The sequence below is a fragment of the Draconibacterium mangrovi genome (assembly GCF_010586825.1).
GTDB classification, from domain to species: domain Bacteria; phylum Bacteroidota; class Bacteroidia; order Bacteroidales; family Prolixibacteraceae; genus Draconibacterium; species Draconibacterium mangrovi.
Map to the genome: position 1 here is coordinate 1 of NZ_JAAAGB010000009.1, position 57,671 is coordinate 57,671.

Sequence of the window (57,671 nt, forward strand, 5' to 3'; positions counted from 1 at the left end):
AATGGCTGCGGCTGATGAGTTTAAAGACAAAACCAGGCACGTTCATCAGCAATGGCAGACCGATTTTACGTACTTTAAAGTGATAAACTGGGGTTGGTACTACTTGTCTACTATTATGGACGATTACTCCCGTTATATCATTGCCTGGGAACTTAGCACCAATATGGAAACGGCCGATGCCAAACGGATTGTCAAAACAGCATTGAAAAAAACAGGACTCAATACGGATAATCGGCCAAGACTTTTGTCTGATAATGGATCCTGCTACGTTTCCAATGAGTTCCAAAAATTCATAAGCGACAGTAAAATGGGCCATGTGCGTGGTGCCCCGTACCACCCGCAAACACAAGGAAAGATTGAGCGATATCACCGTTCGATTAAAAATGTGGTAAAACTCGAAAATTACTTCTTTCCTGATGATTTGAGGGCCAATATTGAAGCGTTTGTGGATTATTATAACAATCATCGTTATCACGAATCATTACAAAATGTAACGCCTGCCGATGTTTATTTTGGACGGGCTAAAGAAGTTTTGAATCGTAGAAAAGAAATAAAATTTGAAACCATAAATAAAAGGAGGAGCATGAATAGAAAGTCGGCTTAAATAGCCATTGAAATATTGATAACTTTCTTAACGCGATGCTAAAAGTTAGCAACATTTCAACAGCAAATAAAAACTATCATAATTATTAATTTTAAATGTAAAAAGTATCTCTTAAGTTTATAGAAAAATTTGTCCAATAGGTTCTGACGTTAAACAGCTATCTGCATATCTGATGCAAGAAATAGAGCTGTTAAATACCAATGGCCTAACGCCATTTCATTTTGGTTTCCCTGCAACCAAACTTACATGGAAAGGGACAAAAACAGAACTCATGGAACAGATCTACTCTTGGGATAGTGATAACTCATTTGGTGACGTTCCTCTAACTCAATTATCCGATTACATCCAGAAAGTTTTTAATATTCAGTTGGATAAAAACCTGTCGCGATCATTTAGCGATATGAAAATTAGAAATGTCCCTACCCCATTTCTTGACAACTTAAAAAATGCCCTGTTAAAACGAATGGGACGCAAATCGGAATAATTATACCGAGTAAATATCATATTAGCTGAAGCAAACTTGCCAAAAATATCAATACCCTAAGCACTGTTTAGCTGCACATTACCTCCATCACAAGAAGAAAAATGATACCGACTTCCTGATCTTCAATACTCCTTCCCCATAAGTTTACAGTAATTTTAAAAGTTACTGAAATGTATATCGATCAGAAATATTTTGATTCGTGGATGAACCGCTTAACAAGCCAACTGGAGAAAATTGGTCGTAAAATTGACCGGCAGGATAATACAGTCACTCCAAAAATTGATGATGAGATTTTATTAGATAATCAAGACCTCTGTCTCCTATTAAAAGTAAGCCAACGAACCTTACAACGATTCCGTACTTCCGGCAAACTACCTTATCGGTTAATAGGTAGAAAAGTTTACTATCTGGAATCGGATGTTACCAATTTTATTTATGATGGATTTCCTAAAAAGAAATAGCTGGACTACTTGATGGACTGCTCTATGGACAAGGAGGTAAAAGAAACTATCTCGGATAAAAAACTGATCTCGCAGTTCAAAAGGGTGGCAAAACTTTCCAATGACCGGAAAGCAATCATTAAAGAACCTATCGAAGCATTCCTTTTGAAAACTGACCTGTAACAAAAACTGGCGCATTAAAAAAGCCCCACTGAAGTGAGGCTTTACATTTATAGACTAATACTATATTGTATTATTCTTCAATTAAAGGGGCACAAAAAACTGTATCAATTACCCCTTTTTTCACCCATATCTGCATTCCTAAAGTTTCAAATTCATAAACAATATGAGGATATTCTTCTTCATTAAGAAAAATTGTATCGGTTTGATTCAAATCAGGGTATACTTTGTTTAGATTAACAAAGTCACCAACCTTCATATTAATAACATTTTGATTCTTTAGATAACAATAATTATAACAAGCAATAGAAACAATTAAGTTATTTTCAGTATGAATAACAACTCCATCTTTTTCTAAACGGTAAGTATCCCAACCCGTTTTATCTAATGATCTTTCAATTTTTAAGCCATAGTCACTATAATTTCGAATATCATCATTAAAAATAAATACCCCGACTTTTTTTAATGGAACTAGTTCAATATGCATAATTACTTCGATTTAGCGTTTGTGCGTCCGTGAATGTTCTTCTCCGCCTCTTTGGCTTTGAGCATTTTCCCTTATATTTTTAATTTTTTGTTTTATTTTATTTTTTTGTTTCCTGTTAGCACCGCCTAGCTGAGCTTCCAAGTCTTTAATTTGTTTTTCGGCTTTAGTCAAAGCTCCTGAATCTCCGTGTTTTTCATTTTTACTGCTATCAGATGCATTTTGAACCTGATCAGAAGCTACATTATCAGCATTTATCTCTTCATTCCCTGAGAGTAATGAACCTACTTGAGGAAAAGCAACTAAAACTTCCTCTAAAACTGTTCCGACAGCTACAGCCCCATTGGCTAGAATTAAATCGGGAGGAGCAAAATAAGAACTATAATCTCCTCCATTCTCAAATTCGATAGTCAAAGCATTATCTTGGTCTTCATAACTTAGTTTATGTCCCCACATCACACCTGTTTGTTTTGCATAACTTAGTCTTACCTGAAGACCTGCTGTAGTTCCATGAAGGTAAACGGTTGCAGCGATACCATATTTCTTTCTGATATATCTTGAACTTTTAACAAAAGTACCTCCAGTTGCTCTCCTAAAACGCCTTGCCTGCCTTACCGATTTAGATTCCCAAGGCCAATTCCCGTCAGGGTCAATATATTTTATTGGATTATTAAAAGCATATGTATAAGGAGAAATTGAGTATCCGTTTTCTGCTGCATCATCTATTGTGTGCCACCTACCCAATTCGGGGTCATAAAAGCGTGCCCCGTAATCGTAACAACCTAATTACAACAGCTCTTTATCTAAACAATTCCGAAAACCTTTTTTACATAGTATACCTCTATTATCATTCACCGTAACTAAACCAGTAAATTTTGATTTTATTACTATGGGTATAACAACAAAAACTTTTTTTCAAAGAACAAACTTCTGGATGTTTCACTTATAAAGTTCCAAAATAACCTTGTCAAAATTAAATATAATTTATTAATTCATCTCTTAATAATGAAGCCCGGCAATACCGGGCTTCCGAGAATAATTCCTATATCATAAACCTAACTGATTATTTGAAAATAAAAGTGGATCATAGATGAATACTATTTTCTTTTTTATTTCTGTCTTTTAAGAAACCATAAACCATTGCTAAAATTAGAATAGTAACAGCGGCTAAAAGAATTACTTTATTGTATAATTCATATTTAGACCAACTTATGATGCTTATATTCTCATACTTTGATACAAACCAAAGTAGATTTGTTAAACCATGCAATATGATACTATATATCAAGCCATAATGCAAATATATGATACCGAAAACAACACCAAATAAAAAATGTCGAATTAGCCCAACACCAGTATTCCCATTCAGCCCAATATGAATAACCATGTATAATAAACTTGCAATTATTATACTAAAAAACATATTAAATTTTCCTGAAAGAGTATGAAGGATTATCCCTCGAAACAACAGCTCTTCTGACAACGAAGCAACTACAACTATATTAACAAATACAAAGAGTTTAGTTGTCAAATCAATTTCTAATGTTGATTTTGATATCTCAGTATTAATACTTCTGATATATTCATTTACAAATAAAGTCGATAGAGTGATAAGCGTAAATAAGATTACAGTTCTAATCTGAAATTGTGCTTTTACAATTCTATTAGTCCTATGTTTTTTATAATATAAAATACTTACTAATATTAATACTAATAATACTGAAATTAGCTCTCCGACTGCAAGTCCATTTTTATAATTAAGGTGTGGAAAGTTGTCTAAAAATGATACTATTAACAAGAATATTCCATTCTGGAGAATTAGGAACAATATTGTAAAAAGAACTGTACGCAGAATTATTCTCATTATTTGATTATCTTTTTAAGTGTATTATTAACTTTTTGTAGGCTGTCATTTTTATTGCTTAAAGATTCTGCTTTATCATAATTCTTTTCTGCTGCTCTTTTCGATTTATTTGAAAGTACTCCCAGCCCCCATCTTGTACTAGCTGCACCAGGTCCATCCGTTCCAGCAGATTTTTGAACTTCTAATGCAGACTTACTTAATTCCATATCAAAATCCGCAACCTTATTTAATGAATCAATCTTACGTGTGTTGGATTCAATTTTTGCGACGTTTTTTGCTAAATCACTTTTAGCTTCCGCGATCTCTTTTTGGGCAGTAGCAATTTCCTTTGAATTGACGTCCACAACATCGCCCACATCAACTGCCGACTTAATAATGCCATCATTTTTATCCACATACGTACCATATCCTTGTTCTGCCATAATTGCATAAGCTTTTTCTTGTGAAATACCTGCATCTTGTGAAAGTGTTACAGCACCATCTCCCTTCTCCGCAGTCCAAGTCCCATCTCCATTAGGTTCCCAAGGATTCTCCCCGTTCAAATCAATAAATTTAATAGGATCATTTGCTGCATATACGTATGGAGATTGGAAGTAATAATCAGTAGCTTTCGGGTCAACAGTATGGAATCTACCCAATTCCGGGTCATAGAACCGTGCTCCGTAATCATAATTCTCAAAGAACTCATTCTGTAATTCTTTACCGTTGTAAAGGTACTTATTTTTTGACAAATTGTTCTCCGAGAACAGACTGCCAAACGGGTAATACTCTATTACCTGCTCTACCGTTGGTGTTGAGCCACTATAGCTAACTACCATACGTGTACTACCTAAATGGTCTTTCAGGTTGTAATGGTATTTGCTATTGCCTACAAGGTAGTAGCCCTCACTGGTTAGTACTCGGTCCAGTGTGCCGTCCTGGTAAATAAAACTGCCATAATACTCCATCGTACTCGTGCCGCTGGTTACTGCTGTTTTACTCCATTTGGTTCCTTCTGCATCATACTCGTACTGCGAGTATTGTGCTCCTTTGGTATATTTCTTTGGCAAATCAATCTCATCGAAGTACTGAATCGTAATCCCCCTCAGGTTATCTGTTTTTGCATTGCCGTTTGCATCGTAAACAAAAGTTTTTCCACTTATACCACTTCCATTGTAGGTTCCGCTTAATGATGACAATTGGTTACCTGCATAAGTGTAGGTTAGGCTTTCTTTGGTGCCTCCTGATGAAGTTTTTCGCGTCAGGTTACTGATGTTTCCATTCTTATCATACCCAACACTACTCAGGTCGTAATAGGAGTAGTTCGTTACATTTACACTACCCGAACTGGTTGTATAACCATAGTCACCTACCTTTAACCGGTTCAGCCCGTCGTAGGTAAAGGCATAGGCTGCCCTTTTCGTGCTGTTGTTACGCCAGCGGATACCTGCAATATTTCCGTTGTGCTGGGCATAATCAGCCAGGTTTACCAATTCTCCGGTAGTATTATAATACAGTTCCTGGGCAAACAGTTTCGTGGTGGAATAGTTATCATCCGGGTTATTGATTTTGGTTAACCATCCTCGCACGTTATACGTGTAATCGATATCCTGGTAAGTGTTATGCAACTCTTTCTTTTGTAACCTGCCAATTTCATCGTACGTGTTTTGGGCAATGGTCACAAAACCTGCCCCGTTGTAGCTATGCTCCACTTTGGTAGGGCGGCCCATATGATCGTAGCTGTATTTTTCCTCGGTTGTTTTTGCCGTTGCTCCGCTTGTCTTTTTATGGTAAACCTGCTGTTTTATTGGCTGGTCGGTAAAATTGTAAGCCGTTGAAGTCCGGTTATAACCTCCGTCAGGATTACTTTGGTATTGCTGAAGGAACCGGCCGTACTTGTCGTAATAATTTACGGTGGTTAGCCATGTGCTGGTACCAAGTACTTTCGTTTTTACACCGGTAACCAAACCTGTAACATTACTCGCTTTACTATGGTCGGTATATACCGTACTGTAACTGTACGGGGCTCCCCAACTGTAATCATCGTAATAGGTTGCGGAAATATATTTGCTCTCATCCGATATTCGTGGATAGGCATTATTGGTATAACCGAGAACTATTGAGCCGGCTGATTCATACATTACGCTTTCGGAATTAACTGCTGACTGAAGTGTGCTACGAGCACTCCCTGACGTGTATTTCCCCGACAGAATTGGACGGTTAAAGGAATCATATTTTGTAAAAACCCAATAACCGGCTGTTCCTTGAGTTGGAGTCTGCGTTAAAACAACCCGGTCTCTTTTGTCATAAACCAGGTATTCCCAATCGGTCGTGCCAGGTAGTTTCTTCTCAATCAGTCTACCACGCTCATCATATTTATACTGGTAGCATAACTGGCTCAGTTCGGTTGGGGATACTGATTCATCCTCAACTGCTTTTGGAGGTAGTACAAAACGCAAACGGTTAAAATCATCGTATACATAATAGGTTTGGTGTTCTGTGCCGCCATCCCAACTTTTCTTTAATACTACATTGCCACGCTTATCGGTAAATTCTTCTGTGCGGCTGGTACTAAATGATTCAGAATTGTTTTCATCCCACGAAGTGCTCTTGTAAAGGGTTCCGGCTGAATAGTCCGTTCCCTTTGATAATCCATCACTGCTGTTCACATAAAAATATTCTACCTCACCTGAACTATTGCTCCCCTGTTCAAATTTTTGTTCATGGTTGGAACCAAGATACCAGGCATCTCCTGGTGCTGCCTGTTTTTCTATACGATTCAGTGGTGACGCTTCAAATCCAGTCTCGGAATAAGCGTGGTCAGAATCAACACCATATATCGTAAAATTAGCTGATGAAGTAACGGTAGTATGATATGCCATATTCTTAGCCGAAGCAAAAGGGAGATACTGTTTATGTTCTCTCCCAAAACCATCGTAACCTACGGAGGAAATAATATCTTTACTTGCATCGCCCGATCCTTTGTAAAGGTTTGTTTGATCCGGACGGCCTAGTCCATCAAAATATTTCACCGTCGTTTGCTTTTGAGTATAACTCAAACTGTTTACAGCTGTCTCCGTGGTCTTCCCGGAAACTAAAACAGTTTCCGTCTTTATATAGTTCTCCGTACTTGTTTGCCCTATTGCAATTAGGCTCCAAAAACATGCAATTACTATTGAATAAATATATTTAGTATTCATCGTCTCGGGATTTTAATTTTTATAATTGTAGTTATAGCTACTCTGAATGTGATCATCATCATTCTTAATGAGATGTAACCTGCCAAAAGATTCGTAATCATATTTTTGTGTTACTCCTTTTTGGTCTGTGACGGTTGACAATCCTATTAATGGTTTATACGAATAGCTAGATATCATCGCTCCCGGAACTAAACTTTTTAAACTACTATATAAAGTTGAACTGCTGTATGAACAAACCTTCCCGTTCAAAGAACTTATCTGTGAATACGTTGCGCCATCAACCTTTGCCATTAAATAGTTACCAGTCGCATCCCATAAATATGACGTTGTGATGCCATCTTTACCAGTAATCTGGGTCGGATTACCTTTACTGTCATAATTCTCAAATTTTACCTCCGGACTGGATGAATTATAGTGTGAATCCATTGTTGAGCCATTATATACAGCAAAGGAAGACAAAGGAGTGGTTGTTTCTAGTGCATAGACCTTATCAGGTACATAACGACCGCTGTAAAGTTTATAAGTCTTTAAACTACTCCCCACTACTAAGTTATTCATATAACTTGTTTGCTCAATTGGTACATTAATGATATTTAAACTTGTCATCGCAGGATAAACCCCTATAGTAAGATCTGAAGGATACCTGTATTTTACTGATTGAACACCACCTGTGCTTAAAGTATTTGTGATTGTTTTGACAGCAAAATTATTTGAATTGTATTCGTACGTGGTGAATGCTATTATTTTTTTAGTACCATCATAGTTAATGGTCTCCTTTTCATCCAGTTGATTTACAAAGTTGGTACCAGCATAAACAGTTATTGCGTATCGATAACCAATACCAGAGCCAAATACTGAATGAAGACAAAGATTGTTGTCCCCATAATATCTATCTCTGGCTTTAATGTTTACCCAGGCTTTTTCATAAGCACTTTGGATGTATTTGTAACTTTCAACCTGCACGGTATCATTATTTGCATCCAAATCAACCTTCTTTTCCAAATCGCCATTTGTACAGATGTTGTAGTAATAGAAATCAGGTCCCGTCCATGGCGTTTCATTGGTATAATAGTAAATTTCTTCTCCGGTATTCCCTGTTGACGATACATCTTTTACCACAACACGATCATATGTCACATTTGCTCCATTGGTGGAATTATAAACCGGTAGAATATTATCTGACAAAACCGATTTAACAGTAAAACTACTTACAATAGGTCCGGGAGATGTTGCATAAACTGCATTTTCTTCCTTATAGTTAAGTGGGTACTTCATTAATTTTCCGCTACTTGTTCCATTCTCATTTTTATAAGAAAATTCTTTTGTAGTAAGCAAAGTATTGTCCGAATCATAATTCTTAATACTTTTTATTCGAAGCCCTCCCCCTATCGATGGTTCATTTAGTACATCGGCGATTGCACCTTCATCCAGTCCCATATTGTTTAAATCTGCATACACAATGGGTATATAATTATTAAATGGGACACTTGAAGGAGCACTACAAACAAGCAAATAACTCCCTGGTTGCAATGTAAAAGTTTCATTTATAGAATTTCCTGTGGAAAAGTTAAACATCTTGGAAAAGCTTTGTGACGTTCCGACAACGCCTACCGAACTTGAACTTAAATCATAGCCGGGAAAGGATCCTGTATTTATTCCTCCTGTTAGGTTTACAGTTTTCGCCTGCGTCACACTAAATGCTTTGACCGTTGGATATCCGTAGGGATCATTTAAATCAGTAACACCTGCAATGGGACTCGTATTTGGATTAAAAACATCATAATCTTCTGCCGAAATAAAATCTCTGTTATAAAATTCGTGAGGTTCAAATTCAAATTCCGTTTTGCCTCCTGTAGGATAAACAATCGACTTTATTGTTGCCGTTTTAATATAATCCGGATGAGAAAACCTATTCGCGCATTCTTCAAAATCAAGATCTGCATTAGTACTTACAAAATCTTCATAATAATCATCCAAATACGATAGAATCCTAAAATTCGGGATAAGTGTATGCCTGATATCCCCATATAAACCAGAACTGTTTTCCTGACCATTATAATAACCCCAGAAATCTTTCGCAAAAGAGGTTTTTATGGGTAAGTTAAATTGCTCATGATAAGTAAAGCTATAGCTATTAAAGTCACTATCATCTCCTGGATTTACAATCGAAACGGTTTCTAACTTTAATCGATATTTCTGCTCACTACTTGGTTGTGACGGCGAGTAGTCGGTATCAGTCAGATAATCACCACCAATAGAACTATTAGAGAAATATCCGTAATCAAAGGCGTACTTCCCCACGCGACTGTTAGAAACTGCATCTAATATTACAACAGAATCCAGTTTCATGGCACCATATAAATCATTTCTGCTTCCTGAATAATTGAAAAATACCTTTTCTTTATTCGTTGTTATGGATTTTAGATAACGACTATTAATTTCTGAACCACCAACACTAAGTCCTCTCGAATTACCATCTGAGATAGGCCCGGGAGCACTGGAAACCCTCAAGCGTTCATAGAATTTCAAAATGCCTTGTGCTGCTCCGTAGTTTTCATATTCAAAATCTATTCTATTTCCAAATACATCCAGTATTGAAGTCAAATACCAGCAGTTATTCATATGGTTCTCACCTCCGGATTCTACTTCATCAAACAAATATATCGCTCCATTCTCATCGGTTATTTTGAAAAAGGATACGCCGGTCTTTTCTATCTTACACTTATTTTTTTCACCAAGAAAATAAGGTGAACCAGTTGCCGGATGAATAATAAATTTGAAAGATCTATTTGGTAAAGAAACCTGGTAAATATCCTGTTCGCCATACCCCATAGCCGCATTAGAAGCTACAAGAATATCTACTGGAGGGTCACCCTGTGGTGCGCAACCCCAGCTTTGAGGCCCCTCATCTCCTGTGGCTATTACATCTGCAGGATTGTTTTGAGCGATATATGAAACTGTTTCATCAAAATTCTCGGGGTAAGTACCTGTTTCTGTTTTTCCCACAGAATTTAAAGTGATACTACCTCCTGCCATCAGTGTCCAACCAAGGCCAACAATTGTAGCTTCCTGGTCTACCGTTATGCCACCTGCATGATAACTTAATGCCACAGGTACTTGCAGATCTTTTAGGGACACAGTGTGAATAGGGATACTAATCTCGGGGACTCCTGTGAAATTGCTTACCGGAATTTCACCGTATCGTTGAAAACTGGCCGCTTCAGGAGATTTAGGAATGTACTCCGGAATTGGATTCGGATTATTCAAATCCTGCCCAAGTACAAGAACATTTGTCCCTAATATTGCAATGAGCAATAACAGTTTAGATTTAAAGAAATTCTTTTTCATTTTAGGATTTAGTTTTTAAAGTATTATTTAATATTTGCAGAAAATCGGATTTCACTCGCAGAAGAGCTTCCAACTGCAGATAAGAGAAAATACAACCAAATGGGCATTACTATTCATTTAATTAGAATAGTAACACAATTATGGTTGAGCTCTATCAGATTCGCCTATTCAAAGATTTTATTGGATAAACATTACATACCATTCCTTTAATAAAACCTAAGCTTTCATTAAAGGAATTAATCTTTGAAATAAAGATTATTTTGTAAATATGGATGTTTTGTAGCTATGCTTTCATACCTATGACTCTTTATGGGAACTGCAATTCCCGTTAATAATTTATTATTGGAAGCCCTCTGTTTACAGAGGGCTTTTCTATTTATGTCTTATTTTATAATCTCATTCAGAACAACAGATAATTGATTACCTCAAAGCAATACTTGAGAATTATTCCAGACTAGCTATTATCTAATTTTAAGGTGTAAATTGTATTCCTAAGGGTATCAAGAATCATAATTGATAGTAAGAAAGAGTTTGTATATTTCAGACCAAACTTATGTAATAATTACGTAAACAACAAAACTTCCTTTTTCATTTTTTCCTGCTAAGCAACATAAATACAAACACTCAGAAATGTAACCTGACTACATCCAAATATTTCAATTTTTTTAGCAAAAAAAAAAGAAAAAGCAAGAAGTCGCCTTTGAATATGCACAATTTATTATATTATGCGCTCTGGTGGTAGATGTTACCATTAAAGATTTTATCTGAATCGTTAAAATCAAAAGGCAAAGAGCCGTCCACCCCGGATGCACAACGCAACCGCCAACTTTTGAAGTGTTGGCAAAGTTGGCTAATGCACAAGGCGTTTCTTCTGCTTACCTCACAAACATTACTTCCGATGATTTGGCAGAAAGTTCTTTAACCGATAAAGAATTCTTAAACCAGTTTAAGAGTATTGAAACACTGCCGGAAGCGGATAAGAACGTAGTCAAAGTTTTTCTCGATGCGTTTATTACTAAAAAGAAACTGAAACAAATGGTTCTTTAGAATAATAAAAGCCCCGATTTCTCGAGGCTTATTTGATCTTCAGTAGATATTCCCATTTGTAACCTACCCTCACAAGTCAATATGTAGCTGGTAGATATTTATAAAATTCAATATTTGCTACTTCATTATAAAATTGAAAACTAATATGGTACTCCTGTTTATTAGTTTCAACAAATATTAAAGGACCATTGTTTATCCTGATACTGATATCTTTAAGATGTTGCCATTTATCTAGAGGTATGGTTCCTGCTCCATCTGTTTTTGGATCAGATGTTAATATTACGGTTTTATAAAATTTATTGTTATTAAAAATATCAACAGTATCATGATTGAAGTCGCCTACAAATCCGATTACAACAGAGTCTCCCCCTGCAAGAGGTCTTTTGTCTCCTTTATGCATTGAAGAATAGTTAATTTTTATATCATAAGTTACTCCATTGTTGCATAGAATACCTTTATTATTATTGTAATACTCATATAAGAATATAATAAGTACTATTGAAACATAATAAGTTAGCTTCATTGTTATTTTTTATTTTTTTCTTGTACATGTTTTGAGAAATAGTCAAGTTGACGACCGTATAATACGGTACCTTTTGCAAGACTTGATTGGAACATTAAATTATCATTATAGTATGGACCTTTAATAATACCTCTTTTTTCTTCCGTTTGGGGATGTTGCAAATCTCCAGTATGTCCGACTTCGTGAGCACCTGTTCTTCCAATATTATCTTCTGATGCTCTTTCGCCATAGCTATTAGGAGAGCCGGGGGCCTCAATTTGCATATTATTTTCTTTTGTATTCCCAAATTCGCCATCCATTCTCCCAACAGCAACCTCATCACCTCCTTTAACTTCAGAAGTAAACTCCATAGTATATTTATTATCTATATCACTCCCTGAAATATCCATATTAACTTCGGATTTGTAAATTGTATTGGTTTCTTTAGATTCACCACTAAATGAGGTTTTAATTTGATCGGCTATAATACCACTCCATTTTTCAATTTGGTCTTTAGAGTAATCTCCTGAATTAATAATCCTAATATCAAAATGAAATGTGACCGTTTTTGATCCATTTTGATTGTCTTTAGTAGTTTTCAATACCTCATTCCCATCCGGGTCAATAAAAAGAATAGGATTGTTCAAAGCATAGGAATAAGGAGAGGTTCCATAATATTTCTCTGCCTTGTTGTCAATTACATGCCACCTCCCCAATTCAGAATCATAAAACCTTGCCCCGTAATCATAGTTCTCAAAGAACTCATTCTGTAATTCTTTACCATTGTAAAGGTACTTATTTTTTGACAAATTGTTCTCCGAGAACATACTGCCAAACGGGTAATACTCTATTACCTGCTCTACCGTTGGGGTTGAGCCACTGTAACTAACCACCATACGTGTACTTCCCAAATGGTCTTTCAGGTTGTAATGATACTTGCCATTGCTCACAAGGTAGTAGCCTTCGCTGGTTAGTACTCGATCCAGCGTACCGTCCTGGTAAATAAAGCTGCCATAATACTCCATCGTACTCGTGCCGCTGGTTACTGCTGTTTTACTCCATTTGGTTCCTGCTGCATCATACTCGTACTGCGAGTACTGTGCTCCTTTGGTATATTTCTTTGGCAAATCAATCTCATCGAAATACTGAACCGTGATCCCCCTCAGGTTATCTGTTTTTGCATTGCCGTTATCATCGTATGCAAAAGTTTTTCCACTTATACCAATGCCATTGTAGGTTCCGCTTAACGATGACAATTGGTTACCTGCATAAGTATAAGTCAGGCTCTCTTTTGTTACCCCTGTAGAAGTTTTCCGCGTCAGATTGCTGATGTTCCCGTTCTTATCATACCCCACACTACTCAGATCATAATAAGAGGAGTTGGTAACATTTGTACTTCCCGAACTGGTTGTATAGCCATAGTCACCTACCTTCAACCGGTTCAGCCCGTCGTAGGTAAAGGCATAGGCGGCCCTTTTTGTGCTGTTGTTACGCCAGCGGATACCTGCAATATTTCCGTTGTGCTGGGCATAATCAGCCAGGTTTACCAATTCTCCGGTAGTATTATAATACAGTTCCTGGGCAAACAGTTTCGTGGTGGAATAGTTATCATCCGGGTTATTGATTTTGGTTAACCATCCTCGCACGTTATACGTGTAATCGATATCCTGGTAAGTGTTATGCAACTCTTTCTTTTGTAACCTGCCTATTTCATCGTAGGTGTTTTGGGCAATGGTTACAAAACCTGCCCCGTTGTAACTGTGCTCTACTTTGGTAGGACGGCCCATATGGTCGTAGCTGTATTTCTCCTCGGTTGTTTTGGCCGTTGCTCCACTTGTCTTTTTATGATAAACCTGCTGTTTAATTGGCTGGTCGGTAAAATTGTAAGCTGTTGAAGTGCGGTTGTAACCTCCGTCAGGATTACTTTGGTATTGCTGAAGTAACCGGCCGTACTTGTCGTAATAATTTACGGTGGTTAGCCATGTACTGGTGCCAAGCACTTTCGTTTTTACCCCGGTAACCAGGCCTTTTACATTACTCGCTTTACTATGGTCGGTATATACCGTACTATAACCGTAAGGGGCTCCCCAACTGTAATCATCGTAATAGGTATAGCCTGTGGCACTACATCCTACTGGAGTATAATTGCTGCTTACTTTTACTGTTGATCGTAGCGTGGAATAACTTTTATTCTCTGTACAGATTCCTTCTTCTTTTGGACGGTTGAATACATCGTACTTTATGTAATGGTATTTATAAGAATTTAAAGTCCTGAGTTTAGCGTCCTGGCTCAGAACAAGGCGGTCGCGGCTGTCGTAGATCATATATACCCAACCGGCCCCGGGTAGTTTCTTTTCTTTTAATCTTTTACGTTCATCGTACTTGTACTGGTAGCACAAATCTCTGAGTTCGACAGATGATACACCGTCTTCAGCCACAACCTTTGGGGGAATGACATAACAGAGCAGGCCTAAGTCGTTATACACGTAATAAGTTGAATGGGCCGAACTGCCATCATAGCTCCTTTTTAGCACAACCTGTCCCAGTTTATCTGTAAATTCTTCTGTACGGGTGGATGAAGTAGTCAGGTTGTTTTCATCCCACGAAGTATTTTTAAAAAGACTTCCGGCTGCATAGTCAGTTCCCTTTGATAATCCATCGCTGCTGTTCACATAGAAATATTCTACTTCATTGGCTATATTCGTCCCTTGCTTAAATTTTTGTTCATGGTTGGAACCGTTCCGCCAGTTATAACCGGGCAAGGCTTGCTTTTCCAAACGGTTTAATGGGGATTGCTCATAAACAGTTTGCGAATAAGCATAAGTATCATCATAATTATCATCGCCTAAAGGCGTATCATAAATCGCAAAATTGGACACCGATGTAACACTGGTGTGATAAGCTCCGTTTTTTGCCGAAGCAAACGGTAAATATTGTTTCTCTTCACGGCCAAAACCATCGTAGCCTACAGAGGTAATAATATCTTTGCTTGCATCGCCCGATCCTTTGTAAACATTCGTTTGATCAGGGCGGCCCAGTCCATCATAGTAGCTCACTGTTTTCATACATTGAGCCGCACTCAGGGACGGAATTGCAGATTCATCGGAATACTCATCAAGGGGAACATAGGTAGTAATGTAGTTTTCATCGACTGTTTGTGCACTTAGCTGCTGATAAAATCCAGTCAGCAGAGCTATCGAAATAATATACAAACATTTTATATTTTTCATGATCGTTAATTCTATTTTTAATTAATGTACTATTTTCCAGTCCATTTTCTCAAATCATTCATCCAAGGTTTAGTTTTAAACTTATGACAACTCAACATGTGGCCTTTCAATAATAATTTTGAACAATTCCAACTCCTGCCGTCAAGAACACGGTAGACCCGTCAGAACTTTCTATCACAACTGCACCTCCCCGCTGATACCCGGTTGACCAACAAGTAACATTTATGGTAGCATCACCGGTACCACTCGTTTTTGAAAGCGTGACCCAAGATGGATACTGGATGACTGTCCAGTCAATATTGGTTTGTATATTGAAACTCTGTGTACCTCCTGACGGACCAAAGATTAAGCTGCTTGGAGAAACAGAAAAATAGGGTTGGGTTGCCCCTCCTCCTTCATCACTGGTAGTTTGGTTATAATAATGGTAGTAATTACGACTCGTAATATATTCATCATCATTCCGGACATTCTTCAACCTGCCAAAATCATCGTATTCATAATAGGTTGTTACACCGTTCGGATCAGTATGGGAAGTCATTCCAAACACAGGATCGTAGGTGAAAAATGTAACAAAGCATGTATTATCTGATAATAAGGACGAAAGTTGACCGCTTAACCAATTCACATCAGAAATACTACTTGAATAATCAGCTTTACAGGAAAACACATGACTCGCGATTGCATTCTTTATCGTCTGAGATATATCGGTTTCAGCTTTTCCTTCAACTTTCACCACTGGATAATCATGATTATATCCCCATATATAAGATGTCTTGATATCATTTTCCTTGGAAGCCTCAATTATATTGCCATATGGGTCATATTTATATCGAAGACGTGTCTCAGGACTCGATGCCCCAATCGTTGCAACAACCGTTTCCGGAGCAATAATCTTCTGGTCGCCAAACCAATCTTTATAGTTAGTTTTAACTGTTTGTATTGTCGTTGAATTCACTTTTTCAACCTGTTCTATTACAGAATTTAAAATATTCTTTGTGGTATTCATGGCAACATATGGTTGTCCTGTATAATTAAAAGGATATTTAAATTCCGTAGTTCTTTGCTGATTGGTACTTGTAGATACTGAGCGAGATTTTATACAATAATTTTCCGAATTATATGTATAATCAACAAACTCCGTTAACTTCCCTTCTGGCGAATAATGTGAAGTCTCTTTGCTCATTAAAACATTGTGATAGTTCTCATTTGGATATGCGTAAATATAATACCTGCCAACATAAGCCAATGGGTTGAACGGGAATGTTGACCCAACACAAGCATCTGTTGGTCCTTCATAAAGGCTTTCCATATAAACATTTAATGTTTCTGAAGAATACGATCCTGCAACCAGACCATAATTGTTTTTCTCAAGCAATAAGGTGTCACCATTAGCCTTTATCGTGACTTTTTTCAACAAATTCCCATTACCTGTACATGTGAAAAATGGAATTTTCCCAAAATACAAACTTCCCGCTTCATTATCGAAATAAAATACCTCCTTACCATTAGTCACTCCCTGACCACTATTCTCTTCAACAACAACCCGATCGTAACCCACATTATTTCCCGTAAGGTATCCGGAAAGTGATGCATAATTATTTCCATAAAGCGTACTATATTTATCAAATCTATTCCATGGAGTATCGCCTGCCAACCAGCCAACTTTTACGTCTCTTATATCAAAGTTTCGAAGCGGAATAAGTAATTTTCCACTAGAAATACCACTTTCATCAACATAGGAATATTTCTTTGTTGAGACAACTGCATCATTTTCATCATAATTAACAACACTCTTAATTCTAACACCACCGCCAACATTATTAATATTTACTAAGTTAGAATAGTGTGTGCCGTACTTAACCTGAGCCAAAACTTCTGGCTTCATATCACTACTTTGCACATAAGAAGGTGGTGTTGTGCATGTTAATGTGTAAGTTCCGGAATTTAACCAAATATTATCATCCCATTCATTGGTCGATTGTGAACTATAAGATCGAACAATATTAGTATTAGGGCCCTGTAGCGTAACCGCACCACCGGAATAGTCTATATATCCTGAAAAGTTAATATATGAAGCTGAACTTAGTGTAAACGATTGAGTCGTAATATTCGAAACCGGATATGGTGTAGTTCCCCACGTTTTCACACTTGCGTTGTAAGAGGTTATATAAGCTTTATTATAAACTTCATCTTCTGCCGACATATAATTATAGTTACTAAAATCATGAGGCTCGTAGGCGAACTCAGTCTTCCCTTTTGTAGGGTATTGAATAGATTTTAACATACCCGCAGAGGCAATAGAAGCATTTTCACTAGCCCCTCTAACTGCTCCGGCAATTGAAAAAAATGAGGGATTAATACTTACATATTGGCCATCCGCTGCTACCAAAGGCATGGCATTAGGAATTATAGTATGTTCTCCCCCGGGAATGATAGTACTACTATTCTCCTGTCCGTTGAAAAAACCCCAATGATCTATGGCAAAAGACGTTTTTCGTGGAAGTGCAACTGTTTCATAATATGTGAACGCATATTGGTCATTATTAATGCCATCACTACTTTGTATTACTCCATTTAATTTAAGTCTTTTTCCAATTCTATCACTGCCCGAACCACTCTGATTATCATCCAGGCAATCTCCACCAACTGAGCTACCGGTAAAATAATTATAATCAAAGTTGAAAGAAAATTTCTCTGACAGATTAACCTTATCCTTTATTACAATTTTATTCAGCTTAAGTGCTCCTGTAAGATCAATTCTACTATTATCACTTTCAAATTTTATTATTTCATTACTGGTTTCAATTGTTTCCAAATATAGGACATGAGTTGTGGAAGGACTAAGTATTCTATTTGGAGTTGAGTAAGTTGCTTCATTTATTGAATAAGATTCACTTAATGTCGGCAAATTAGTAATTGTTGCGTTCTTGTAAGTTAACGTGATAGACTCCCCTGTAGGACTTATTATTTTTGTTAGAAGCCAACTTGATGGAAATGCGTTACTGTATTCAATATTTTCGAAACGATAAGTAATACCATCCTCTCCAGTTATTATAAACCCACTTGTACCTATCCCTCCTGCTATTTGGCATTTGTTTTTTTGACCTAAAAATACATAGGTATTATTTATAGGATGCTTCATAAATTTAAAGGAATAATTTGCGAAATTTGCAGAATATATATCCTGTTGTTCTCTTCCGGCAAGCATAGAAGTAGCCATACCTGGAGTTATAATCTGCGATACATCTTCAGCAAAAATACAGCTCCAACCAACCAACTTGTCTTCATGTTTCACAATAGGAAAAGATGAAGTTCCTAAATAGTTAACTAAACTTTGGAAATCAGAAGGACCAATTCCGCCGGTTTCCTGATCATTCCCTCCTACAGGAATATACGATATCCTGCCACCTGCAATTAGATTCCATCCCAAGCCTACCCATGAGGCTTCCTGGCTAACTTCAATACCAGTGGCATGATAATTTAATGTAATTGGCAGTGTAAGTTTACCTGTTTTAACGGTATAAATTGGGATGGAAATATCCGGGCTACCGGTATAATTGCTAACGGGTATATCTCCAAACTTACCAATCCCCTTTGCTTCTGGCGAAAGTGGGACAACGTCAGGCATCACAAATTCAGCGCTACTGTTTTGCCCAACTAAAGACATATTGCTTATAAGGTAAATACCTACAATTGCAAATACTTTTTTTAATATCGACTTCATTCTCAACATAATAATATTTAGATTATTGTGTAAATCAATTTGATTATTTATATGATTTTGTTATAAATTTCTATTTCCTTTGATACATCTGTAAGTAATCCGTATACCATGGAAACTGCTTTATTATACTCCCTATGAAATCCACGTTGCATTTTTGAAACGCAGATTCAAGACATGACACATCATAATATTAAATACAATAGATGCTTCTCTATTTGGAAATCGAATAAGAACTAATTAAAAGGCAGATCTAAGACCTAAGAACATTCATTGCACAATCGGATTTTAACATAAAAAACCGAAATGCGCTGGCTCCTGAATTCGCGGAGATTTAAGGATTCGATAAAAATGATAGGTATTATGCTAATATTTTCATATTTTTGACACTTTATGGGAACTGCAATTCCCGTTAATAATTTATTATTGGATGCCCTCTGTTTACAGAGGGCTTTTCTTTTGTTACTATTTTATACTCTCATCCTGAACAACAGATAATTCATTGCCTCATCGCAAGACTTGACAATTATTCCAAACTAGCTAAAATCTAATTTTATGGTGTAAACTGTATTCTTAAGGGTAGCAAGAATCATAATTGGTATGAAGAATGAGTTTGTATATGTTTCGTCCAAACTTATGTAATATTTGCTTAAACAACAAAACTTCTTCCCCCATTTTCTACATGCTAAATAACATAGGCACAGTAACTAAGTCTCAAAACCTGATTAAACCTAAACATTTCGAATGTTTATAAAAAAGGAAACAAAAAGATTGATTCTGAATAAACGTAAAAGGTAGTTAAGACCTTTGAATAATCGTTAGAAAACATATATTTGCAGTAGTACAAATCCTCGGTATATTCAGAACAAACCATGAAACTGAAAAAGAATCTCCTTACAATTCTCATATTATGTTTTTCATTTATGAGTTATTGTCAGAATACTCAAAAAGAACCTCTAGAATTAATATTAGACAGCTTATCTAATAGTTCGATCCCACAACTTAATGAAAAGGTAGATTTGTCGTTAAATAATCTTCCCTTATCTGAATTTGTGCGAACAATATCTAATCACGTTGGCCTTAATATTACAATTTCGCCCTCTCTGAATATCCCGGTAAACAATAATTTCTCGGGTGTAAAAGCAAAGGACATAATATTAATGCTATGTGAGGAGTACAATTTAAACTGCAAGATTTATGGCAACATCATAAACCTTCAACCGGTTTCTGAGAACTCCTCAAAATGTACTGTGAAATATAATAACAACCTTGTTTCCTATCACCTAGAAAACGCAACCTTAAAGGAGTTTACACAGCAACTATCTAGTTTATCCGACTATAATTTTTTTCTTCTGAATAACACAGAATCAACACTCCTAAATGGATTTGTTGATTCGTTAAACATCATCAATGCCATCCAGGGTTTAGCAAAAAGCAATAATCTGAGTATTAAGATTGAACCGGAAAATATAATTTTATTTGAACCGGGATTACCGAATGGAGAAAATAGTTTTGTTGGTAACAACTACCAAAGTTTAGACGAAACAATCGCAGTAAATGAGTTTGGACAGATTACGATTAACGGCAATAATATGGTGTTAAACGACATATTACAAAATGTGGTTAACAAACTTGACATTCCGTTCCATCAGGATAAACCATTACTGGGCGAAAAAAAAATAGCATTAAAAAATGTTTCTCTTGAGATATTACTAAACAGTTTGGTTTCCGGCACACAACAAACCTATAAGTTTCAGAATGGGGTACTACACTTAGGTAACAGGGCAGCTACCGAAATGAAAACCACCCGAATCGTTAAATTCAACTACAGACGCGTAGATTCCCTGATAGAAATGCTTCCTGTAAATTTCTTACCGAATGTTGAGTTAAAAGAATTCGCCGAATTGAATTGTATAATGCTGACAGGAGATGCTGATCTACTGGCTAATGCTGAAAATAAACTCAGAGAATTAGATGTATCTGTCCCTGTAGTATTAATTGATGTCATTATTATAGATGTATCAAATACAGCAGAACTTGAAACCGGAATAGAGGCAGGATTAGCTTCAGAGGATAATCCTGTAACTCAAGGAGGAACAATTAACCCCGGTATTGATTATACCATGACCGCCTCCTCAATTAACAATGCGATAAGCAAGTTGGGATTAACAAAATTAGGGAAAGTCACTCCTGAATTTTACATTAAATTAAAAGCTTTGGAGACTAATGGTGTTATCGATATTCGAAGTACTCCTCAATTATCAACACTAAACGGACATGCTGCAGATTTATCAATTGGAGAAACGCAGTATTACGAAGAGAACCGGAACATGTACCAGGGAAGTTTAAATCCTCAGCTTGAAACCCTTACAACTTATTTACCTGTTCGAGCACAATTAGGAGTTACTATTGAGCCGTTCGTTACCGGGAATGGAGATGTTACTCTTGAAGTGCAGGTGGAGCAATCAAATTTCACTGATCGATACAAAGAAGATGCTCCTCCGGGAATTATCTCCAGGACTTTTAAATCAATGATCAGAGTGAAAAATCAGGAAATGGTTTTGTTGGGAGGTCTGGAAGAAATACAATCAGAAAAGTCGCATTCCGGCTTACCTCTTGTTGCCAGAATACCAATTATTAAATGGTTTTTTACAAAAACAATAAAAAGAAATAATAAGAGCAGACTCAATGTTTTTATAAAACCTACCATTCTATACTAGTATGAATCGCTTTTACTCCGCAATACGAAAGAATGTAAAATTTAAGAAGTTTATTATTCTTTGCCTTAATTTAAAAGGCAAAAGTAATTTTTCTTCTACCCTCTTTCTTATTGAAAAGAGTAGATCAAATCTTAACATCGAAGATAGAATTGATGGTTTTATTGAAAACAGAGATACCACCAGAATTCAATCCTTAAAGGGATTACCTGTATTTATACACGTTTCAGGTGCTGGCGTAGTTACAAAAGAACTTTCGGAACATTTGTCGTACAATAACGTGCAAAAGGTATTGCCGAACTTTAACCTTAACGATTTTATTGTTCAGATCGACAACCTGGAAAACAATAAATCTATTTTAACAGTAATAAGAAAAGATCAGATTGATATACTCCTAAAAAAAACAAATCTAAATGATTTATGTTTTTCCGGAATATTTATGGGAGTGTCACCTGTAATAGCACTATGTAATAACTTCGAAGAAAAGAACGACACAATTGATTTTGGAGAGACTTCATTAATAATTCATGACGGTAAAGCAAGTGGAATCGCAAAAGGATCCGAAAAGAATGATTCAATTTTTTTCATGGATGAGAAAAGAGACATTCAGACTATTTTTGCACTATCTTGTGCGATACACGTCTCTTTATCACCTCTAAGCTACACACATAGTTTTCAGCATTTCATAAATGGTTCTTCCGAGTCCATATATTCCAAATACTCGAAACAGTTTATAAAGACCGGGCTTGCAGTAATTTTTGCTCTTCTTCTGATTAACTATTTTTGTTTCGACTTCCTGTTTACAAAACAAAATAATCAAGCCCTTCAAATTAGTACACGTGAGAATATGTTATCCCAACTCTCAGACATACAAACCAAACTCAAGAATAAACAGAACTTTATATTAATTACCTCCCTGGAACAAAGCGGATTTTCAAGTTATTATTCCGATCAAATAGGACTCAATACCACAGAAGGTATTAAACTGACAAAACTTTGCATCAATCCACTTCAAAAGAAAATAAAAACAAATGAAATACTTGAGTTTAAAAATGATGTAATACAATTAGAAGGAAAAGCCGAGTCGGTTAGCAGTTACAGGGAGTTTCTATCAAATATTGAGCGTTCCAAATGGTGTGAAAAAATATCATTTCAAGATTACCACTATGAACCCGGAAGTAAAAGTGCTGATTTTGTGCTGGAAATAATAACTGATGCAGTAATTACAAAATAGAGGAGATGAAAAAATATAAAAAAAGATTATATCTGGTTGTGACTGTTTTTACATTTACTCTCTTGCTTTCCTGGAAGATGGCAATAAAACCTAGTATTGATTTATATTCAAATGTAAAACATCAACAAGATCAGCTGGAACTACTGGAAAATGCTCCTCAACAAATAGCACTTTTAAAAAGAAAACTGGAACTCGTGGAACAGCAAATCGGAGCAGCTGCGACTGATATAAAACAAGAACAGATAATCAATGAAATTTCTCAATACATTAATGAAACAAAACAAATTGATTTATGCCAGTTATCGCCTGTTCACAAACAGCAAAGTGAGAATTATATAATTCAAACTTTTCAATTGGAATTAGAAGGTCGCTTTACACATCTTGTCAAGCTACTTCAATTCTTTGAGCAGAAAAAAAGCATCGGAAAAATAGCCTCAACTGAGTTTTTTCTCCATAATGACAGAAAAAACAAAACGAACAAACTTAGACTAAGATTATATATTCAAACATTTAGCAAACCCGCGCAATTATGACACAAACAGTTACTAAAACAAAATATTTTTTGCACTTACTTGTAATCGTATCACTAATTGTAAACAGTTGTAGCGACTTCATTGAAGAAGATTTGGGTGATAAAACAGTACAGTTGCAATCACCTATAGATGAGTTGGAAACTAAAAGCACAGCAATAAGGTTTTTATGGGAAGATATAGAAGGAGCATTAAAATACAACCTACAAGTTATTAATGCTGTTCTCCCCCAAAGTAACTTATTACTTCTTGATACTATTATTGAGGATAATAGCTGCAATTACATTTTGCCGCCAGGCAAATATCAATGGAGAGTAAATGCGTTTAACAAGGTATCACAAACACCCTATTCGCAACATTCACTTACAATCTTAATACCTTATGATATCAGTAAAGATCAGGTCGCATTGTTATCTCCTTCCGAGGGAGAGATATACAATGAAAACAAAGTAAATTTTGAATGGACCCCTGTTGAAAATGCCACTAGTTATAACATTGTTATAAAAAAAGACGACTGGATTACAGGTACAGAACTATTCAATGATTACCTTCCTATTTCAAATATGACAACAACATTAGCCGACGGAAAATATGTATGGGGAGTTTCAGCAATTGATTCTGTTCATAAAAAATCATCTTCGTATAGCATTCGGGTACTGGAAATAGACAAATACGGTCCGGCAGCACCTACTCCCCTTTTTCCAGTTTGCGATACAATTCTAAATTATGAACAGGTAAAATTTAGCTGGAAAAGTACAGAAGAATCTGTTCGCTATAAGCTGTTCGTTTATAATACTCCTACTGACACAGAACCAACATTTACAGCAGAAACACAAGATACATCGTACCTTCATCAGTTTTCATCCGAATATACATATTATTGGAAAGTAGTAGGATATAATAAAAACGACAAAATAGGTACATATTCTAATCTGGTAAGTTTTAGCCTCAAAAAGGAAGAAATACTTACCGATAAGTCTGTAGAAATTCTATTTCCAACTGAAGGACTAAAAATGGACGAGGTTGTTGTTTCATTTTTATGGAACGAAGTAGATGGTGCAAATGAATACCATGTTCAGATTGCTAATCCTTCTTTTGACGATCCTGTGAAATTAATTTACGATCAACAACTTGAACTAAACCATTTTGAAATTGAACTGGAAGGGGGTGAATATGAAGCCAGAATACTTGCCTCTGACGGTAAAACAAGTACACCTTACAGTACCGTAAAATTTAGTATTACTTCGTTCTCTGACAAAAAAACAGAATTTAGTTTCCCTACTAATAACTCGACGCTGAACTATAATGATCTAACAATAGCATGGAATCAAATTGAAAATGCCACAAATTACCACCTGCAGATTGTCTCTCCTGATTTTTCTTCACCGGATAAACTCATCCATGATGACTGGATTCCAGGAAATAAGGTCAATCTAAGCCTTGCGACCGGACTATATCAGGCATGTATCCAGGCAACTAATGGAAGCTTGCTTTCCAAAGCAGACACCATTCAATTTGAAATAAATAATAATGATCTCAGTGAAACTACTCTACATTTATTAGCACCTGATAATGATAAGCTGATCAATCAAAAAAATATAACATTTAACTGGGAGCAGCTGGATGGTGATGTTATATATGAATTTGTATTAAAAAATGGCAACTGGAATGATGAGAATTTAATTTCGAAGTTTCAAACAGAGAACACGCAGACTTCTGTTTCGTTAGATGAAGGAAACTATTCATGGGGAGTAAAAGCTATTAACAAGATTAACGGCAGCGAGACCACTTTTTCATCACGTGCGTTTTCTATTGATGTAACGCCCCCTAATCCGCCAATGCTTGTCTTTCCCACGCACGATGCGATATTGGAGGATTATTCTGTAACTTTTTCATGGGATGACGGCTCGTCTTCATCAGATGATAATACGTACGAATGGGAACTTTTTAAAATTTCAGGTAGCGGCGCAACTCCAATTGCTTCCGAAAATACAACAAATACTGCCTTTGGCTATTCGCTTAACGATGAAGGAACATATCAGTGGAGAGTAAGGACTAAAGATCCAGCCGGTAATCAAAGTGATTACTCTGCATCGTGGGATTTTACGATTAGCAATGCTCAGGTTGCTGACCTTAGCGACATAAGTACTGTCATACTAGCACCTAAGGATAGTCTCGTTACAACAGAATCCACTCATACGTTCTGGTGGGAAAAATTAGATGGTGCCGAAAAATATGACTTTCAACTGGTAACTCCTTCTTTTGATAGTATAGAATCATTAATAGAGGATACAACACTAACAGATAACAAAATCACCTTAACAATTCCTCCGGGCACATATCAGTGGCGCGTTAAAGGACTCAATTCTATTTCTCAGACTGATTACTCCACTTATACGCTAATTATTAATCCTTCTGAATAACAATGCTAAAAAAGAATAATAAAAGAAATACATACATAATGCTTCCAATTGTTCTTACAATCTGGGGTGTAATATTTTATAAAGTTTTTTTGGGAAATCGAGGAGGGGAAATCGATACAAATCAACTTCCGGCAAGCTTTCAACATGATTTAAAAGACACCTTGGTGACAAATTCCTACGAGCTTGATTTATCTTACGATGATCCTTTTCTTGGGAAAACTTCAATACCAAAAGCCACAAAGAATAGTTCTCCTGAGAGTTCAGGTAATACATTAGAAGAAACTTTAATACTTCCTAATATTATCTACAGCGGCTATGTAAAAAATGAGGAATCAGTTTCAGCATACCTTAATATTGATGGCGAAATAATTATTGCAGAAGAAAACAGAGAATACGCTGATATTAAGGTTGTAAAGATTCTTCCGGATTCAGTATTAGTTTACTTCAAAAACAAACAAGAATGGATAAAAATATAAATCTCAAATTCCTCTTTTCTTTCCTTGTTTTAACCAGTATCATTTGCTCTCAATCGAACTCTTTGAGTGCACAAGATGAATTGTTACGTCATATTACAATAAAAGCAGATGGTTATTGTCACCTTTTTTATGTTCCCTACTCAATTAAAAAAGTTAATGTCGAAGATGATGTAACTTATTATTGGTTTGCAAATGGAGAAGTGCATCAAAATACCGGAGGATATTCCGGTCAACTTCTCCAAAGTATTTATCAGAAAACAACATTTGGAGGATCTCTTATTGAGAAAGGTACTTTTAAAAATGGAGTAAAAGACGGGGTTTGGAAGATATGGGATTTAGATGGAAATCTTGTAAAGATTGAGAATTGGAAGAAAGGATTTAAAGATGGTAAAGCTTATATTATAGATCCAATTACTGAAAAAGAAGTCATTACAGGATACAAAGACGATCAGAAACATGGATGGGAACTTCAATTTCAAAATGATTCATTAATTATGAAGGAGAGGTTTAAACACGGAGTAAAAATAGATTCGGATCGTCATTTTCTCTTTTTTCGCAAAAATCAGTAATGTTATTTCAACAAGTATATGAATCGCTATCTGAAGATAGGAATTACGAAAAAAATCAAAGCCGGTGCTCTTCTTCTGGTTATTGGAATTGCTTTGATTCTTTTTATGCTTATCGGTTTATATCTGCTCAGAAAAGGATTAACCCACCGGTTACTGTCGGCGGCCCATACTGAAGAACAACTTCGATACAACCTTCAAAGCGCAATATCCTTTCTTGAGAACGAGCGTGAAATTCTGACCTCTTATGATTTCAGTTTGTTTCCAGACCTTGGAGATAGTACAACTATTGAAATAAATAATTGGGGATTTTTTGATACCGCGTTGATAAATTCAAGATTAAATAATCAAAATAAAAAGGGAATATTCCTCTTGGGAGGGAACCTTGGGTCTAGAGATAAATTGCCATCGCTCTACCATTCCGATCCGGATCGATATTTGTCAATTGGAGGTTTTACTTACCTTGGTACAAACACTTATCTCCCCCGATACGGAATAAGAAAAGCGTATGTAAACGGAGTTGGTTATTACCGCGATAGTTTAGTTTATGGAGAACAGCATCAGGCACAATTGAAGTTGCCGAATCTTTCCGAGAAGATACTTCTTCGCTATAAACAATTCATGTCAAATCCATCTGCCAGCATCGCAACAATATCCCCTTCGGATGATTATCAATCCCTGGCACTGAAAAGATCATTTTCTGATAAAACCTATTTAATTGAATCAGACCATGACATAGATCTCAGAGACATTTCTTTGATTGGAAATATTATTGTTCATTCTAACGGGAATATTCTTATTGACAGTACAACAACTATTGATCAATGTATTCTTATTGGGCAAACAATAGAAGTTAAAAGCAATTTTAAAGGCCGGGGCCAATTGTTGGCACAAAAATCCATCGTTATCGATGAGAATTGCCGATTTTATAGCCCAAGTATCTTATCGGTATTAAATATATCATCTCAGGGCAAAATAACACTGGGAAAACAAGTTTTTTTAAACGGTACTATTTTATTAAAATCTACTAATTCAGAGTTGGTTGCGGACCTGAAAGTAGAAAATACCTGTAAAATTATCGGACAGATTTACTGTGATGCTTTTTGCGATTTCAATGGTGTGCTATTTGGCTCACTATATACTAATGGTTTTATAAAAATCACACCTAATTCATTTAATCAAAATTATTTGGTAAATGCCTGCATTGATATAGACCGTATGCCCGCAGAATATAGTAGTATCAATATTTTTGATAACGATGCACGATTAAAATACACTGACAAATTATATTAATGGAAACAGAAATGAAAACCAGGAATCAAATCAACTCCTATTTTGTAAAAACACTTAAAGGCTCAACGATGGTTGAAGTGTTGATGGCGATTTTGGTTTGTCTAATTATATTTTCGTTATCTCTATCCATCTTACTAAATATTGAAAAAAACCACAATACCCGTTTAAAACTAAAAGCTGATCTTTTATATGAATTGATAAACAATGATACTGCTCCTTCAATTTCTGAAACCCGAATTACTAACGGATTAAATGTGAGTACAACTTACACGCCATATAATGATTCACGCGAATTATATATAAAATCAGTTGTGATAAGCACTAAATCTGGCAAAAGATTATCAGAGAAACATCTCTTAACCAAAACATTAAATGAAGAAATATTCATTCAATAAAAAAATCAAAGCTTTCACTTTGGTTGAGCTCTCCATAACGCTTGTACTTTCATTAATCGTTGTTGGAATGATGTATCTTGCCCTTCAGATTATAACTCAACAAATCAACCGGAGTGATGATAAAAAACTTGAGGATATTGCATTGGTTAAAATGGCGTTTAATAATGCGTTTTACGATTGCAATGTTATCAGGTATGATGATGAAGCAAAAATTCTCATATGCAATGATTCTCTGAAAACCTACTATTTCTCTTTATATCCCGATCAAATTCTCTATTATACCTCGAATAATTCTAACAAAGATTTATTATTTGAAGGACAATATATGTTTGAAGTTGAAAGCTTAACAAATGAGTTGATAGCTGAAATTATCATTTCATTTCCTTCAAAAGTCGACACTCTTCAACTTTCTGTAAAGAAAGTATACTCGTCCGCAACCTTACTTAATTCTAAAAATATTAGTTTTGAATATTGATTTAAAAAATATAGACATCTCTTCCACACCTGGTTCAAATGATCAGGATGACAAGGAGTCCGGAAAGGATTTAAGTGCCCTGTTTAATACCCAAATCACTTTCACGAAAAAGAAATTTAGTGATGAGAAAAAGGAAGAGTTCTATTCTGAAATAGGAATGCTTCTATCATCAGGACTAGATATTCGAACAATCTTTCATCTAATGCTTGAAGAAAAAAAGGATGACAAACATTTTAAATTTTATAACTCCATTTACGATGATCTGGTGGAAGGTTATTATCTTTCCGAAGCGTTAAAACGAACAAACTATATAACTCCACATGAATACTACAGTGTGAAAATTGGGGAAGAAAGCGGTCAGTTAAATTCTGTTTTAAAAGACCTGAATGACTACTTTACAAGGCGAATTAAACAAAAACGTCAGTTGGTAAGTACATTTAGTTACCCGGTTATGATTATCGTTACCGCGGTTGTGGTTATCACGTTTATGCTTAACTACATTGTGCCGATGTTTGAAGATGTTTTTAAAAGATTTAGCGGCGAACTTCCGGCAATTACCCGTTACATATTATCGGCCTCACAGTTTTTCAAATCCTATATTTTATTGTTTTTGTCGGTACTACTAATTCTTTCCGGTTTTATGTATGCAGTCCGAAAAACAGATCGGTTCCGACACCTGACATCTTCATTGGTTCTCAAGATTCCGATGTTTGGAGCTCTCATAAACAAAATTTATCTGGCACGTTTTTGCCAAAGTATGTCCTTAATGTCTTCCGCCCGTATTCCACTAATCACTGCTTTGGAACTCATGGAGAAGATTATTGGATTCTATCCTTTTGAGAAAGCAATGATTATGCTGGAAGACGATTTAATGAATGGGAAAACACTTCATGAAAGTATGCAGAAGTTTTCCTTTTTTGATATGAAGTTAATTTCGTTGACCAAAGTTGGTGAAGAAGTTAACCGGCTTGCAGATATATATTCCAAACTTAGCCAACAATATTCAGAAGAAGTGCAGCACAGAGTTGGTATACTAAATAGTATGATGGAGCCAATTCTTATTATTATCATTGGGCTGTTCGTTGCAGTAATCCTAATATCAATGTATCTGCCGATGTTCCAGATGGGGAATAATTTCTTTTAGAAACTATAACAGATAAGAATAAATTTCATCAAGCGAAGTATGACCATCTTTATATAACTCAATTGCAGCGTCTTTCAACAATCGAATTTTAATATCTGACTCCCGCTCCAATGCATTTTCTTTTATTAAACCAGACAGTTCTGATGTTACCGGTATTAACTCATAAATTGCTTTTCGGCCAGAATAACCTGTAAACAGGCATTGTTCGCAACCCTGAGCTACATAATGTGTTCTGCTTTCAAACGGCAGTTTTACGGGCAAAACTGTTTTATCAATATCTTCCTCTTGCTTACAATGCGGGCAAAGTAAACGAACCAAACGTTGCGCCATTGACAAATTTAAGGTATTGGCAACCAGGTAAGAAGGAATCCCCATATCCAATAAACGAGAAATGGTTCCCATTGCCGAATTTGTATGAATAGTAGAAAACACAAGGTGACCTGTTAATGCCGCCCTGATGGCCATTTGTGCGGTCTCCTGATCTCGAATCTCACCAAGCATTATAATGTCAGGATCCTGACGTAGAAAAGTCCTTAATGCAGCTGCAAAGTTTAATCCAATGTCTTCCTTTACATGTACCTGGTTTATTCCGTCAATGGTATATTCCACCGGATCCTCAACCGTCATAATATTCACATTCTCGGTATTCAGATGCTTCAGACTTGCATAAAGGGTAGTTGTCTTACCTGATCCTGTCGGACCGCTAATCAAAACAATTCCATTTGGTTTTTGAATAGCCTCCAGATAAGTTTTTAGCTGCTCCGTAGAGAATCCCAGATCTTTAAGTGGAATATTGGCGGTATCTTTATTTAACAGACGTAATACCACCTTTTCACCGTATAAGGTGGGTAGAATAGATACACGAATATCGATTTTATCGTTTCCATCGCGAAAGAATATTCGCCCGTCTTGTGGTAATCTTTTTTCAGCAATATCAAGATGTGCCTGAATCTTCACTTTATTTACCAGTGCCGGATATTTTCCTTTATCGAACTGATAGCGTTCCACCAGTTTCCCATCAATGCGAAACCGGATACGGCTTATTTCCTCAAACGCTTCAATATGAATATCGCTTGAATTATGCATTTTGGCCTCTTTTATAATTTTAGGCAAAAAATCATCATAATTATTGCCAATATCTTCAACCAGGTCAACACTTTTGTTTTGCCTTAATGGATAAAATCTTACCAGAGCACGGTTCAGTTTTTCATGATCTTCCTCTTCAAGTGTAACCTCACTGCCTAAAAGTAATTGAAGTTCTTCCCGAATATATTCTTCATCATTCTCAGCATAAAATACTAATGAGTCAGCATTACCCGATTTGGGAACCACCTTGTAGTTCCAGGCTACTTGCGGAGTTATTAATTCTATTAATTCTTTTCTAATAATTAAATCTGAAACCATAAATAAATCCAGGAATCGTTATACAAATTAATAATATCGAAACTTGAGCCGATCACACAAAACAGAAGAGAAACAGCCCAATACCCGGCCAGGGGAATATTTGTAATTTTCTTTGTCAAAGCTACTGTGATAACACTACCAAGAATGCTAATCACTATTGTTGCAATAAAAAACAAAAGAAAATTAACCGGAGAGAAAACAAGTACCAAAGTAGGTAGCATTGCAAAATCACCTAAGCCTATTGAGTTTTTTAGTTTACCAAATGCACTGCCCGTATAACGTATAAAATAATATAAAGCAGCCCCAGCGGAAACCAAGAGTACCAAACAAACATTTACAAGAATATTTGTCCAGTTAAATCCATCCGGGTGTTTACTTATAGTAAAAGTTATCGCTCCAACAAAAAGAACAATAAACCACCACCAATATACCGATCGGGAAGCAAAATCCTGCCAGGCAATTGCAATAAGACTAATCAGAGAAAAACCAATACCGATTAACATTAATCTTTTTTGATTTCTTTCAGGTTCTTTTCTTCATCAATTTCCCAGATGTTGTAAATGCCATCTCCATCAAAATCGGAAACTGCTGTTGCTCTTGCTTTAAAAGCCCCTGCACTGGCCTCAATAATCTCAATCCGGTAGTTGGCAGTTCCACCATCAGAAACCAGTTTCTCGTGTTCAAAACCAATTGCATCCAGTTCGTTCGAGTATTTGGAGTACATATAAAAATAGCTTTTCTCCATATTATACAAATGCCCCAGCTGCATTTGGGCCTCTGTACTTTTTGCTTTTGAAATTAAGGGCATTAAATTAGGCAGAGCGATTAACACCAAAATACCAATAATTGCTAATACAACTAACAACTCTGATAGTGTAAATGCGTTTAGACGTTTATTCATAATTATGGCTTATAAATTGATTTTAAAGATAATTATTTTGGGCTATATTGGAAGATATTTGACCATAAAAATTGACTGAAAATCTCTGAAAATTAATTGGGACATCCGGTAAGATATTATCTGGAAGTATGAACGTGGGGAGATGCCCCCGTCACGTGATGCTGCTACAAAAATAGCAATGATTCTAAATACTATTGTTGGCTATTTGCTTGGGAAACGGAACAATAAAATTATTTAAAAGACCCAGACATGCTTACACGCCTCAATGAGATTGAAAAAATGGACGAGACCGATAAAGGGCATATCCTTTCTGTTTTCAATGGTTTTATTAAATCTATTAAGCTTAAAAATATTGCTGCTCTATAAAGCAAAACGCCCGGCGATGCCGGGCGTTTCTCTTATCGAGAATAACTTTTATCGTTTTAGTTCTGAGGGAGCCAAAGGAGGAGGAGGAGGAGGTGCAATCAATTTATTATCAATTAATGTGTCAACTGCTTCACCTTTTTCAAAACGAATCCTTTTATCTAAACCTCCATGATATGTATAAAATTCCCATATACTATCTTGCTTCCCATTTAAGAAGTAGCCTATATTTTGAACTTCACCATTATCAAAATATACGGTTCGTTTTCCCTCAAACTCATTGTTCACCATTTGACTTTCAAATTTCAAATTCCCATTCTCATGGAATAATAAAAATGGTCCTTGTAATTCTCCAGCCACATAAAATTGGACGGTTTTAATCACTTTGTTAGGATAATATTCAATCCATAGGCCATTCATTATGGAATCATCCAACATGCCAAGTTCTGTAATTCCGTCATTCTCATTTGTTTGGTTTATGAAAGATATACTACTACTATTGTCAACTTCATTATGACACGCTATTGATGACATAAGAATAATTACAACAAGAAATTTACCTATTGTATTTCTCAACTTGCTTTTCATATTCATCTTTATAATTTTTGTCACCCGTTTTTTTGCTAAGTTCATTGGTCATGCTTTCAAACTTCTTGACATTGCCTTTTCCCAATTCTTTATGGTCAGGAGATGCACTACTGCTGACATTTACCATAGTACTAATAAGGTCTTTTTCGGTAGCATTCCCACTACTGATTTTATTGTCTAACTCTGTTAGCCTGTCTGCATCCTTGTCTGCATGAACAAAACTTTCATGCCCTAACACAACAGTTGCTTCTTTTTCCTCTAAATTAGAATTTAGCTGAATAACTTGTTTAACGCCCTCGCCAGCTGCTTCATGCATTTCAGATTTTGATAAGGTATTAGTTTCTTTGAAAGTTCCTTTTTTAAAGGTTCTATTTAAACCTTTTGCACCGAGGTTATCAGTCGTGGAAATCTGCAGTAAATCTTTTGAGCGGTCGCCTGATTTATCCCAAGAGTAAGACTTACCTCCAACAACCAATTTATCACCAGCATTCATATATCTACCAACAAAGGTTCTTCCTTCTTTCGTTGAAAGCATTTTTTGCAATGAACCTTGATGATTTTTTGATAGATAAGAAACATCTACCTCATTTCCATCAGGGTCAATAAATACAATAGGGTTATTAAGTGCATAAGTATAAGGAGAAGTTCCATAATACTTTTCAGCTTTGTTATCGATTACGTGCCACCTCCCCAACTCCGGGTCATAAAACCTAGCCCCGTAATCATGACACTTAAGTTACACCACCGTTGTAATAAAACACATCATAGAACGTTTTTGCCTAATTTACTACGATAATCGCTCATCATAGTAAATCCATTATATTTGATTTTATTATGATGGGAATAAAAACAAAATCCTTTCTTTTTAAAGAACAAACCTTTTAATACTTCTGCATTTAAATTCCAAAAGAACCATGTCAAAATCAAAAATAATAATATTAGTAAAACAATCATATCAACAGTAAAAGCCCGGCAATTTTACCGGGTTTTCTCATAATATCTCAATAATTAATCTTGTTCAACAGCTGACTCAGAGACTAATGTTTCTGAACCTTTAAATTTGTTATTAGAATAATATTCCTTTCTAATTGTTACTTTTCTTTCTGGGTCAAAATATAGCCGATAGTCCATGTAGTCTTCACCCGCAGAAGCGGGATTATATTTCAAATCATATATATAGCACTTATCGATTTTTATACCATTCATGACTGTGTCTATAGCAATATTTAATACCTGAACAGTAAGACTATCATGATAATCTTTCTCATATTGTGTTTTCCACTTTTCGTCCTTTTGGGCATCAAGTTTTAATCTCACGATACCGTACAACAAATAATCATTATTGGAATAAGGTTCTTTTGACAAGTAACTGTAATGGCTTATATCCTTAATCAGAAAATTACTATCCAAATCAAAATAATGATATTTTAAAACGGTATCTTGGTTTATTTCAAGCACCAAAGAACTGTAGCTATTCTCACTTTTATAGCTAATTTCTTGGACGAAATCATACTTCATCTTTTTCGGAAAATGATTTGTGCAAGAAGTCACCATAAAAAGTATTACAAAAAATGAAATCCTCATTATTTAAATTGTTTTTGAAGTTCTTCAAACATTTTCTCGGCATCATCCCCCGTATAACGTCTCACATTTTCATTCCCATTATTCACCAAGTCATTGACATAATTATTAATTGCCTTCATAAGCACTCCTCTTTCCTTGGAAGACGCTCCTTGAAGTAGTTGTCCAATATATGTATTGTATGTCCCTTTTTCTCCCTTCAAAAATTTAACGTGGTCTAATTCCCCACCTGAAGTATAACTTCCATCTTTCATCTCAATATCTCCTTCATAACCGCCTATCATCTTGAGTCTCCAAGCTATAAATTCATTAGAATTTTCACCAAAAGTTGAAAGGACACTTGAAGCATCACTTATTTTTCTAAGATTGTGAATAAATGACTCATGACCAAAAATTTGAGCGCCAACAATTGACGTTAAACTTTTACTAGAAATTTTTACACTATAAACAAGTTGAAGATTATCACTAATATCTTCTGCTGTTATAGCGTTAATTGGCATATATTTAGCATCTCGCATAAATCCCATATTCGCTCCACCTGTATCATCCATGATATTTGCGTCGCCCTTTGTTCTATAAATATGATTTTTCATACCTCCTGTCTCAAACATGGCTCGCAAGGCTTGGCCTTCTCCGGTATTCATCGCAAGTCTATATGCATGCGACTGTTTTACGGCATTAGAAGGTTTCCAAATTTTTCCATCAGGGTCTATCAAATTAATTGGATTATCTCCTACATATGCATACGGGGAGATATTAACATATTTTTCAGCCATCGGGTCAACCACATGCCATCTCCCCAGCTGCGGGTCATAGAACCTGGCTCCGTAATCATAATTCTCAAAGAACTCGTTCTGTAATTCTTTACCGTTGTATAGGTACTTATTTTTATCCAGATTGTTCTCCGAGAACAGACTTCCAAACGGGTAATACTCTATTACCTGCTCTACCGTTGGTGTTGAGCCACTGTAGCTAACTACCATACGAGTACTTCCCAAATGATCTTTCAGGTTGTAATGGTATTTACCATTGCTCACAAGGTAGTAGCCTTCACTGGTCAGAACACGGTCCAGTGTGCCGTCCTGATATATAAAACTGCCATAATACTCCATTGTACTTGTGCCACCGGTTACTGCTGTTTTACTCCATTTTGTGCCTGCTGCATCATATTCGTACTGCGCATATGATGCCCCCAGAGTATATTTCTTTGGTAAATCAATCTCATCAAAATACTGAATCGTAATTCCCCTCAGGTTATCGGTGGTTGCATTCCCGTTATCATCGTACCCAAAAGTTTTGCCACTTATGGAACCTCCGCTGTAGGTTCCGCTTAATGATGACAATTGGTTTCCTGCATAACTGTAAGTAAGGCTTTCTTTTGTTCCTCCCGATGAGTTCTTTCTGCTTAATGATGTGATATTTCCGTTCCTGTCGTAACCAACTGTTGAAACATCGTAATAAGACTGGTCCGTTACATTCCCGATTGACGTTAACGAACCATAATCTCCTTTGGTCAGGCGATTTAGCCCATCGTAACGAAAAGCATAAGCTGCTCGCTTAGTACTGTTGTTTCGCCAACGGATTCCACTTATATTTCCGTTGTGCTGGGCAAATTCATCCAAATTTACCAGTTCCCCGGGTGAATTATAGTATAATTCTTCAGCAAAATACTTGGTACTTGAATAACTGGCATCCGGATCATTGATTTTGGTTAACCATCCTCGTACGTTATAGGTATAATCAATATCCTGGTAAGTGTTATGCAACTCTTTCTTTTGTAACCTACCTATCTCATCGTAGGTGTTTTGGGCAATGGTTACAAAACCTGCCCCGTTGTAGCTGTGCTCAACCTTGGTAGGACGCCCCATATGGTCGTAACTGTATTTCTCCTCGGTTGTTTTGGCCGTTGCTCCGCTTGTCTTTTTATGGTAAACCTGCTGTTTTATCGGCTGGTTCGTAAAATTGTAAGCTGTTGACGTGCGGTTATATCCTCCATCAGGATTACTTTGGTATTGCTGAATCAGATGCCCAAACTTATCGTAGTAGTTTACAGTGGTTAACCATGTACTGGTACCAAGTACTTTGCTTTTTACTCCGGTAACCAAACCAGTTACATTACCGGTTTGACTATGGTCGGTATATACACTGCTGTAGCTGTATGGTGCTCCCCAGCTGTAATTATCGTAATAGGTTGCAGAAATATATTTACTCTCATCCGATATACGCGGATAGGCATTATTGGTATAGCCCAAAACTGTTGAACCGGCTGATTCATACATTACACTTTCGGAATTAACTGCCGACTGAAGTGTACTGCGAGTGCTCCCCGTCTCGTATTTTCCTGAAAGAATAGCACGGTTAAGTAAATCATATTTTGTGAAAACCCAATAACCGGCCGTTCTTTGTGTAGAAGTCTGCGTCAAAACAAGCCGGTCTCGTTTGTCGTAAACCAGGTATTCCCATCCAGCCCCGGGGAGTTTCTTTTCTATCAGTCTCCCACGTCCGTCGTATTTATACTGGTAACACAACTGGCTTAGTTCTGTTGAAGATACTAATTCATCTTCAACAGCTTTAGGAGGAAGAACAAATCGCAAACGGTTATAATCATCATATACATAATAAGTTTGGTGTTCTGTACTGCCATCCCAGCTCTTCTTTAATACTACATTCCCCTGTTTATCAGTAAATTCTTCTGTACGGGTGGATGAAGTAGTCAGGTTGTTCTCATCCCACAAAGTACTTTTAAAAAGACTTCCGGCTGCATAGTCCGTTCCCTTTGATAATCCATCGCTGCTGTTCACATAAAAATATTCTACCTCGTTGGCAATATTAGTCCCTTGTTTAAACTTTTGCTCATGGTTGGAACCGTTTCGCCAGTTATTACCAGGCATAGCTTGCTTCTCAACACGGTTTAACGGAGATGGCTCATAGACAGTTTGACTGTAAGCAAAATCATCATCTGTTCCCCCGTAATAGTTATACCAATTTGAAGGACTCTCGGGGGCAGCATCATATCCTCCGTTATTGGCTGATGCAAATGGCAAATATTGCTTCTCTTCACGACCAAAGTCATCGTAGACTACAGAGGTAATAATATCTTTGCTTGCATCGCCAGATCCTTTGTACAGATTTGTTTGATCCGGGCGGCCAAGGCCATCAAGATACTGAATCTGGTAAACAGTTTCCCCACCTGTACCATTCTCTGTGCGGGGTGTCGCAGTCAAAATATAATTCTGATCCGATGAAGGTGACGGTGCTCCTGCAGAAGGAGTTGTACCTTCAGCTGTCATTATTACCTCATCCAAAGCCACATCTCCAGCATAAGTTGTTCCACTGGTATAATAAAACCTGATCAACAGGTTTTGACCACAATAACTATCCAGGTTTTTCGTGTAAGACAGCCACAAGTTCCCCTGGTCCCCGGAAAGTGACCATACGGTACCCCAGCTGGAACCGCCGTTGGTACTAGTCTGAAGCTGGAGTGTTCCCATACCTGCCCCGTACATGTGGTATTTAAAAGTTAGTGAAGCACTCGTTTTACCCGCTAATTTGTAAATAGGGCTAAGCAGAATCGCGGTTTTAGACGGGTAGTTGGGACTCGAGGTCTCAACGTAATAATAATAAGTACCTGCATAAGCCGATGATGGCCCGGTTGAACCGGAAGGGGTACTTCCACTGCGTTTTGTCCAGTCAAGGTCGTCACCTGTGGTGTTTATCCAGCTGCTTGTTCCCTCAAATCCTTCGCTGTGAGGTAAAGTTGCGACCTGTGCATGTAACTGCAAACTGATTAAACTTATTAATAAAAGCTTAATTATTTTATGATATTTCATTTGTTCTTGATTTGAATTCGGGTTAATTCTTTTAAAATAACTTCTCCTGATCTTTTCAGATTACGTAAACATTAACTTCAATTTATATTTATTCAGGAAATATTGCACCGTCTTGGGTTACTCCGATGGTAACCGTTTGGGTTCCATCTGTAGTCGCTAATGTAATCTGGCCAGTCCTGCCTGGTCCAGAAACAATTTTAAGCGGTTTAATTAAAATGGAACCATTTCCTGTACCTGAAGAAGGTGTTATAGTGGTTATCCAGGAATCTGTGGTTGTTGCTGTCCAGGAGGTATTTGAGCTTACGGTCACTGTCTGGCTCAATGGTATAGCATCAAAGGTTAACTGACTGGTATTAACACTCAAAGTGGAAGGAACACCAGTACCACCATCTTCACCAGCATAATGGTAATCATATTGCTCTACAATTTCACCATCTGCATTTTTTATCTGGTCAAGCCGCCCAAAAGCATCGTACTCATAGTAGGTGGTTACGCCGTTGGGATCAGTCTGTTCTGTGATACCAATTAAAGGTTTATGAGAATAGGTAATTATCATTGCTGCAGGAGCAACACTTTTCAGACTATTATACAACGTTTTACTTGAGTAAGAATATGTCTTTCCATCTTGCGAACTGACCTGTGAGTAAGTCGCTCCTTGAACCTTGGCCATTAAATAGTTATCCGTCGCATCCCATAGATATGACGTTGTGGTGCCATCTCTACTTGTAATTTGGGTCGGATTACCTTTACTATCGTAATACTCAAATTTTGCCTCCGGATTGGATGAATTATAGTGTGAATCCATTGTTGAACCATTAAAGGCGGTAAAAGTAGTCAAAGGGGAATTCATTTCTACAGAATAAATCTTATCAGGTACATATCCACCGTAATTTGATTTATATGTGGTTAGAGTACTACCTACTACTTTATTATCAACCAAATTTGTCTTCTCAACTGGATAGTTTAACATATGCAGATTCGCCATTGATGCATAAACCCCGGTATTGATATCTTTAGGATAGCGGTAATTTATCTTAATACTACGTCCTTTACTATCATTAAAAGTTTCCTCAGACAACAAAAAATCACTATAATCATAATCATATACTGAAATAATTGTACCATCCTCATAGATATCATATACTTCTTTCCCTGCTAAGATATTCTTTCCCGATTGAACAGTGTACGTCGAATAGTTAAAGTATCTATCCAACGTGTATTCGGGCAAGACGATGTCATAACTGTAAATATCAATATTACTATTAATGTTTTTATTGGCTGATTGTTCAACCTTCAGTCCTTTATAAGTATGAGAGATCTGATTGTATAAATATTTCTCTTCTCTTATTGTAGTGAAGCTACCGTTACTAAAAGAGTAAGAAACCTTTCTTTCAAGTCTCGGTTTATCCCAAGGTCTGTATTTTGTAATATACGATGGCGATCCATTATAAACTTCTCGAGGAATAATATTTCTATTTGATAAAGTTCCTATCTCCACCGAATTTCCCACATTATAGTAATAAGTAGTCTTTCCATTTTGGGATGGCGAAGAACTGCTTGAACTATAGTACTCTGACACACATGGATATTTTATAAAACCGGGTTGTCCAAATATCGATCCGATATCTCCCAACATAGAGGTCGAATAATTTACGATTCTTGCTACTCCAGAAAACGGCAGATTAAAATTCATTTCGATCATTTCTTTAACAAACAGTGATTCCATATTTTGCACCCAAGCCATCGGATACCCACAACCATTCTCTTCCTCTCCATAGGTATAACTTCTTACTAAAGCTTCAGTGTTAATATTATCAGAGCTGGTTATTTTCTGAATTCTTATTCCTGCATTTCTTACCTGTCCCCCACCTACCGGCATATATTTTCCAGACTCATATACATATTCACTACTACCGCCTGTTGGATAAGTAATTCTTTTTAAAGAGAAATAATCAGGGGCCTTGTAGCTTTTTGGCTCTCGCGAAGTTGTAGTGCCAGACATATAAATATCCATAGTCCGATTTTGACAATTTCCATAAGCAGGATCAGATACCAATATCGGATCATCTGAAAATTCTGAGTGAAAGAAAAGTTCTGGCGACGTACTTTCTAGATAGTATCCGTAGTGATCAAATGTAAAATTTGTACTAATATCTTTTGAATAGTAATCAAAACTATATGTTTTGACTGCATTCTGCTCTGAATCATATATCGTTACGTGGTCAAGAAAAATGTGGTTTGAATCATCTGTATAGAAAAATTTTATAGTTTTAATTGACTCTCCACTTCTACTATTAATTTGTATTTTCCAAAGTTGGTTGGCATATAATGGATTTCCACCGGATTCATTATTATAAGTAAAAATAATTTCCTCATCCGGTGCCACAATTTTTTTACAGAAAAAGGTGTTATATCCATTTGAATTATAAATAGAACCGCCTGGTTCTGATGTTACGGTTTGCAGATCACAGTTATAATCATTGGTCTCTCTAACAGAGAAATTTCGAATATTATATGTATAAGCAGGATCATCTCTTAAAACATAATCAAAGTTTACTTTTTCTCCTGTTGGCGTTGTAATCTTATGAATTCCCCATGCAGTAGCAACAAACCCACCATAGTAATTTGAAGCTGCCTCCGTAAAATTTTGGCTCAAAGTATCGTACTCACCATAAGCATATCTATTTCCGCGATCATCTGTAACTTGAATACCTGTAATTGAACCTTGCAACAATGAAGTCAATGAATTACCTGTCACATAATCTATTTGAAGGTTAGACTCTTCAAGAGTCTGTACAATCCCATTTACTCTGTCCTGTATTATGAATTCACCTGAACCTCCTGGTGAAGAAAAAACAAATTCATCAAATTCACCATCAAGTTGTCCATAATTTGACAAATCTGACTCACGCACAAACTTTGATAAATAACGATCTCTATTAACTTTAAGCTGAGGATCATTGTCCAAATTAATTTGGTTCTCATAATTCAACAAGACGGTGGAAAAATCAGTAGGCATTGATACTAATTCATCAGCATATCCGCGAATGGTCCTTGAAATCCGATATCCAGGATTCAAAACCCAACCAACCCCAACACTGCCGTTTTTTTGATGATATTTGATACCAGAAGCATGATAGGACAAATTAATTGGAATTGACTGATCCTTAAGATTTATCGTGTATAGTGGGATTGATATTTCAGGCATCCCATTATAGTAGGAGACTTCCTGCTTTACATATTTATCAAATTCCGAGCTTGTTGGTGATGGAGGAATAATATTTGCGTTATAAATACTTTGTTGAGCACTGGCAATATGAAGTGTATGTAATATTGTAAATAATAGCAGAATATATTTATTCATGAGTGTTCTTTTTTAGTTATAAATACTTAGACAAATAGAATCAATCTATTTAATGAGTTATGTTTATGTCTGTTGTGCAGGTTCGTACTTCCTTTAATCAAATAATATAGTTATGGCTATGATTGAAAATTGTCAAGGAAATAATAAGATGATTCTCTCCTTGGTTTAATCCAAAAGCCGGGTAGAAATACCCGCTGTCCCTTATACATAGTTTACAAAATAGCCTCCATATGGTGTAATTGGTGCAATGAATAGAGGAAGAATGTCTTCGCTCAATCATTGATAGGACATTGATTTATGTGCCGAAAAATACAGCCAAAATATTTTTTTAAACATAGTTTCAAATGGTTTTAACTTCCCTCATTAACAAAAATTCTAATTGACAATATGGAATTCATTAATGAAATTAAGTCAGAATGAATTTGATGATTCTCTTAATTAACCACTACATTGTTTTTTAGGACAGTGGCGATGGTTTGGTTAGAAAGCAAATTTTTTTTCGCTTTTTATAAACAATCAGGAAATGATATATTTGTTTTATCCTGAGCTTTTCTTTAGTTTTTTTCATAAGATGATTTTTTTATGGGAACTGCAATTCCCGTTAATAATTTATTATTAAATATCTTCGTATCTTTAATGATTACCTTACATTACCTGTGCTGAGATAATTTAGCCTAACAATTTTTTGAATATTAATAGGAAGAAAATCTCTTGAAAGGAGATATGTGTAAATCGGGCCTTAAGTTGTTTTTCATTTGGTTAATTAATGATATAGAGTTTGCAATTAACAACAACCAAACATAAGAAATTATTTATAAAATAACAAAAAGCAAGATTAAGTTTTTCTGAAACACAATTAAAGTGAATATCGTTTTCATTTTTCAATGCAGAGATAAATTCTTCTAAACCGGTTGATGTATCACTAAAACGGAATACATTCATGTGGTTGTTTATAAAGCTACCAATAACAAGTTAATGATTTCGGGAGGGGTATGAAAGTAGTTAAAATCGCATTTTTCAGACTGTTCGTAAATAGATTGTATTGTTGCGCTGTTTTTGAGTTACGCTTCAAAACATCATGTAATTCCATGACCGCTGGAAACAATCCAACTTCGGAATCGGGCCACCGGGCAATATCCGACAGATTTTCCACCGGAATAAGAATACATTTTAAAGCCCCGAAACCGGAATATTGTTTCAGGGCTTTTGTTTCTTCTGCCGTCGGATTCCAATTTTCTTTCTCCAATCGAAAGCGAAGCTTAATGGCTTCAATATTTGCACGCAGGTGCTGTTCTATATTAAAGCTCATGTTCTTCCAGCCAGATTTCGATAGCTCCGGTTAGCTCGGTGTACAAATCGTTGAACTCAGAGCTAAAAGCAAACTCATCATTTAACCTGTATTTTTCAAAAACCGGAACTGCTTCCTGCAGAAACCGAACGGCAAATTCTTTAGCTTCTTCCAATGGGATTATTCCAGGAAACTCATTCCAGATAATAGTTACAAGGGTATCGTGTTTTGAAAAGTGAAGCCCTTTGTACAATTCTTTATGTGCCAGTTCTTCTGCTTCCTGGTGGTTGTGCCCATTTTTAACAGCCTGCGAATAGCATTCTGCCGCAAGATCACTACGGGTATTCAGCAGATCGTTATCGTCTGTTAACTCAGGATGACTTTCGTATAAAAAGTGAAGCAATGACAACTTAAACCATGAGAGTTCTTTAGGTGTTGTTTTCATGACTTTGAAATTTGAATTTTAAAATGTTGTGAAATGAAGAGGGAAAATAAGCGCCTGGAGTTTATCCGAACGCTCTGATAAAAAGGAAATTCTATTGAATTGGATTTTACATGGAGTGCGATTTGGCCCGGTTTCGTTTTGTGCTCTGCTGACGTTCTGACGGATTCACCTGATCCTTTTTCAACGCCTCTTTTACATCTTTGGTCGCCTCATTGGTTTTACCTTCAGAATTAACAGCTACCTGGGTTTTGCTCTTGTTATCGGGTATTACTTCTGCTCCTTTGGTTTGGGCTTTATCAGGATTCCATTTGTAAAAATCCAGTTTGCCTTTTTCGTCGTTGACCTTTATGTAGGCGTTAAACTCTTCGCCTTTTTTGTCTTTCATTCCGGATACATAGATGGTTTCCCGTTTTTCCAGCTTTTGTTGCTGGTCCTCGGTTAGTTCCTTTCCCAAAAGAGAATTGGGAATACGCACCTGTTTTTGTTCGTTTTGGTTTTGCCCTTGCTGCTGTTGATTATCAAATCGGAAACCTATACCACGTTTATCGGCATCAATTTGCAGGTGAGCATTAAACTCTTTTCCACTACGGGCTGTCATTCCTTCCATATAAATTGAGCGTCCTTCGGCCAGCTCTTTCTTTTGGTTTTCATCGAGCTTCACACCTTTAATTTCTTCGGGGATTTTTATTTTATCAGCTCGCGCGGCAACAAGTTCGTTGGTGAGTTTATCAATGGATAAAAATACCGGTGTGCTCTCTCCCTCTTTATACTGTGGTTGCAAAATTCTTCCGGCATTTCCGGTTTTCAGCAGGTTTTGTTTATCCTCTTCAGTTAAGGTGACACCAAAATACGGACGGTCGAGTTCGGGATTGTTGCGAACCGCATGAACAGCCAGTTTAAAATCTCCATTTTCGTCCTGACGAAATGCCAGCCGTGCATCGGTTCGGATGTTCAGATTATCGGTTTTAATGGTAATCGGAATCAAACCTGGTGACTTCTGGTAGTTTAACATGGGTTCAAGATTTTTTGTGTTTTTCAGAAAATCTTTTGAGACACCTAGCATTTCCAATTGCGACCAATCAACTTTGTTCTCATCAATCAGATTGGGCACTTTCTCCTGAGTTTGTTCTTTCGAAAAGTCCCCGGATTTTACCTCATGCTTTTCCAACATCTCTTTGTTGGACGGGGTATCCGGTTTCTTTAACATCTTTTCCAGAACGGTTGCTGTCTTCTCAACCAGGTTGGCCGGTACTTTGTAAAACTGAAAATCGATGGGATTTTTATACTGGCGATTGAAATTGGTGAAGAAGTTCTCCAGCGGATTGCTGTGCCTGTCAATTTTTAAGAAACTTCCTGCATTCGCTTGTTTAGGAGCCTCTGTTTTTAGTTGACCTTTTTCATCAAAACCACTTACAGCTTTTAGTTTGTTTTCGTTTTTCTCTTTAACCAGTAATACTTTCTGGTCATTGTTTTTTTGTTCCATAATACATTTCTTTTAATGATTTAAAAGCGAATGTATTTTTGATTTAGCGACTTCGAATCAAACTGGCCGCAATTGGCGTTGAACGGGTGAAGTTGGCTTTACAATCTGGTTTTTGCTAATAATTTATCATATTCGTCTTCTAACTTATATCTGCTATAATCTTCTATATCCGTTTTTAACTCTTCTAATTTTGGAATACAACCAATTGTCATTTTAAATTCATCGTCAATTTTAGATACAGATACTGCAAGTTCTTCCATTTTTTCTTGCAATTCCTTAACTCGTGCTCTGGTCATTCTATTCATTTCTATTTTAACATCATCGGTAAATTGAATATCTGATTTAAATAAATGGAACTCAAACCCATCGTTACTCTTAAAACCAAGGCTCAAAGCTGACCTTTTTGAATTCTCATATTTCTTCTCACCTAAATCAATTTCATTGATCGTAATCCGAATTTTTTCTTTGATTTTAAATATGTGAGGTAATATTGTATTGCTCATAGCTTTAAATAAATGACCTTGCTTACGGTACTTTTTTAACACGTATGCATGGAGGTCATCTAAATCTTCCATTACCAATAAAGCTCCGACATAGAGCGAACTTTCATTCTTTACAAAATAAAATTGTTCCCTTTTATCACGATATAATCGCCCTGATGAGTTGAAACCAAGTTTTACTTTATGCCAAACAATTCCATATTCAACATTTTCGGAGAGTTTCTGGAGAAAGATATCCTCTTTATCTCCATCATTTAATTTGTTAATTATCGTCTTTATTGATTTGTTATGCATTCCACACTCTTAATATTCTGTTTTAGTAAAGTTATACATAAAATTCTTCCTATGCCCCAGCATTTCTCAAATCGCATTTTCATGCACACCGCTGCTCATGATTCGCAGTTTCCCGGTGGATTGAAACTGCTCAATCGAAAAGCCTTTGCATCGCACGGCAAAATAATCCCTTACATTTATTCCAGGGATACATTTGCCTTCTGCCTGCCCCTATAAAATTCAATTTAACGTTACTATGCCTCCGGTAACTTCATTCGAGGGAATTTTTCCGAGCCTAGCCGGAACACTCCCAGCATTCAGTAACCTCCGGCACCGCACACAAGAGTAAAGCTTTCATTTCTTTTCATTCAACCTGTTCTCACAGACCTCATTTCAGTACATTCAAACTTTACACTTGTTTTTGCCTCCACTGGATTTAGAATAGTAGCTTACTGACTTTTGAAAAAGTACAGTTATCATTTTACTCAATTTATAGATTCTTCTTTCCCGCATTCCAATTTAAGAATGTGCTTTCCGTCCGGCCATTGTTGTTCTGTTGGCAAAATAAAGACCATGTTTTTGGAGCCTGCAAGTTCAGGCCTGCTGTTTTGCAGCAAATCTCCAACCTCCTGGCGTCGAATAGTATTTCCTGCAAAAAACTTGCAGGTCCAACACGCCTTTTTTAACCGGGCCACAAAACAACAACGACCGACCCGATGGAAAGACGCATAATATTAAACGAATGAAATATGGAAAAGAAGAATAGAAATAAATATTTTGAAAATGGAAGTAAAGAAAAACAAAACTCACTCTCCTCCGGAATCCGCATAGGTGAGTTTGGAATTGTTATTGTACTGCTCATAACATCACAATTATCAACCTTTTAAAACTGCCCAAATGAGAGAGAAAGCTAACAAATTACCGTTTCGATGGATTTTAAGAATCATTGTTATCGTACTTTCATCTTATATTACCGGATTAAGTTTCTGGTATTGTTTACTGGCTTATATCGCAATTCTGTTCCTGATTGAATTTGCTAAAAATATGATCGTAGTTATCCTTGGTATTGCCATAGTTGTTACGGTAACTCTTGCCATGTTTCTTGGATTGATAGCGCTTTAATCTTTTATAAGAATAGTTTTAATACATCATAACGCAGAGCCGTTTCGCCCTGCTTCTTTTTTCATGAGCCTGTGCGGTTTGAAAGAAGCAAAAAACCGTGAAGAAGTAAAAGTGGAGATAAGGAAACAGCATTAAGATTGATTCTATATCTTATTTTTTGAGATATAATTGTATTTTAGACAACAAAAATTTTATTGATGTGAATCGCATTAAGGTAGTGCTTGAAGAGAAAGGTATTAAACAAACCTGGCTGGCTGGGAAACTTGGAAAGAGCTACAATATGGTTAACTCCTATGTACAAAACAGACAACAACCACGACTCGAAGTGTTGATGCAAATTGCAGAAATATTAGATGTTGATGTTAAAGACCTGATTGTCTCAAACAAAAGTTATATATGAATGAGGCAAAAACACGAAAAGAAATTATAGACAACCGTTTAAAACAGGCGGGCTGGATTGTTAGTGACCGGTCTCAGGTGATAGAAGAATTTGACATTATCGTTGATAAGGATCTGGCAAAGGAATCTTCGACTCCATATAACGGGCATCAATACAGTGATTATGTTTTACTGGGGAGAGACGGCCAACCATTGGCGGTTGTAGAAGCTAAAAAAACATCGGTTGATGCAGCAATCGGCCGGGAACAGGCTAAACAATATTGCTACAACTTAGTAAATGCACAGGGAGGTGAACTTCCTTTCTGTTTTTATACCAACGGACATGATATTTTCTTTTGGGATTTGGAAAACTATCCGCCAAAGAAGGTATATGGATTTCCTTCCCGAGATGATTTGGAGCGTTTCTTATATGTTCGCAAATCAAGAAAGGCATTGGCAGGTGAGCTAATCAATACAAAAATTGCCGGACGTGATTACCAGATCCGATCTATCCGCGCCGTGATGGAGGCCATTGAAAAACGGAGACGAAAGTTTTTGTTGGTTATGGCAACAGGTACCGGAAAAACAAGAACCTGTATTGCGTTAACCGATACTTTAATGCGCGCCGGATGGGCAGAAAGGGTTTTATTCCTGGTTGACAGGATTGCACTTCGCGACCAGGCTTTGGAAGCTTTCAAAGAACATTTACCCAACGAACCCCGTTGGCCTAAACAGGGAGAAAAAGAAATTGCAACCGACAGGCGGATTTATGTTTCAACTTATCCGACCATGCTGAACATTATAAGGGAAGAAAATAAAACACTTTCACAGCATTTTTTCGACTTGGTTGTAATTGACGAAAGCCACCGAAGCATTTACAATACCTATCAGGAAATATTGGATTATTTCAGTACAATAACGCTTGGATTAACAGCCACTCCAACCGATGTTATCGATCACAACACCTTTGAAATATTTGAGTGTGAGGATGGCGTTCCAACATTTGCCTATTCTTATGAAGAGGCAGTAAATCATATACCGCCATATTTGTGCAATTTTCAGGTAATGAAAATTAAAACCAAATTTCAAGACGAAGGAATAAACAAACGTACGATCTCATTAGAAGACCAGCAAAAACTAATTCTAGAGGGCAAGGAAATTGAAGAAATAAATTACGAAGGAACCGACCTTGAAAAAAAGGTGATCAACAGGGGAACAAATGCCCTGATTGTTCGTGAATTTATGGAAGAATGTATCAAAGATACTAACGGTGTTTTGCCGGGCAAAACGATATTCTTTTGTATTAGTAAAGCGCATGCCCGGCGGATTGAAGAGATATTTGATTCACTTTATCCGGAATACAAGGGGGAGTTGGCTAAGGTTCTGGTTAGTGAAGACCCGAGAGTTTACGGCAAGGGCGGATTGCTGGACCAATTTAAACACAATGATATGCCTCGTGTAGCTATTAGTGTTGATATGCTGGACACTGGAATTGATGTTCAGGAGCTGGTCAATCTTGTATTTGCTAAACCCGTTTATAGTTATACAAAATTCTGGCAAATGATAGGCCGGGGAACGCGCAGGCTTGAGCGCGGTAAACTGAAGCCGTGGTGCACCGAAAAAGACGCTTTTCTTATTCTTGACTGTTGGGATAATTTCGAATATTTTAAATTAAATCCGAAAGGGAAAGAACCCAAACAGCAAATTCCTTTACCTGTTCGGTTGTTTGGTACCAGGTTGAGCAAAATAGAAGAAGCTCAAAACCAAAACGAAACAGAAATTGCAGTAAAAGAGATTGTAAAGCTAAGAATGCAGGTTGAAACACTTCCTATAAACTCGGTTGTTATTATTGACGCATTGAACGATTTGCAACGTTTGAAAGATGAAAATTTCTGGAATAACCTTACTGCTGATAAAGTTGAATTTCTGGATTCAGTTGTAAAACCATTGTTCCGAACAGTTTCCGATTCCGATTTTAAAGCCATGCGCTTCGAAAAAGATATTGTTGAAGTTTCGCTTGCTCGCTTGCAAAAGGATGAAGAAAAATACGAAACCATCAGGGAAAGTATCGTTGAAGAAATTGGCGAATTGCCTTTGAGTGTGAATATTGTAGCCAAACAACAGGAATTGATTCAAAAAGCACAATCCAATCATTTTTGGGCAACGATTAACGAGGATAAGTTTGATGAGTTGATTGAAATAATTGCTCCTTTAATGAAATTCCGCGAATTGGTTATTACATTGCCGCCAGCCAAATTTAACCTGAAGGACATTGTTTCAGGAAAGGAGAAAGTTGAGTTTGGCCCTCAACATGAAGCTTTAAGCGTAGCAAAATACCGCGAACTGGTAGAGCAAAAAATAAATGAGTTGGTTTCGTTCAACCCGCTATTGAAAAAACTGAAACAGGGGGTGGAAATTACCCCCGAAGAAGCCGAACAATTGGCCGAAGATTTACACAACGAGCATCCGCACATTACTATTGAATTGCTACGTAAAGTGTATGACCACCGTAAAGCCCAGCTGGTACAGTTTGTCAAACATATTTTAGGAATCGAACTGCTTGAAACATTTTCGGAGACGGTTACAAAGGCTTTCGATGATTTTATAAACCACCACACGTATTTAACCAGCCGTCAATTACAATTTTTGGATTTATTAAAGAACTTTGTCCTGGAGAAAGGGGAAATTACCAAACGAAACCTTATCGAGTCACCGTTTACAATGATCCATCCCGAAGGAGTACGGGGTATTTTTACTGCAAAAGAAATTGACGAGATAATTGAATTAACGAATAAAGTACTGGCTGCATAATGGCAAAGAAAAAAATATTCATAAGTAGTGTTCAACGGGAATTTGAAGCTGAGCGAAAAGTTCTGTACGATTATATTTATGCCGATCCTTTATTAGGTAGATTTTTTGAACCATTTATATTTGAAGCTCTTCCTGCTATTGACCAAAGGGTGGATAATGTGTATTTACGTGAAGTGGAAAACAGTACCATTTACCTGGGATTATTCGGGAAAGAATACGGTTTTCAAAATCATGATGGCGTATCTCCAACAGAACTGGAATTTAATCATGCAACCCTGCATCATCTCACCCGCCTGATATTTATATCATCCCACCCGAACAACGAACGGCATCCTAAAGAATTGGCTTTAATCGAAAAAGCCCAGGGAGTTGTTGTGCGAAAGAAAATTGCGGGAACAGACGACCTTAAAGCATCGGTTTATGCGGCGTTGGTACGTTATCTTGTTGAAAAGGAAATTATTCGCTCCGGTCCTTTTGATGCATCAGTAAATGAAAAGGCCGATTTGAATGATATCGATACTGAAAAAATCAAATGGTTCGTCAGGCTTGCCCGTGAAAAAAGAGGCTTTGCCTTGCAGGAAACTGATTCAGTTGAAAAAATACTGACCCATTTAAATCTTTTCGAAAATAACAAACCTGTAAATGCGGCTTTATTGTTGTTTGGGAAACAACCTCAGCGTTTTTTTATCAGTTCGGAAGTAAGATGTGTTGTATTCCGCGGGACAAAAATGGAAAAGCCAATTCCATCGTATAAAGTGTATAAAGGAACTGCTTTTGAACTCGTTGATCAAACGGTAGAATTTATTCTGTCGAAACTGGATTATAGTGTGGGAACCCGCCAAACAAATGTTCAGGCTCCCGGCGCTTATGAAATTCCCAAGGATGTAATTGCCGAGGCTGTTGTTAATGCTATTGCACACCGCGATTATACAAATAACGGTAGTGTTCAGGTTATGCTGTTTCGCGACAGGCTTGAAATCTGGAACCCCGGTTCTTTACCCATGGGATGGACGGTGGAAAAACTTAAACAGTTGCATAGTTCGGTACCTGCAAATCCGTTAATGGCTGAACCTTTGTATTTAACCGCTTATATCGAACGATTGGGGACCGGTACTTCCGATATGGTCCGCCAATCAAAAACGGCAGGATTAAAGGAACCGCAATTCATACAAGCTGAAGAATTCAGGACTGTATTATACCGCCCTTCGTATTTGCAGACTACCGAACAAGTACCGGATAAGCACCGGACAAGTAACGAAGAACTACCGCAGGAGTACCGCAGTACCTCCGTAGAAGTTCGGAATTTAATTGCGGTACTGAAAAATGAAATGAACCGCCAGGAGTTACAGGACAAGTTGGAACTTAAACACGAAGGGAATTTCAGGGATATTTATCTGGTACCGGCTTTACATGAAGGTTGGGTAGAAATGAAGTACCCGCAAAAAAACCATCCAAAACAAAAATACCGCCTTACCGAAAAAGGTTTGGCGTTGCAAAAATTACTTCGAAACGAAAAATAATCATGCTTCAGAATAACAGCACATTAAAATCATTAATCGACCGTCTTTGGCAAAACTTCTGGGAAGGTGGCATTGCCAATCCGCTTACTGCAATCGAGCAGATAACCTATTTGCTTTTTATGAAACGCCTCGACGATTTGGAGGCCAAACGCGAGCGCGATGCCGATTTTACCGGCGAAGCATACAACTCCCGCTTTAAAGGCGAATTTACCATTCCCGGCACAACCGAAACCATTGATAAAAACGAATTACGCTGGAGCGTGTTTAAACACAAACCGGCCAATGAAATGCTGTTGCATGTGCAAACCAAAGTCTTTCCTTTTATGAAAGGCTTGAACGGCGAAACATCCGCTTTTACAAAGCACATGGAAAACGCCGTTTTTATTATGCCCAAAGCCAGTTTGCTGGTTTCGGCCATTCACGTTATTGAAGATATCTTCAAAGAAATTGAACGCGATGCCACCGAAGGCGGACAAGCGTTTCAGGATATACAGGGCGATGTATATGAAATGCTCTTAAACGAAATTGCCACCGCCGGAAAGAACGGGCAATTTCGCACTCCCCGGCACATTATTAAATTAATGGCCGAACTGCTTGCGCCACAATTAGGGCAGCGCATTGCCGACCCGGCATGTGGCACCGGAGGTTTCCTTTTAGGCGCTTACCAATACATATTGAGCGACCTGGTTCGTAAAAAAGAACCATCGAAACTGATAACAGACGAAGATGGTTTTGAATGCGCCGCCATTAGCGCCGTTTTAACCCGGGAAGTGAAGGAAATACTCGACCAGAGTTTTTCGGGTTACGACATTGATACCACCATGGTTCGCCTTGGAATGATGAACCTGATGATGCACGGCATTGACGAACCCTTGATTGACTACAAAGACACGCTGAGCAAAAGCTACAACGAAACCGGCGTGTACGACATAATCATGGCCAATCCTCCATTTACAGGTAATATCGATAAAGGCGACATTAACGAAAGCCTGCAACTGCCCACCACCAAAACCGAGCTGCTTTTTGTGGAGCGTATTTTTCACATGCTGAAAATGGGAGGAACAGCCGCCGTAATTGTTCCGCAGGGTGTTTTGTTTGGTAGCGGAAAAGCCTTTAAAGCTTTGCGCCAATCGTTAATTGAAAAAGCCGAACTAAAAGCCGTTATCGCCATGCCAAGCGGAGTATTTAAACCTTACGCCGGAGTTGCCACTGCCATTTTGCTTTTTACCAAAGGCGGTGAAACCAACAACGTTTGGTTTTATGGCATGGAAAACGATGGTTACAGCCTCGACGACAAACGCAACAAAATTTCCGACAGCGATTTGCAGGATATTGTAGAACAATTTAATAAACGTGTCAGCCTGAGCGAAGTCGAAGGCGACAGGAGGGGTAAGCACTTCTTTGTTCCCAAATCCGAAATTGAAGACAATGCCTACGACCTGAGTTTTAGCAAATACAAAGAAGAAGTGTACGAAGAAGTAGTTTACGAAAAACCCGATTTAATTATTGCGAAACTGGAAAACATAGAGAGTGAGATTGGAAAAGGATTGGCAGAATTGAAAGGATTGATGTAATGAAGTTTGAAAAATTAGGAAATAAAATCAAACAGATTAGAGGAATATCTTATAAACCTAATCAAATTTCAGATTCTCCAAAGGAAGAATATATGCCGGTTCTAAAGGCAAATAACATAACTCCAGATGGTTTGGATGATCGTAATTTAATTTTCATTTCAAATAACAATGTAAAAGAAGAACAAATAATTAAGCGAGGTGATATATTATTGGCTGCATCTAGTGGTAGTAAAAACATTGTTGGTAAAAACATCTATTTTAATAAGGATTATTATGGCTCTTTTGGCGCATTTTGCAAATTAGTTAGACCTGATAATACTATTAGTTCAGAGTTTTTGTCTCATTTTTTCCATACGGATACTTATAAAAACCATATAAGAAATTCCATTCAAGGAGCAAATATTAACAACCTTAAAAATGAACATGTTGACAATTTAAGAATTCCTGTAATCCCGTTTAAAGCCCAACTCCACATCGCCAACATACTTTCCAAAGCCGAAAGCCTTATCGCCCAACGCAAAGAAAGCATCCGCCTGTTGGATGAATATTTAAAATCGGTGTTTTTGGAGATGTTTGGAGACTCAGGGATTAATAATAAGAAATGGGAAACGAGAAAAGTAAAGGAACTTTCGTTGCGGTTTTCTGATGGTCCATTTGGATCAAACCTTAAAACAGAGCATTATTCAGATAAAGGAATCCAAGTAATTCGTTTACAAAATATTGGTATTAATAACTTTATTGAAGAAGATGTAAAGTATATCGATGAAATTCACTATGAAAATGTATTGTTTAAATATTCATGTTATCCGAATGATGTGGTTATTGCAACAATGGGAGCACCGAATATTCGGGCTTGTATTATTCCAAGAAATATTAAAATATCAGTGAATAAAGCCGATTGTGTGGTTTTTAGACCCAATCATAAATTTGTAAATCAGTTTTATATATCCTATTTATTTAACCAAGAAGGCTTTTTACATTTAGCATCGTCATTTATACATGGACAAACAAGAGCAAGGATTTCATCTGGTCAAATTGCGAAAATTGAGGTTCCTGTTCCTCCGCTTAAACTCCAAACCCAATTTGCCAAAATCGTAGAAAAAACCGAAGACCTTAAAGCCCACTACCAACAAAGTTTACAGGAGTTGGAAAAACTATATGGCAGTTTGAGCCAAAAAGCGTTTAAGGGCAAGCTGAGTATAAAAAATGAAAATTTGTTGTTGGCTGCAGAGCCAAATGTAGAATATAAAAAAAAGAAAATCATGCTTACCAAACAAGAAGCTTTTTTAAGAAAATTAATGTTGGCATCGCACATTATCAATGAATTATGCGAAGAACCTACTTTTGGGCATACCAAACTGATGAAACTGTTATACTTAAGTGAACAGGTTGGTGGAATGGCACTGCAAACCAATTATAAAAAGTTTGCAGCAGGTCCTTTCGACGGCAAAACACTTACCCTAATTGACTTGGAATATGAAAAAAATGGTTGGTTTTCGATTGGGAAAAGAAATTTTGCTGTTAATGGAAAACAAAGAAAAGCAACGATATATCAAAGGACTGAGAAATCATCGCTGTATAAAAAGTACTTTGATAGTTACTTCGCTGAAGAAGCAGAAATTATCAATAAACTGATTTCATTGTTCGCACAGGAAAAAACACAAACATCGGAGATCGTTGCAACGCTTTATTACGCGTGGAAAGAACAGAAAGAAAATAATGTACTAATATCGGAGCAATCATTAATAAAAGGTTTTTACAAATTTCATAAGGAGAAAAGGAAATTTACAGAAGAACAAATAAAAGAAGGTTACCAATTTATGATGGAACACAAAATATACCCTGATTAGCACCTTATTCTTAATAGGATATTGTGAATTTGTGAGAATATTGCCAATAAGATCAGAGAAAATCCACCTCTATTTTCACAATTTACACTATACGTGTATTTTTTAGACTTACACTTGGCGCTATTGATTCTATTTTGCATATTTGCATTATAATTGTAAATATTAGAATTAGAAACAATGAAAGAACACTTTAAAAAATTCAATGAGGAGATAAAACTAACCTCAAATCAGAGAGAAGATGCAAAATCAAAATACACTAACGTGTGTAAAACTTTGCATAATGCCTACTATGAATCTATCTATGATGGAAAAACAAAGCTATTGTTTGGTTCATACAAAACTAAAACCAATACAAGGCCTTTAACAGAATTGCACGATGTAGATGTAATTTTTAAAATTACTCAGGAAACATTTGATAAGTTTTATAGCTACCAGAGTAATGGACCAGCAGCTTTATTGCAGGAAATAAAGGATATACTGAAAAAAACTTACACTACAACCGATAAAATACGGGGATGGGCAAAAGTCGTTTTGGTTAAAATGGCAGACAATACTCATAATGTAGAAGTTCTTCCTGCTTTAGAAAAAGAAGATGGCACTTTTACAATTCCAAATTCAACGAATGGAGGAAGCTGGGAAAATTTTGATCCACGTAAGCAAATTGGAGAATTTCAAGCATCAAACAATAAAACCAATGGGCTGACTGCAGAATTGGTAAGAATGATGAAATCATGGAAAAGAAATGTTCCATCAATGGATTATCCTTCTCACCTATTAATAAATGATGTTATAGGCTTTCTAAAACTCGAATTTACAGATGGTGCGGAATATGACGATTATCAAGAAGTGGTTAAAAACCTTTTTGACTATATTAAAGCGCGTTGTTATGATGAAAGTAGGAAAAGTCATATACAATCGGCCTACAACAGAGCAGTAAAAGCCATAGAATATATGGATGAGGATAAACAGAAAGAAGCATCGGACGAATGGCGTAAGATTTTCGGTGATAAATTTCCGAAAGAAAAGGAGAATCACCACAAAAAACATAAGCATGTCGTTCCTCCAATTATAAAACCGGCATCACCATGGAGCAGATTAGGTTAAGCAAAGAAGATATTAATTTTCTCGAAGAAAAATATCCAGGGTTAACGTATACCGAAACAGATAATAAAATTAAAGGTGTTTTAAGTTTCTATCGTTCGTATAATGAAAAACCTGTTAAAGGAAAATATTCGATTGAGTTTAAATTGGAATACAGTAGTAATAGTATTTTGCCTAAAGTCAGGGAGACTGAGGGCAAAATACTAAATATCGCAATAAGGAAGAAACTACCTTCAGTTGCAGATATTCATTTAAACAACTTAAATGGAGAGTTGTGTTTAATTTTTCCAATTAAAGAAAAGATGTTCTATCCGAATGGTTTCGAGTTGAAACGATTTTTAAACCATCTAGAAGAACACTTTTACTGGGTTACATATTTTGATAGATATGATAAAAAACCGTGGAAAGATGAACCACATAACAAAGAAGAAGCTTTAATAAAAGCTGTAAAGGAAAACAAATTATATAGAAAAGATCTACAAGCATATTTAGAGGCTAAAGGTAAAAGGAAGTATAGTCGTCAGGAATTTAGACGTTTTTTAAAAGCAAATAAATTGTTATGAATCAACTATTACTATCTACTACGAAACATTTTTTTGCACAATGTGTGTTTATGAACAGCATACATTATAAAGCATACGACAGATTAGAGAAAAAACAAAATTTTTATAGGAATATTACTGCCTGGATTTCGGGAAGTACACTTATTCTAATAATATTGGAAGTTGTTTCGTTCCATGCTTTTTCTGATAAAGAAACGATAAACACAATTTTATCGGTACTCTCTTACGTTGGATTAATTCTGACTGCAGTGAGTTTACTTTTTACAATGTTCCATAAAGAAGATATTTCAGAAATAAAAATAAACCATCGATTAGCTGCAGAAACATACAAGGAATTAAGAGATTCCTATTTGTTATTGATTGAAGAGATTGCTAGTAATGATAATAATTTATCAG

42 protein-coding genes and 2 pseudogenes (1 of these 44 running past the window's edge) are annotated in these 57,671 nt (G+C 36.5%); 24 read left to right on the forward strand and 20 right to left on the reverse strand.

What is annotated here, in order from left to right; translation table 11 throughout:
- The 3 genes from G4420_RS18680 to G4420_RS18690 all read left to right on the forward strand — a co-directional run.
- The coding region (locus tag G4420_RS18680; protein ID WP_163325468.1) for a DDE-type integrase/transposase/recombinase at positions 1-604 on the forward strand (604 nt) is incomplete at its 5' end.
- Between the two features lie 136 nt (positions 605-740).
- Positions 741-1,088: an RteC domain-containing protein gene (locus G4420_RS18685; RefSeq protein ID WP_262888350.1), complete on the forward strand. Its 348-nt coding sequence runs from the start codon at positions 741-743 to the stop codon at positions 1,086-1,088.
- Between the two features lie 170 nt (positions 1,089-1,258).
- A complete protein-coding gene (locus tag G4420_RS18690; protein WP_163325470.1) occupies positions 1,259-1,549 on the forward strand; it encodes a helix-turn-helix domain-containing protein in 291 nt (96 codons plus the stop codon).
- A gap of 232 nt (positions 1,550-1,781) precedes the next feature.
- On the opposite strand, the gene G4420_RS18695 is transcribed toward G4420_RS18690, so the two are convergent.
- The 5 genes and pseudogenes from G4420_RS18695 to G4420_RS18715 all read right to left on the reverse strand — a co-directional run bounded on the left by G4420_RS18695 (position 1,782) and on the right by G4420_RS18715 (position 10,583).
- A complete protein-coding gene (locus G4420_RS18695; protein ID WP_163325471.1) occupies positions 1,782-2,195 on the reverse strand; it encodes a hypothetical protein in 414 nt (137 codons plus the stop codon).
- A 12-nt stretch (positions 2,196-2,207) separates the two neighbouring features.
- A pseudogene (locus tag G4420_RS18700) lies at positions 2,208-2,963 on the reverse strand (RHS repeat-associated core domain-containing protein); the annotation flags it as partial.
- A gap of 313 nt (positions 2,964-3,276) precedes the next feature.
- On the reverse strand, positions 3,277-4,056 hold the full coding sequence (locus G4420_RS18705) for a CPBP family intramembrane glutamic endopeptidase (RefSeq protein ID WP_163325473.1): 780 nt from the start codon (positions 4,054-4,056) through the stop codon (positions 3,277-3,279).
- Complete coding sequence (locus tag G4420_RS18710; protein ID WP_449390404.1) at positions 4,056-7,235, reverse strand: DUF6443 domain-containing protein; 3,180 nt, start codon at positions 7,233-7,235, stop codon at positions 4,056-4,058. The genes G4420_RS18705 and G4420_RS18710 overlap by 1 nt, the downstream gene beginning before the upstream one ends.
- A gap of 12 nt (positions 7,236-7,247) precedes the next feature.
- On the reverse strand, positions 7,248-10,583 hold the full coding sequence (locus tag G4420_RS18715; protein ID WP_163325475.1) for an RHS repeat protein: 3,336 nt from the start codon (positions 10,581-10,583) through the stop codon (positions 7,248-7,250).
- An 837-nt stretch (positions 10,584-11,420) separates the two neighbouring features.
- Between G4420_RS18715 and G4420_RS18720 the strand changes: the two genes are divergently transcribed.
- Positions 11,421-11,630, forward strand: coding sequence for a hypothetical protein (locus tag G4420_RS18720; protein WP_163325476.1), 210 nt, complete (start codon positions 11,421-11,423; stop codon positions 11,628-11,630).
- Between the two features lie 76 nt (positions 11,631-11,706).
- On the opposite strand, the gene G4420_RS18725 is transcribed toward G4420_RS18720, so the two are convergent.
- From G4420_RS18725 to G4420_RS18735, 3 genes are all read right to left on the reverse strand, one after another.
- A complete protein-coding gene (locus tag G4420_RS18725) occupies positions 11,707-12,153 on the reverse strand; it encodes a hypothetical protein (protein WP_163325477.1) in 447 nt (148 codons plus the stop codon).
- 2 nt (positions 12,154-12,155) lie between these two features.
- A complete protein-coding gene (locus tag G4420_RS18730; RefSeq protein ID WP_163325478.1) occupies positions 12,156-15,362 on the reverse strand; it encodes a DUF6443 domain-containing protein in 3,207 nt (1,068 codons plus the stop codon).
- Between the two features lie 106 nt (positions 15,363-15,468).
- Complete coding sequence (locus G4420_RS18735) at positions 15,469-19,086, reverse strand: hypothetical protein (RefSeq protein WP_163325479.1); 3,618 nt, start codon at positions 19,084-19,086, stop codon at positions 15,469-15,471.
- A gap of 869 nt (positions 19,087-19,955) precedes the next feature.
- Here G4420_RS18735 and G4420_RS18740 point away from each other — a divergent pair.
- The 10 genes from G4420_RS18740 to G4420_RS18785 are packed head-to-tail and all read left to right on the forward strand — an operon-like array spanning position 19,956 to position 30,336.
- A complete protein-coding gene (locus G4420_RS18740; protein ID WP_163325480.1) occupies positions 19,956-21,803 on the forward strand; it encodes a type II secretion system protein GspD in 1,848 nt (615 codons plus the stop codon).
- Between the two features lies 1 nt (position 21,804).
- Positions 21,805-23,034, forward strand: a complete 1,230-nt coding sequence (locus G4420_RS18745) for a hypothetical protein (RefSeq protein WP_163325481.1) — start codon at positions 21,805-21,807, stop codon at positions 23,032-23,034.
- Between the two features lie 5 nt (positions 23,035-23,039).
- Positions 23,040-23,567: a hypothetical protein gene (locus G4420_RS18750; RefSeq protein ID WP_163325482.1), complete on the forward strand. Its 528-nt coding sequence runs from the start codon at positions 23,040-23,042 to the stop codon at positions 23,565-23,567.
- Positions 23,564-25,987, forward strand: a complete 2,424-nt coding sequence (locus G4420_RS18755; RefSeq protein ID WP_163325483.1) for a hypothetical protein — start codon at positions 23,564-23,566, stop codon at positions 25,985-25,987. Before G4420_RS18750 ends, G4420_RS18755 begins: the two co-directional genes overlap by 4 nt.
- 38 nt (positions 25,988-26,025) lie before the next feature.
- Positions 26,026-26,463 carry a hypothetical protein gene (locus G4420_RS18760; protein ID WP_163325484.1) on the forward strand — a complete coding sequence of 146 codons (438 nt, stop codon included), beginning with the start codon at positions 26,026-26,028 and terminating at the stop codon, positions 26,461-26,463.
- Positions 26,448-27,032 (forward strand): toxin-antitoxin system YwqK family antitoxin, encoded by a 585-nt coding sequence (locus G4420_RS18765; RefSeq protein ID WP_163325485.1) that lies wholly within the window; start codon positions 26,448-26,450, stop codon positions 27,030-27,032. Before G4420_RS18760 ends, G4420_RS18765 begins: the two co-directional genes overlap by 16 nt.
- Before the next feature lie 18 nt (positions 27,033-27,050).
- Positions 27,051-28,322, forward strand: a complete 1,272-nt coding sequence (locus G4420_RS18770) for a hypothetical protein (RefSeq protein WP_163325486.1) — start codon at positions 27,051-27,053, stop codon at positions 28,320-28,322.
- Positions 28,322-28,717: a hypothetical protein gene (locus G4420_RS18775; protein ID WP_163325487.1), complete on the forward strand. Its 396-nt coding sequence runs from the start codon at positions 28,322-28,324 to the stop codon at positions 28,715-28,717. The genes G4420_RS18770 and G4420_RS18775 overlap by 1 nt, the downstream gene beginning before the upstream one ends.
- Positions 28,695-29,192 carry a type II secretion system protein gene (locus tag G4420_RS18780; protein ID WP_163325488.1) on the forward strand — a complete coding sequence of 166 codons (498 nt, stop codon included), beginning with the start codon at positions 28,695-28,697 and terminating at the stop codon, positions 29,190-29,192. The genes G4420_RS18775 and G4420_RS18780 overlap by 23 nt, the downstream gene beginning before the upstream one ends.
- Positions 29,182-30,336: a type II secretion system F family protein gene (locus G4420_RS18785; RefSeq protein ID WP_163325489.1), complete on the forward strand. Its 1,155-nt coding sequence runs from the start codon at positions 29,182-29,184 to the stop codon at positions 30,334-30,336. The genes G4420_RS18780 and G4420_RS18785 overlap by 11 nt, the downstream gene beginning before the upstream one ends.
- A 3-nt stretch (positions 30,337-30,339) precedes the next feature.
- Here the strand turns inward: G4420_RS18785 and G4420_RS18790 are convergent, their stop codons facing one another.
- The 12 genes and pseudogenes from G4420_RS18790 to G4420_RS18845 form a co-directional block, all read right to left on the reverse strand.
- Positions 30,340-31,740 carry a GspE/PulE family protein gene (locus G4420_RS18790; protein WP_163325490.1) on the reverse strand — a complete coding sequence of 467 codons (1,401 nt, stop codon included), beginning with the start codon at positions 31,738-31,740 and terminating at the stop codon, positions 30,340-30,342.
- Complete coding sequence (locus tag G4420_RS18795) at positions 31,725-32,243, reverse strand: hypothetical protein (RefSeq protein WP_163325491.1); 519 nt, start codon at positions 32,241-32,243, stop codon at positions 31,725-31,727. Before G4420_RS18795 ends, G4420_RS18790 begins: the two co-directional genes overlap by 16 nt.
- Positions 32,243-32,641 carry a type IV pilin protein gene (locus tag G4420_RS18800; protein WP_163325492.1) on the reverse strand — a complete coding sequence of 133 codons (399 nt, stop codon included), beginning with the start codon at positions 32,639-32,641 and terminating at the stop codon, positions 32,243-32,245. The genes G4420_RS18795 and G4420_RS18800 overlap by 1 nt, the downstream gene beginning before the upstream one ends.
- A gap of 414 nt (positions 32,642-33,055) precedes the next feature.
- On the reverse strand, positions 33,056-33,598 hold the full coding sequence (locus G4420_RS18805; protein WP_163325493.1) for a toxin-antitoxin system YwqK family antitoxin: 543 nt from the start codon (positions 33,596-33,598) through the stop codon (positions 33,056-33,058).
- A pseudogene (locus G4420_RS18810) lies at positions 33,561-34,310 on the reverse strand (RHS repeat-associated core domain-containing protein); the annotation flags it as partial. The pseudogene G4420_RS18810 and the gene G4420_RS18805, both read right to left, overlap by 38 nt.
- Positions 34,311-34,600: 290 nt before the next feature.
- On the reverse strand, positions 34,601-35,110 hold the full coding sequence (locus G4420_RS18815; RefSeq protein WP_163325495.1) for a hypothetical protein: 510 nt from the start codon (positions 35,108-35,110) through the stop codon (positions 34,601-34,603).
- A 65-nt stretch (positions 35,111-35,175) separates the two neighbouring features.
- Entirely contained in the window at positions 35,176-39,003 is a 3,828-nt protein-coding gene (locus G4420_RS18820; RefSeq protein WP_163325496.1) for a DUF6443 domain-containing protein, read from the reverse strand.
- A gap of 88 nt (positions 39,004-39,091) precedes the next feature.
- Positions 39,092-42,367 (reverse strand): hypothetical protein, encoded by a 3,276-nt coding sequence (locus tag G4420_RS18825; protein ID WP_163325497.1) that lies wholly within the window; start codon positions 42,365-42,367, stop codon positions 39,092-39,094.
- Positions 42,368-43,325: 958 nt separating this feature from the next.
- A complete protein-coding gene (locus G4420_RS18830) occupies positions 43,326-43,676 on the reverse strand; it encodes a hypothetical protein (RefSeq protein WP_163325498.1) in 351 nt (116 codons plus the stop codon).
- A complete protein-coding gene (locus G4420_RS18835) occupies positions 43,666-44,100 on the reverse strand; it encodes a DUF1896 family protein (protein ID WP_163325499.1) in 435 nt (144 codons plus the stop codon). The genes G4420_RS18830 and G4420_RS18835 overlap by 11 nt, the downstream gene beginning before the upstream one ends.
- Before the next feature lie 106 nt (positions 44,101-44,206).
- Positions 44,207-45,583 carry a DUF4099 domain-containing protein gene (locus G4420_RS18840; protein WP_163325500.1) on the reverse strand — a complete coding sequence of 459 codons (1,377 nt, stop codon included), beginning with the start codon at positions 45,581-45,583 and terminating at the stop codon, positions 44,207-44,209.
- 98 nt (positions 45,584-45,681) lie between these two features.
- A complete protein-coding gene (locus G4420_RS18845; protein ID WP_163325501.1) occupies positions 45,682-46,377 on the reverse strand; it encodes a hypothetical protein in 696 nt (231 codons plus the stop codon).
- A 728-nt stretch (positions 46,378-47,105) separates the two neighbouring features.
- Between G4420_RS18845 and G4420_RS18850 the strand changes: the two genes are divergently transcribed.
- The 10 genes from G4420_RS18850 to G4420_RS18895 form a co-directional block, all read left to right on the forward strand.
- Positions 47,106-47,243 (forward strand): hypothetical protein, encoded by a 138-nt coding sequence (locus G4420_RS18850; protein WP_163325502.1) that lies wholly within the window; start codon positions 47,106-47,108, stop codon positions 47,241-47,243.
- Between the two features lie 10 nt (positions 47,244-47,253).
- Entirely contained in the window at positions 47,254-47,478 is a 225-nt protein-coding gene (locus G4420_RS18855) for a hypothetical protein (RefSeq protein ID WP_163325503.1), read from the forward strand.
- Between the two features lie 199 nt (positions 47,479-47,677).
- Positions 47,678-47,878, forward strand: coding sequence for a helix-turn-helix domain-containing protein (locus tag G4420_RS18860; RefSeq protein WP_163325504.1), 201 nt, complete (start codon positions 47,678-47,680; stop codon positions 47,876-47,878).
- A complete protein-coding gene (locus tag G4420_RS18865) occupies positions 47,875-50,667 on the forward strand; it encodes a type I restriction endonuclease subunit R (RefSeq protein WP_163325505.1) in 2,793 nt (930 codons plus the stop codon). The genes G4420_RS18860 and G4420_RS18865 overlap by 4 nt, the downstream gene beginning before the upstream one ends.
- Complete coding sequence (locus tag G4420_RS18870; protein ID WP_163325506.1) at positions 50,667-52,187, forward strand: Fic family protein; 1,521 nt, start codon at positions 50,667-50,669, stop codon at positions 52,185-52,187. Before G4420_RS18865 ends, G4420_RS18870 begins: the two co-directional genes overlap by 1 nt.
- A gap of 2 nt (positions 52,188-52,189) precedes the next feature.
- A complete protein-coding gene (locus G4420_RS18875; RefSeq protein ID WP_163325507.1) occupies positions 52,190-53,761 on the forward strand; it encodes a type I restriction-modification system subunit M in 1,572 nt (523 codons plus the stop codon).
- The gene (locus tag G4420_RS18880; protein ID WP_163325508.1) at positions 53,761-55,611 is read left to right on the forward strand and encodes a restriction endonuclease subunit S; all 1,851 of its coding nucleotides are present in this window, start codon (positions 53,761-53,763) and stop codon (positions 55,609-55,611) included. Before G4420_RS18875 ends, G4420_RS18880 begins: the two co-directional genes overlap by 1 nt.
- Positions 55,612-55,788: 177 nt before the next feature.
- On the forward strand, positions 55,789-56,715 hold the full coding sequence (locus G4420_RS18885) for a nucleotidyltransferase domain-containing protein (protein WP_163325509.1): 927 nt from the start codon (positions 55,789-55,791) through the stop codon (positions 56,713-56,715).
- A complete protein-coding gene (locus G4420_RS18890; RefSeq protein ID WP_163325510.1) occupies positions 56,697-57,275 on the forward strand; it encodes a hypothetical protein in 579 nt (192 codons plus the stop codon). The genes G4420_RS18885 and G4420_RS18890 overlap by 19 nt, the downstream gene beginning before the upstream one ends.
- Positions 57,272-57,671, forward strand: the 5' portion of a protein-coding gene (locus G4420_RS18895) for an SLATT domain-containing protein (RefSeq protein WP_163325511.1). Its footprint extends 191 nt past the window's final position; only the first 400 of its 591 coding nucleotides appear in the window; its start codon is at positions 57,272-57,274; its stop codon lies off the right edge, out of view. Before G4420_RS18890 ends, G4420_RS18895 begins: the two co-directional genes overlap by 4 nt.

Excerpts from the sequence above, each read along its gene's own strand:
- G4420_RS18690 (WP_163325470.1), top strand. The coding sequence starts at position 1,259 with ATGTATATCGATCAGAAATATTTTGATTCGTGGATGAACCGCTTAACA.
- G4420_RS18695 (WP_163325471.1), bottom strand. The coding sequence starts at position 2,195 with ATGCATATTGAACTAGTTCCATTAAAAAAAGTCGGGGTATTTATTTTT.
- G4420_RS18705 (WP_163325473.1), bottom strand. The coding sequence starts at position 4,056 with ATGAGAATAATTCTGCGTACAGTTCTTTTTACAATATTGTTCCTAATT.
- G4420_RS18710 (WP_449390404.1), bottom strand. The coding sequence starts at position 7,235 with ATGAATACTAAATATATTTATTCAATAGTAATTGCATGTTTTTGGAGC.
- G4420_RS18715 (WP_163325475.1), bottom strand. The coding sequence starts at position 10,583 with ATGAAAAAGAATTTCTTTAAATCTAAACTGTTATTGCTCATTGCAATA.
- G4420_RS18725 (WP_163325477.1), bottom strand. The coding sequence starts at position 12,153 with ATGAAGCTAACTTATTATGTTTCAATAGTACTTATTATATTCTTATAT.
- G4420_RS18730 (WP_163325478.1), bottom strand. The coding sequence starts at position 15,362 with ATGAAAAATATAAAATGTTTGTATATTATTTCGATAGCTCTGCTGACT.
- G4420_RS18735 (WP_163325479.1), bottom strand. The coding sequence starts at position 19,086 with ATGAAGTCGATATTAAAAAAAGTATTTGCAATTGTAGGTATTTACCTT.
- G4420_RS18740 (WP_163325480.1), top strand. The coding sequence starts at position 19,956 with ATGAAACTGAAAAAGAATCTCCTTACAATTCTCATATTATGTTTTTCA.
- G4420_RS18745 (WP_163325481.1), top strand. The coding sequence starts at position 21,805 with ATGAATCGCTTTTACTCCGCAATACGAAAGAATGTAAAATTTAAGAAG.
- G4420_RS18750 (WP_163325482.1), top strand. The coding sequence starts at position 23,040 with ATGAAAAAATATAAAAAAAGATTATATCTGGTTGTGACTGTTTTTACA.
- G4420_RS18755 (WP_163325483.1), top strand. The coding sequence starts at position 23,564 with ATGACACAAACAGTTACTAAAACAAAATATTTTTTGCACTTACTTGTA.
- G4420_RS18760 (WP_163325484.1), top strand. The coding sequence starts at position 26,026 with ATGCTTCCAATTGTTCTTACAATCTGGGGTGTAATATTTTATAAAGTT.
- G4420_RS18765 (WP_163325485.1), top strand. The coding sequence starts at position 26,448 with ATGGATAAAAATATAAATCTCAAATTCCTCTTTTCTTTCCTTGTTTTA.
- G4420_RS18770 (WP_163325486.1), top strand. The coding sequence starts at position 27,051 with ATGAATCGCTATCTGAAGATAGGAATTACGAAAAAAATCAAAGCCGGT.
- G4420_RS18775 (WP_163325487.1), top strand. The coding sequence starts at position 28,322 with ATGGAAACAGAAATGAAAACCAGGAATCAAATCAACTCCTATTTTGTA.
- G4420_RS18780 (WP_163325488.1), top strand. The coding sequence starts at position 28,695 with ATGAAGAAATATTCATTCAATAAAAAAATCAAAGCTTTCACTTTGGTT.
- G4420_RS18790 (WP_163325490.1), bottom strand. The coding sequence starts at position 31,740 with ATGGTTTCAGATTTAATTATTAGAAAAGAATTAATAGAATTAATAACT.
- G4420_RS18795 (WP_163325491.1), bottom strand. The coding sequence starts at position 32,243 with ATGTTAATCGGTATTGGTTTTTCTCTGATTAGTCTTATTGCAATTGCC.
- G4420_RS18800 (WP_163325492.1), bottom strand. The coding sequence starts at position 32,641 with ATGAATAAACGTCTAAACGCATTTACACTATCAGAGTTGTTAGTTGTA.
- G4420_RS18805 (WP_163325493.1), bottom strand. The coding sequence starts at position 33,598 with ATGAATATGAAAAGCAAGTTGAGAAATACAATAGGTAAATTTCTTGTT.
- G4420_RS18815 (WP_163325495.1), bottom strand. The coding sequence starts at position 35,110 with ATGAAGTATGATTTCGTCCAAGAAATTAGCTATAAAAGTGAGAATAGC.
- G4420_RS18820 (WP_163325496.1), bottom strand. The coding sequence starts at position 39,003 with ATGAAATATCATAAAATAATTAAGCTTTTATTAATAAGTTTAATCAGT.
- G4420_RS18825 (WP_163325497.1), bottom strand. The coding sequence starts at position 42,367 with ATGAATAAATATATTCTGCTATTATTTACAATATTACATACACTTCAT.
- G4420_RS18830 (WP_163325498.1), bottom strand. The coding sequence starts at position 43,676 with ATGAGCTTTAATATAGAACAGCACCTGCGTGCAAATATTGAAGCCATT.
- G4420_RS18835 (WP_163325499.1), bottom strand. The coding sequence starts at position 44,100 with ATGAAAACAACACCTAAAGAACTCTCATGGTTTAAGTTGTCATTGCTT.
- G4420_RS18840 (WP_163325500.1), bottom strand. The coding sequence starts at position 45,583 with ATGGAACAAAAAAACAATGACCAGAAAGTATTACTGGTTAAAGAGAAA.
- G4420_RS18845 (WP_163325501.1), bottom strand. The coding sequence starts at position 46,377 with ATGCATAACAAATCAATAAAGACGATAATTAACAAATTAAATGATGGA.
- G4420_RS18850 (WP_163325502.1), top strand. The coding sequence starts at position 47,106 with ATGGAAAAGAAGAATAGAAATAAATATTTTGAAAATGGAAGTAAAGAA.
- G4420_RS18855 (WP_163325503.1), top strand. The coding sequence starts at position 47,254 with ATGAGAGAGAAAGCTAACAAATTACCGTTTCGATGGATTTTAAGAATC.
- G4420_RS18865 (WP_163325505.1), top strand. The coding sequence starts at position 47,875 with ATGAATGAGGCAAAAACACGAAAAGAAATTATAGACAACCGTTTAAAA.
- G4420_RS18870 (WP_163325506.1), top strand. The coding sequence starts at position 50,667 with ATGGCAAAGAAAAAAATATTCATAAGTAGTGTTCAACGGGAATTTGAA.
- G4420_RS18875 (WP_163325507.1), top strand. The coding sequence starts at position 52,190 with ATGCTTCAGAATAACAGCACATTAAAATCATTAATCGACCGTCTTTGG.
- G4420_RS18880 (WP_163325508.1), top strand. The coding sequence starts at position 53,761 with ATGAAGTTTGAAAAATTAGGAAATAAAATCAAACAGATTAGAGGAATA.
- G4420_RS18885 (WP_163325509.1), top strand. The coding sequence starts at position 55,789 with ATGAAAGAACACTTTAAAAAATTCAATGAGGAGATAAAACTAACCTCA.
- G4420_RS18890 (WP_163325510.1), top strand. The coding sequence starts at position 56,697 with ATGGAGCAGATTAGGTTAAGCAAAGAAGATATTAATTTTCTCGAAGAA.